The organism is Flavobacterium psychrotolerans (assembly GCF_003097635.1).
Taxonomy (GTDB): Bacteria; Bacteroidota; Bacteroidia; order Flavobacteriales; family Flavobacteriaceae; genus Flavobacterium; species Flavobacterium psychrotolerans.
This window is the reverse complement of the sequence record NZ_QCZI01000016.1, coordinates 1-57,671: the sequence shown is the minus strand read 5'-3', so window position 1 is coordinate 57,671 and position 57,671 is coordinate 1. Positions and strand designations below refer to the sequence as shown.

The following is a 57,671-nucleotide window of genomic DNA, read 5'->3' as shown; positions in this document are numbered from 1 at the left end:
AAACGAAAATGGTTTCAAAGTGACCGCTTACACGGGCTATGCATCCGATTTGGCAGAAATTATAACCCTGATTTATTCCAAAGAAAGTTATACTTTTTTCAGCGGGAATTTGCGTAGAGAAACATTGCCTGAAGCTTTGGCAGCAGCCAAAGTCAATTTCAATGAAATTCAAGTGTATGAAACTTCATTAACACCCCAAAAAATAAAAACACCAGTTGACGGAATCCTGTTTTTCAGTCCGTCAGGCGTGGAAAGTTTTTTGAAGGATAACAAAATAAAAGGCGAAATTTGCTTTTGCATTGGCAACACAACTGCAGAAGCTTTAGAAAAAACAACAAAAAATATAATAGTCGCAGATCAGCCTTCGGTTGAAGATGTGATTGAAGATTGTATAAACGAATTTAAATAAAAACTTTGTCTTTTGCGCCTTTGCGCATTTGTGGCAAAAAAATAAAAATTATGATCAAGAACGACCTATTTTTAAAAGCATTAAGAGGAGAAACGGTTGAACGTCCACCAGTTTGGATGATGCGTCAAGCTGGAAGATATTTGCCGGAATTCATTGCTTTGCGTGACAAATATGATTTTTTCACTCGCTGCGAAACACCAGAATTAGCCGCAGAAATTACCGTGCAACCTATTCGCAGAATTGCACCGGATGCGGCAATTTTGTTCTCGGATATTTTAGTAGTGCCAAGAGCGATGGGGATTCATGTGGAATTGAAAGACAATTTGGGGCCCATTATTCCAAATCCAATTCGCACGATGGAACAAGTAAACCAAGTTTTTGTTCCAAACATTCAAGAAACATTGGGTTACGTAATGGATGCCGTGAAATTGACCAAAGAAATGTTGAACGACGAAGTGCCATTGATTGGTTTCGCCGGTTCGCCTTGGACGATTTTCTGTTATGCTGTGGAAGGAAAAGGTTCTAAAAGCTTTGACACGGCCAAAGGATTCTGTTTCTCAAATCCAGTGGCGGCGCATACCTTATTGCAAAAAATTACCGACACCACAATATTGTATTTAAAAGAAAAGGTAAAAGCCGGTTGCGACGCCATTCAAATTTTCGATTCTTGGGGCGGAATGCTTTCGCCAGTGGATTATCAGGAATTCTCTTGGAAATACATCAACCAAATCGTAGAGGCTTTGGCAGACGAAACCCAAGTGATTGTTTTCGGAAAAGGATGCTGGTTCGCTTTAGGCGAAATGGGAAAAAGCAGAGCTTCAGCGCTTGGAGTAGATTGGACGTGTACGCCAAGAAATGCACGTTATTTATCAGGTGGAAACATCACGTTGCAGGGGAATTTCGATCCGTCAAGATTGCTTTCGCCAATTCCTGTCATCAAGAAAATGGTTCATGAGATGATTAACGAATTTGGAAAAGATAAATACATTGCCAATTTGGGTCATGGTATTTTGCCAAATATCCCCGTGGATCATGCGAAAGCGTTTATTGATGCGGTAAAAGAATACAAACAGTAAATTTAATTTCAAAATATGCTAAACAAGGGATTGAGAGACGAAGAAAGTATCCGGATTGACAATGTTTTAAAAACCTTGCTCTCCCTAGTTTTTGTTCCTAAAACAGAAATTCAAGAAACAGAAAGCACTATCGAGACTCAATTGGAAAAATTGGGTTTGACTATAGAAACGCTACTCAATTTCTCCCAAAAAGATTTACTGGAACATTTGTTAAGTTGCCATCTAGATTGGAATCATCTGGAGGAATTTGCTGATTTTTTGATTCAATTTTCAAAAAACAGCGATAACGGTCAAATCGATTTATCTCAAAAGGCGGTTGCCATTTATGAGTATATTCAGCAAGAAAGCAAAACCTTTTCTTTTGAAATTAACATTAAAATAGCTGCGGTAAAAGCCAGTTTACTATGAAATTTGGCAATCTACTTTCTGTATAAATTGTTATGGTCAATGTATTCCCAAACTTTTGAAGATAAAAGCGGTTGGACATTCTTTCCTTTTTTAATGTTTTCCCGAATAAAAGTCGAAGAAATTTCGACCACTGGAGCTTCAATTACGTGAATTTTAGGATGGTTTTTGAGTTCTAAATTCTCAACTTCGGATGAAATTCTAGGATAGACATAAATCTCGTGATTCTGCAAAATCACTTCGTAGTTTTTCCACTTTTGAAAAGTCCTTAAATTGTCTTCGCCCATAATCAGTGCAAATTCGTGTTTTGGGAATTTGTCTTGTAAATGCGCTAAAGTATTAACCGTATAATTGGGTTGTGTTAGTTTGAATTCGATATCCGAGGGTTTTATTTTTGCATAGTCTTCCGTAGCTAAAAAAACCAAATGCAAACGTTGGTAATCGTCAAGTAAGGTTTCTTTCTTTTTTAATGGATTGTGCGGTGTGACCACCATCCAAATTTGATCCAAATCAGAATATTCAGCCATGTGATTAGCAATGATCAAATGCCCAATATGAATGGGGTTGAATGTTCCGAAATAGAGACCGATTTTCATTTTTTAGGTGTTGTGTTTTAGGTTTCCGGTATTAGGTTTAGAATTTACTAGTACCCAATACTTGGAACCCAAAACCTATTTCACAAATTCTTTAACCAACTGATACGCATCCTCTTTTGCGGTATCCAAATCATAGTTTTTGATGATTTTGTCAAATTGGGGCGCAGTTGCCAATTCAACAGAGGCTTTTGCAATGCGCATATTAATTTTGTCCTCGCTTTCGGTGGAACGTTTTTTCAACCGGATTTTCAACTCGTCTATACTTGGCGGTTTCACAAAGACTGCCAAGGTCTCGTTCGGGAATTTAGATTTTATTCGCAACCCGCCAGCAACATCAATGTCAAAAATTACGTTTTTTCCTTTTGCCCAAATGCGCTCCACTTCGCTTTTTAAAGTCCCATAAAAATTGTCGCGATAAACTTCTTCCCACTCCAGAAAATCTTCGGCTTTGATGTGCTTTTTGAATTCTTCGGTAGACATAAAATAATAGTCTTTTCCGTTTACTTCTTCTCCTCTCGGTGGACGGGAAGCTGCAGAAATCGAAAATTCCAAATTCAAATCTTCCTTGCCCAATAAATGCCTAACGATTGTTGTTTTCCCTGAACCTGATGGTGCTGAAAACACGATTAATTTCCCTTTTTTCATTTTAAAGTCATTGCGAGGCACGAAGCAATCTCATTCCCCTTATTTTTTTATTTTTTTAGTCACGAATGGGTCAAATTTAAACGAATTAATTAGTCGAATATATGATATTCGCCGTGAAATTTTACAACACGTTTAGCACTTGTTCCTTGATTTTTTCCAATTCGTCTTTCATCATCACGACCAATTTTTGCATTTGTGCATGATTGGATTTTGACCCCATCGTATTAATTTCCCTTCCCATTTCTTGAGTGATAAAACCTAGTTTTCTGCCATTGGCCTCAGTTCCATTAATTGTTTCCAAGAAATAATCCAGATGATTGTTCAAACGTACTTTTTCTTCGGTAATGTCCAGTTTTTCCAAATAATAGATCAATTCCTGTTCAAAACGATTTTCGTCTACGTTGACTCTTAGTTCTGAAATAGCGGTTTGAAGTCGGTCTTTTATAGCTTGGACACGCTCTGGATCTAAAGCTAAAGCTTGTTCCATATAGGATCGTATGTTTCCGATTCGCAATTGAAATTCTTTTTCTAAAGATGCACCTTCGTCTTTTCTGAAATTCAGAATATTTGCTAAACTTTCCTCAATCACGGTCTGAATCTGAATCCAGTCGTTTCCATCAATTTCTTCGCGTTCGGTTTTTAAAGCATCAGGCATTCTTATTGCCATTTTCATCAATTCGGTTTCATCAGTGTCAGCATGGACTTCCCTTAATTGATTGATGTAGGCTTTCACTATTGGCACATTTACCTTAGTGGAAGTTTGTTCGGCGGTGCTTTCTATAAAAATGGAGAAATCAATTTTACCCCGTTCTAAGGACAATGCGATTTGGTTGCGCAAACCCAATTCCATTTCTCGGTAAACCGAAGGCATTCGAACATTTAAATCTAACCCTTTACTGTTTAAAGATTTCGCTTCTACCGTTATTTTTTTTGTTGATAATTGCAAAGTTGCTTTGCCAAAACCAGTCATTGATTGTATCATATTGTTTTCTAAAAGAGTTCAAAGATAAGGAAAAAGTTTGCAGTGGCTGGCTGCAAATGCAATGAAAAAACCACTACAAAACTTTCATTACTTGGAGTATGTTTTGCTGACTGTTGCCAATATAAATTTTATCATTAATGATAAAAACCGGACGGCTTAAAAAAGTATAATGCTCCAGAATATAGTTCTTGAAATCTTCCTCAGTCAGGGCTTTGTTCTTTAAGTCCATCGATTTGTAGAGTTGTGCTTTTTTGCTAAAAAGGGCTTCGTAGCTACCGGAAAGATTATACATTTCTTCCAATTCTTCGAGAGAAATAGGATTTTGCTTGATATCCCTATAGACTAAATTCGCATCCTTTGGCAACGATTTAATGATTTTTCGACAAGTATCGCATGATGCGAGATAATATATTTTATTCATTGGGACAAATTGGATTTCTGTTTGCAAAGAAAATTCATTTGTTACGGAAAATCACTATTTTTATAAAAAAATAACCATCATGAATCAAACACTCGAAATCACCAAAACAAGTAGAAAAATACTATCGCAATTTTTAGAAAATTATACCCTTGAACAACTTAACAAAATTCCTGAAGGTTATAGTAATAACATTATTTGGAACATAGGTCACATTGTGGTTGTTCAGCAAATGTTAGTTTATAAGTTATCGGGTCTGCCCATGATGATTTCGGATGAAATGGTGGAGAAATACAGAAAAGGAACTAAGCCTGAACAGGATGCGACCCAATTTGATGTGAACGAAATTAAATCATTGCTTTTTGAAACTGTAAACCAAACGGAGTTGGATTATAACAATAAAGTATTCAAAAACTATAGTGAATATCCCACATCAACGGGTTTTGTATTAAAAACGGCCGTGGATGCCCTGTCTTTTAATTACTTTCACGAGGCGTTGCATATTGGGATATTGATGAGTATCAGGAAGTTTATATAATTTATTTTACCAAAAGATACTGGTCGATTTCTCCATAGGGCAACTCTATTTCAATTGGGCCTTTTACATATGAAGCTACCTCATATTGGTTATAATGAAGAGTTATTCCTTTTTTAGTAAATAAAACATTTTTGGACAAAACAAAAATGTTTTTATCCAGAAAATATCCAGCATCAGTAAAAGAGCTATTTTCTGGTATTTTTTGTTGAATTCTAAATTTAGTTTCAGCAATTGACACTATTTTATTTATATCCGAAAACACTTTGTTTATTGGCAGAAGCTTACCCGTCTTTGCATCAAACAGCAAGGATTTTAAGGCGCTATATCCGTGTGCACCACCCGTGAAGAGATAAGAATCAACCACTACATTCAATATTCTATTGGATTGATATCCTACTTTTACTTTTGCAGTAGCTTCCCAAGAAGGGATTTTGTCCTGTTGTAAATCGTTTTTTATTTCAGTGAAAATGGATACAAATGAATTCGTTAAATCAACATAATTTTTCACCTCTTTCGGTTTTTCACCAGTATACACACTATTCCTTACAGCATTAAAAATGGCATTGTTTATACTGTCCGAAACGTTATTTTTTTGTGTTGCCTCTAAAACGGTTAAATTGATATTGGCGCAATTGTAGTCATTTTTACAATCTTTAGCAGATGATTTATTGTAATTTTGGGTTTCAAATTCAGTTTTCTTGGTACAACTCACAAAAAACAGTGATAAGAAAAAGATAGAATATATTGCTCTCATAGTACTAAGAATTATATTTTATAGTAAAGGTAGTTTAAGATTAAACAATAACTTTACGAAAATTTTTAATTTTATGAAATAAGTAAAATAGATTTCGACGCAACAATGAATTTAAGCCTGTGAAAAGAAGTTTGGCGTTGTAATAGAAGAGAATAAATCCATAATCGTTTAAAAAAACAAATAGTAACTACACATGAAATCGCCATTAACAACAAGTTTGTGCAAGCAAACACCTATGAGTTAAAGGCGATACCATATTTGACCGCTGAAAAATAAAATTTACACATATGAAATTTAACACCAAAACCATACACGGAGGGCAACATCATGATCCCAGCACTGGAGCAGTAATGCCGCCAATATATCAAACATCCACATTTGTTCAGACAAGTCCTGGACATCCCGTGGGCGATTATGAATACAGCCGAGCCTCTAACCCAACGCGAACGGCTCTGGAAAATGCCTTGGCAAGTATAGAAAACGGAACCCGCGCCTTGGCTTTTTCATCAGGATTAGCAGCTACGGATTGCATTTTACGTTCTCTAAAGGCAGAAGATGAAGTTATTGCTATGGATGATTTATATGGTGGGACGTACCGAATGTTTACGCGAATATATAAGGATTCGGGAATAAAATTCCATTTTGTGGATATGAATGACGTAGTGAAATTCAAGTCGTTAATAAACGAAAAAACAAAATTAGTATGGATAGAAACGCCTACCAATCCTTTGATGAAATTGGCCGATATTCAAGAAATTGCTAAAATCACTGTAGCAAACAAGATTCTTTTCGCGGTTGACAATACGTTTGCAACACCGTATTTGCAAAAGCCATTAGATTTAGGAGCTGATATTGTAATGCACTCTGCCACGAAATATCTCGGAGGGCATTCGGATGTAATTGCTGGTGCATTGATTGTAAAAGATGAGGCATTAGGTGAGCAATTGCATTTTCAACAATTTGCTACTGGAGCCACCCTGGGACCAATGGATAGCTTTTTGATTTTAAGAGGGATTAAAACATTACATTTAAGGATGGAAAGACATTGTGAGAATGGCAAAAAAATAGCCGTTTTTTTGAATGAGCATCCCAAAATAAAAGTGGTCTATTATCCAGGATTGCCAAGCCATCCGTTTCATGAAATTGCAAAAAAACAAATGACGGATTTTGGCGGAATGGTTTCTTTTACTTTTGCTTCCGGAAAGAAGGAAGATGCAATACGATTTCTTGAAAATCTAAAGGTCTTCACTTTAGCAGAATCTTTGGGAGGTGTTGAATCTTTAGCCAATCACCCGGCATTAATGACTCATGCCTCAATTCCTGAAGACAAAAGAGTGGCAATTGGGATTAGCGATGATTTGGTTCGGCTAAGTATTGGAATAGAAGATATTGATGATTTAATTGATGATTTACAGCAAGCATTATCTTGAAACTATTTCCTTTAAAAAAAAATCTCAAATCTAATTTTAGACTTGAGATTTTTTTTAAATATTTTTTTTCTGCTATTGTAAATAATAGATATACCCTACATTAATCCAAACCAACCAATCATTTGCTTTGTTTTCTTTATAAATGGCCGGATTAGGATTTAAACCATCTACCCAGTTTGAAAAATAATATTGCACCCTTGCGTCTAGCATCAAATCGGATAGCGGGGCTAATTTGTAACGGACTCCAGTACTAGAGACAATTGACCAAACCGTGCCGCCGTCATTTTGGGTTGCGTTATAATATTTAATAGGAGTTGTCGCTGGAGTATTTAATTTTCCTAAAGTAGAATATGCCGTTGGATCATAAAAACTAAATTGCCCCCCAAGGCTTACAAATGGAGCTAAAGAACCAACTGTTGCCGTGAATTCTCTTATGCTGAATGGGTAAAATTCTAACTGCATACCTATATTTGTTACAGCCGTGCTACCTTTCATTCCCCTTAATTGCTCGTTAAAAAGTTTCTTTCTGTCCGCATCAACCCATTCGCCAAAGTGTTTTAATTCGGTTTTATTATAAGAAAGCTCGCTTCTTAATTTGAAATGGTCATTAAAATAGGTTTCAGGAGTATAACAGTTACAATCAGCTTTATAAGAAAAATTCAAATAATGAATGATACCAATTCCATATCCTGAATTACCTGTATTTGTAGAAAAGTCATGTCTCTCCCCATAGTCGGACTGGAAAGCAACTGGCCCAGCAATAACACCGATTTCGTGAGAAAAACCATATTGCGCAAGAGTTCTACTTGAAAAACCAAATAAAATAAGGAAAATGAAGATAATTTGCTTTGGCATTTGTACTTAGATTAAGTCAATTGATGGCAAATATATAAAAACATCATTCACAATTAAAAAAATAAAAAATAAAAATAAAAAATTAGTAAATAAATTCTCTTTTTCTAATTAAAACTACAACGTTTTCGTTATAAACAATATTGGATATGCAGAATTTATTAAAATAGGTTAACGAAAAAATAATTCTACGGATAAATTAAAAAAAAACACTTCAATATTTTTATAAAATGTATATTTGCAAGACTGACGAAAACGTTTTCTTAAAGGGATTTTTATTCTTTTAAGAAATTTTACTATTAATTTTATCTGTATAATTTATTTCAAAATGGAACATAAAATAAACCAATTTATGACTCTAGTGGAGTCAAAAAATCCAAATGAGCCTGAGTTCATCCAAGCGGTTAGGGAATTTGCGGAAACCGTTATCCCTTTTATTGCGACTCAAAAAAAATATGACGGTAAGAATTTGCTTCTCAGAATTGCTGAACCTGAAAGATCTATAATATTTAGAGTGCCATGGGTAGATGATAAAGGAGAAATTCAAGTTAACAGAGGGTTTAGGATTCAGATGAATTCAGCGATTGGGCCATACAAAGGAGGAATTAGATTTCATCATTCCGTTAATTTATCAGTGCTTAAATTTCTTGCATTTGAGCAAGTATTCAAGAATAGCCTAACAACTCTTCCAATGGGAGGCGGAAAAGGAGGTTCTGATTTTGACCCTCAAGGTAAAACAGATGGAGAAGTCATGCGTTTTTGTCAATCTTTTATGACGGAATTATGTAGACATATTGGGCCTGATATAGATGTTCCAGCCGGAGATATTGGCGTCGGCGCCAGAGAAATTGGGTATCTATTTGGTCAATACAAAAGGATTAGGAATGAATTTACAGGTGTTTTAACCGGAAAAGGAATTGCCTACGGAGGTTCGTTGATACGACCAGAGGCAACAGGATATGGAGTAGTTTATTTCACCGAGCAAATGTTAAGAACCATTGGCCAAGAAATTAAAGGAAAAACAGTTGCCATTTCTGGATTTGGTAACGTAGCTTGGGGTGTAGCCTTAAAAATAAATGAATTGGGAGGGAAACTTTTAACGATTTCTGGTCCCGATGGCTACATATATGATGCGGAAGGAATTTCTGGAGATAAAATTGAATTTATGCTCGAAATGAGAGCAAGTGGGGACAATAGAGTTGAAATGTATTTAGAGAAATATCCAAATGCCGTTTTTCATAAGGGAAAAAGTGTTTGGGAAGTTAAAGTAGATATCGCTATTCCATGTGCTACACAAAATGAATTAAATGAAGATGATGCTAAAAAACTAATTGCAAACGGGGTAATTTGTGTTACCGAAGCGGCAAATATGCCTTGCACGTTAGATGCAATTAAACAATTTTTGAGTAGTAAAGTGCTTTATGCTCCAGGAAAGGCAGCTAATGCAGGAGGTGTTGCTGCCTCTGGATTAGAGATGACGCAAAATTCTATCCGTTTAAACTGGACTAGTGAAGAGGTTGATGCAAGATTAAAAGATATTATGTTGGGGATTCATCACCAATGTAAGAAATACGGAATAGAAAGCGATGGCTATGTGAACTACGTAAAAGGAGCAAATATAGCGGGGTTTGTAAAAGTGGCCGATGCCATGCTTGCACAAGGTGTTGTATAATTAAATTGCTGTTTTAAATTAAAAATGCCTCTATTTGAGGCATTTTTTTATTAGAGGTATATTAAAAATAGAATATTTTCGTTTTTTGTTATATTTGTCTCTCAATTGTATAAATCAAAATGAAAAAATATAGCTTCGCATTTCTTCTCTTATTCGTCCTTCAAATGGGTTTTTCACAAAACAAAACTTTGTGGAAAGGTTATTTTTCTTACAATGAAATAAAAGATGTTTCTCAATCTACAGATAAACTTTTTGCTGCTTCAGAGAATGCCTTGTTTTCTAAAAATGTACAATCAGGAGAAATAAAGACCACCAACACAGTTGATGGACTTTCCGGGCAAACAATCAGTTCGCTTTACCACAGCCCCAATTTTAAAAAAACGATGGTAGGTTATGAAAACGGTTTAATGATAATTATAAACGAAGTGGATGGAAGCATGCTCAATGTGGTTGACATCATCAACAAAGCATTGCCTTCAAACATGAAAAAAATCAACCATTTTATGGAATATAATGGCATAGTTTATATTTCCTGTGATTTTGGAATTGTGCAATATAATTTAGCGACATTGCAATTTGGAGACACTTATTTTATAGGAGATGGTGGTACACAAATTAGTGTAACACAAACAGCTGTTTTTAATGGTAAAATTTATGCCTCAACACTTTTTAATGGCATTCGAAATGCAAGTATTAGCAATCCCAATCTAAATGATTTCAAGGAATGGACTACTGTGGCGAATTTTGGCTGGTCGGGAGTAGAGGCTTTTGGTGCCGACCTTATGGCAATAACCACTTCCGGAAATTTACAAAAATTACAAGGAAACTCATTTGTAAATGTGACAACGCTTTCTGAAAACGCGTTGGATATTAGGAATTGCGGAGCCTATTTGGTTGTAACTACTAAACATCATGTATTGATTTTTAATGCCACTTTGAGTCAGATAGCAGATGTCAATAGCAATCAGATTCTTGGAATTGAACCTCAATTTTCTTGTGCTACGGTTATCGCTGAGACGGTGTTTATAGGAACCTCTGATGATGGTATTATTAGCCATAAGATTGGCGAATCTAGTTTTGAAAATAGTACTCCCGATGGACCTTTAAGAAATGATATTTTTGCTATTAGCTCTACAACCAAAAATTTATGGGCCGTTTACGGAGGCTACGATCAGGATTATAACCCTTATGGTTTTTATTCGGGGCCCACTAAATTTGGAGTTAGTAAATTCGGAAATAAAGGATGGTTAAACATTCCATATAAAGATCTTTTAGAGGCAAGATCTTTGTCTCGAATTACAATAAACCCGAACAATGAAAATCAAGTTTTTGTAAGTTCGTATTATTCGGGCTTGTTAAAGTTTGAGAATGATCAATTATCTATATTATACAATGTTTCAAATACAGGCTCAGAAGGGTTACAATCCGTTGCAGGGCAAGTTCCAGATGACATAAGGGTTAACGGTACCGTGTTTGACAAATCAGGAAATTTATGGGTTACTTCTAGTTTGGTGAAAAAAGGGCTAAAAGTTTTGAAAACTAACGGAGAGTGGAAATCTTATGCCATGGAAAGTATCAAGCCTTCAGGAACATTCTTCTTTGGAAGGTTAATAATAGATAAAAACGGAACAAAATGGATGACGACATTAAAAGATGGAATCATTGGTTTTAATGAAAATTACAACAATCTGTTTAAAACGATAAAAAACGGATCGGATTCAGGAAATCTTCCTATCGAGGACGCAAAAGTGGCAGCTATTGACGCTAGAAATCAAATGTGGATTGGAACCAGAAAAGGATTGCGTGTTTTGTCTAGCGTAGATAGTTTTCTTTCTTCAAATCAGTTAACGACCTCGCCGATAATCATTCTCGAAGAAAATTTGGCACAGGAATTATTATACGAACAATCCATTATCGATATTGTAGTAGATGGTGCAAATAACAAATGGATTGGTACTGCCGATTCGGGAGTTTTTCTCGTTTCTCCAAATGGACAGCAAACCATTTATCATTTTACAGTAAATAATTCCCCTTTGCCCAGTAATACTATAAACGATATTGATATCAACGGAACTACAGGCGAAGTTTTTATAGCAACCACAAGAGGGATGGTGTCTTTCAAAGGGACTTCAACCGATCCAAATGAAAATCTTGAAAATGTTTATGTATATCCTAATCCTGTTCGTCCAGAATATGTGGGAACAGTAAAAATCAGCGGATTAATTGACAATGCCAATATTAAAATTACAGATATCGAAGGTAATTTGGTTTATGAAACCATTTCCGAAGGAGGGACTTTTGAATGGGATACCACTGCATTTGGCAAATATAAGGTGGCTTCTGGAGTGTATATGATTTTTATTTCGGCACAAGACGGAATTGAAACCAAAGTCAAAAAAGTAATGATTATTCGATAGGTTCTAGGTATTGGGTTTTTAGAAGATTCAGAACCAAGACCTAAAAAACAAAACCCAAGACCTAAAATGTTAGTCAAAACCAAAGCAATCGTAATTTCATCCTTAAAATACCAAGAGAAAAGCCTGATTGTAAAATGTTTTACGCAATCCGACGGCTTGAAATCCTATTTCGTCCGGGATGCCTTTTCCTCCAGAAAATCCAATCAAAAAATCGCCTATTTTCAACCGTTAACCATTCTCGAAATCGAAGCGGTACACAAAAACAAAGGCACTCTGGAAAATTTCAAGGAAATAAAAATCGTCACACCATTCCATTCTATACATTCGAATGTTTTCAAAAGCACCATCGTGATGTTTGTTTCCGAAATTTTGCACCATTCCATCCACGAAGAGGAAAAAAACGAATCCCTGTTTGTTTTTTTGGAAACCGCGTTGCATTGGCTGGACAATCATGATGAAATAGCCAATTTTCATCTGATTTTGTTATTGGAAACCACAAAATATCTCGGCTTTTACCCTGATATTTCAAATTCAGATTTGCCTTTTTTCGAAATGACCGAAGGGGTTTTTACCCCATTCCAAGCCATTAGTTCCCTGTCTGAACACGAAACCAATTTATTCAAAAGGCTAATTGATTTAAAATTCGGCAACGACCAAAAAGCTTTTCATGTTATCGAAAGGCAATTGGTACTGAAAATTTTAATCGATTACTATAGTTTCCATCTTGACGGTTTCAAAAGACCAAAATCATTAGACGTTTTAAAAGAAGTTTTCTCTTGAGAAATTCAGCCACGAATTCGCAAAGCCACAAAGATTAAATTTTAATTTTATATGTGTAAATTTTATTTTTCGGAGGTCACATATGGTATCGCATTTTACTCATAGGTGTTTGCTTGCGCAAACTTGTTGCTAATGGCGATTTCATCACAAAATTTATAATCTAGTGTATTCTCCTGTTACTTTGTGTCTTCGTGCCTTTGTGGCAAACAAAAACTCACAACTCATAACTCATAACTCATAACTATTTATTACTTTCGCACCTCGATTTAGATTAGTATAAAATGAGCACAAAATTTACTGAATACAAAGGACTTGACTTGCCAAAAACAGCATCAGAAGTTCTCGATTTTTGGAAGAAAGAAAACATCTTTGAGAAAAGCATAACCACTCGTGAAGGCAACCCTCCATTCGTATTTTTTGAAGGGCCACCATCCGCAAACGGACTGCCGGGAATTCATCACGTGATGGCACGTGCCATTAAAGATATTTTTTGCCGATATAAAACCCAAAAAGGATTTCAAGTAAAGCGTAAAGCGGGTTGGGACACCCACGGTTTACCAGTAGAATTAGGCACCGAAAAGGAATTGGGCATCACTAAAGAAGATATTGGAAAAACCATTTCCATCGAAGAATACAATGAAGCCTGCAAGAAAACCGTCATGCGTTACACTGATGTGTGGAACGATTTGACCGAAAAAATGGGCTACTGGGTAGATATGGAAGATCCGTATGTGACTTACAAATCCAAGTATATGGAAACCGTTTGGTGGATTTTGAAACAAATCTACAACAAGGATTTGATGTACAAAGGCTACACCATTCAGCCTTATTCTCCAAAAGCGGGAACAGGATTGTCTTCACACGAAGTGAACCAACCGGGAAGTTACCGTGATGTTACGGATACGACCGTTGTGGCGCAGTTCAAAGCATTAAACGAAACTTTACCTTCATTTTTTCAGGGATTTGGAGATATTCATATTTTGGCTTGGACAACGACACCTTGGACTTTGCCATCGAATACAGCATTGACAGTTGGTCCAAAAATCGATTATGTTTTAGTTGAAACTTTCAATCAATACACGTTCCGACCTGTTAAAGTAATTTTGGCTAAAAACTTGGTTGGAAAACAATTCGGAAAAGGATTTTTCCCAAGTACCGAAGCTTCCGATTTTGAAAATTTCAAAGAAGGTGATAAGAAAATCCCATACCAAATCCTGACCGAATGCAAAGGTGCTGATTTAGTTGGAATTCGTTACGAACAATTGATGCAATTGGCTTTGCCGTACCAAAATCCGGAAAATGCTTTCCGCGTAATTTCAGGAGATTTTGTGACTACCGAAGATGGAACAGGAATTGTACACACCGCACCAACATTTGGAGCTGATGATGCCAAAGTGGCCAAAGAAGCTACTCCCGAAGTTCCGCCAATGTTAGTTTTGGACGAACACGGAACACCAGTTCCATTAGTAAATCTGCAAGGAAAATTCATAAATGGGTTAGGAAGTTATTCCGGAAAATACGTTAAAAACGAATATTATACGGATAATAACGCTCCAGAACGTTCTGCCGATGTAGAAATTGCTATTCAGTTAAAAGAAGAAAATAAAGCTTTCAAAGTAGAGAAATACGTGCACAGTTACCCACATTGCTGGAGAACTGATACACCAATTTTATACTATCCGCTGGATTCGTGGTTTATCAAAATCACGGAAGTCAGAGATAGAATGTTCGATTTGAACGAAACCATCAACTGGAAACCCAAAGCAACCGGTGAAGGACGTTTCGGGAATTGGTTGAAAAATGCCAACGACTGGAACTTGTCCCGCTCTCGTTTTTGGGGAATCCCATTACCAATTTGGAGAAACGAAGAAGGAACAGAAGAAATCTTGATTGGTTCGGTTGAAGAATTATACAACGAAATCGAGAAATCTATTGCAGCAGGTTTCCAGGCAGAAAATCCTTTCAAAGGTTTCGAAATTGGAAATATGTCCGAAGCAAATTATGATTTGATTGACTTGCACAAAAATGTAGTTGATGAAATCACTTTGGTTTCTGCTTCCGGAAAATCAATGAAACGCGAATCTGATTTGATTGACGTTTGGTTTGATTCGGGTTCAATGCCGTATGCACAATGGCATTATCCTTTTGAAAATAAAGATAAAATAGATGGAAACAAAGATTTTCCTGCTGATTTCATTGCTGAAGGTGTAGATCAAACCCGTGGTTGGTTTTATACTTTGCACGCCATCGCCACTTTGGTTTTCGATAAAGTAGCGTATAAAAATGTAGTTTCAAACGGTTTGGTTTTAGACAAAAACGGACAAAAAATGTCTAAACGTCTAGGAAATGCAGCCGATCCATTTGAAACATTAAAGGAATACGGTCCCGATGCCACACGCTGGTACATGATTTCCAACGCGAATCCTTGGGACAACCTGAAGTTTGATTTGGAAGGGATTGCCGAAGTGCGTCGAAAATTCTTCGGTACGTTATACAACACCTATTCGTTCTTTAGTTTGTATGCCAACATCGACCAGTTTAAATATGCCGAAGCGGAGATTCCGTTAAACGAAAGACCGGAAATCGACCAGTGGATTATATCCGAATTGAATACCCTAATTGCAGCCGTTGATAGCTATTACGCCGATTACGAGCCAACAAAAGCAGCGCGTGCCATTTCTGATTTCGTGCAGGAAAACTTGAGTAACTGGTACGTTCGTTTGTGCCGTCGTCGCTTCTGGAAAGGCGAATACGCACAGGATAAAATTGCAGCCTATCAAACTTTATATACCTGTTTGCTAACTATTAGTAAATTAGGTGCACCAATCGCTCCTTTCTTTATGGACAAACTTTATAGCGATTTGACACAAGCGACCCAGTCAGAAAAATACGATAGCGTGCATTTGGCGGAGTTTCCAAAACACGTTGAAAACTTTGTTAATAAATCGTTAGAGAGCAAAATGCAGAAAGCGCAGACCATTTCATCTTTAGTTTTATCACTTCGAAAAAAAGAAATGATAAAGGTGCGTCAACCGTTGCAAAAGGTAATGATTCCAGTACTTGACGAGAAGCAACGGGCTGAAATTGAGGCTGTTTCCGACCTGATAAAAGCAGAGGTAAACGTAAAAGAAATCGTGCTTTTGGACGACGCATCGGGGATTTTGGTAAAGCAAATCAAGCCGAATTTTAAAGCGCTTGGGCCACGTTTCGGAAAAGATATGGGGTTGATATCCAAAGAAATACAAAATTTTTCTAAGGAACAAATCAATCAATTAGATAAAGAAGGGAGTTTAAGTATTGTTATTGCAGGAAATAATGTAATTTTAACTTTAGAAGATGTAGAAATAACGTCTCAAGATATTGAGGGGTGGTTGGTCGCCAATTCAAACGGAATTACAGTTGCACTTGACATTACGATTTCCGAAGAATTAAAAGAAGAAGGAATAGCGAGAGAGCTTGTGAACAGAATCCAGAATCTCAGAAAAGATTCAGGGTTTGAAGTTACCGATAAGATAAAAGTACATTTGCAAAAAAATGAAGCTTTGGAAAAAGCAGTTAAGGTTAATGAAGCCTATATTAAATCGGAAACTTTGACTGAAATTATTGTCTTTGAGGAAAATATAAGCAATGGAACGGAAATAGAATTCGACGAAATAAAAACAAGAATAATAATTACAAAATAATTTAGAATATGGTAGATGAAGTAGCAAGATACTCTGATGCAGATTTAGCGGAGTTCAAAGAGCTTATCCTTAAAAAAATAAATAAAGCGCAATCAGATTTAGATTTGATAAAAAGTGCTTACATGAATGACTTAAATAACGGAACGGATGACACTTCACCCACATTCAAAGCCTTTGAAGAAGGAAGCGAAACGATGTCAAAAGAGGCCAACTCCCAATTGGCTATTCGTCAGGAAAAGTTCATTCGGGATTTAAAGAATGCATTGTTCCGTGTAGAAAATAAAACCTACGGCGTTTGCAAAGTAACAGGAAAATTAATAGGCAAAGAACGATTGATGATTGTTCCTCACGCCACTATGAGTATAGAAGCCAAAAATTTGCAACGATAATCACTTTAGTGTATAATAATTAACGCTCCATCTGGAGCGTTTTTTTTGGAAAATAGTAGTATTTTTGCGCCATTAAAAAACACAAAATGTCATTAAGAAAAGCATATCTCCTAATTTTCATCATATTAATTATAGATCAAGTTTCTAAAATTTTTATCAAAACCCATTTTGTACTTGGGGAAGAACTAAATGTGTTTAGTTGGTTCAAAATCCTTTTTATTGAAAACGAAGGGATGGCTTGGGGAACGGAAATTCCGGGAACTTATGGGAAATTATTTTTAACCATTTTTAGATTAATCGCCGTTTCGGCAATCGGATATTGGTTATGGGATTCTGTACAAAAAAAGGCTTCTAATTATTTACTGGTTGCCATTGCTTTGATTTTTGCCGGAGCACTTGGAAACATCATAGATTCTGTTTTTTACGGAATCATTTTTGACGACAGTCACAACCATCTGGCAACGTTGTTTTCTGACAATCCATACGGAAAAGTGTTTCACGGAAAAGTGGTGGACATGTTGTATTTTCCTATTTTAGAAGGAAATTTCCCGAGTTGGTTGCCTTTTTGGGGCGGAAACGATTTCAAATTCTTCAATGCCATTTTCAACATCGCTGATTTGGCGATATCTACCGGTGTCGGGATTTTGATCGTTTTTAATAAAAAGGCGTTTCATAAGGATTCAGAAACCCCATTCGGAGTCACGCAATAATCCAGCTTCACATCATTTTCATAAACATCAGTAATTAAATTCTCCGCTTCAAAAAAGGAGAGCCCAATTTTAATGGTTTCCGGTTTGCATCCCGACAGGAACTTGTCATAAAAGCCCTTGCCGTAACCTACCCGATTGCCTGTTTTGTCGAAAGCCAGAAGAGGTACAAAAACCACCTCCATTTTATCCGCAGGAACTTCTAAGCCATTTACCGGTTCCGGGATGTTGTATTCGTTTTTCTTGATTTTGGTGTTGTCCGTCAATAGGAAATGGGTCATGTTCCGGGTCGTGAAATCAGATTTCGAAACGACGATTTCCTTATCTTTTCCAGATAATAAGTGCAGGATAAATTCGGTATTGACTTCCTTTTGTTCCGCTATTGGCAGGAATATATGAAAATAGGTTTTATTCCAAATGGGTAGTTTCAATACGTTATTGGCAATGGCCAGACTTCTTTCTTCTATGTCTTTTTCTGTAAGGGTGTTGCGTAAGGCTTTATACTTTGCTCGCAATTCTTTTTTTAGCATGGAGAGTGACTTTTAAATCCTCTATAAAAGTACTCAAATGATCGACTTCTACATGATCCATCATTACAATTTTATACCATTGATTGCTGTTGTCGTGTTTTTGAGGAACCAAATCGAATTTTTCCACTAATGCTTTGGTGATGAATTCCGCTTGAACCGTAACAATATTCATAAAAGGTTCCCTAAAATAGCTCACGTTCAACTCATCCAGCTGATCGCACAACCACTGGGTTCTCATTTGTAAAACGCGTATTTTTTCGCACCATCCAAAAGGGCCATACGTGAACAAAATCATCCAAATGGCAACTGCATTTGTACCTGATCTGCTTCCGCAAAGCGTTAAATCCATCCCTTCAACATATTCGGCTTCTTTGGTCAGTACGTTTTCAATGAGGTCTTTCCTGCAAATAAACACGCCGGTGCCATAAGGAGCTTGTAGCATTTTGTGCGCATCGATTGTTATGGAACTGATTTTCGGGTTTTCAAAATTAATGACTGAATTCTTGTTGCTAAACGGATAGACAAATCCGCCATAGGCTCCGTCAATGTGAAGTTTATAGGCCAATTGGTGTTTTTCCAGAATTTGGGTGTAGGAATCGGGATTGTCTATTGCGCCAAACATGGTGGTTCCCATGTTTGAAACCACAATAAAATATTTTTTTCCTTGCTCTTTAGCCCTAACAATACTATTTTCTAAAGCGGTAGGAATGATGACCCGGGTATGAAAATTGACAGGTATTTTTAACCAATCAAGCATCAGTAAATTGGCCGCTTTGGGAATGGAATAATGGGTATCTTCAGAAGAAATGATGACAATTTCCTCGGGTTTTGCCTGTTGTTTGTGTATAAAAAGATTGCGATACATCCAAATGGCCTGTATGTTTGCTTCGGTTCCACCTGGGGCAATGTAGCCATCGAATGAATTCGGTTTTGCTTTAAGGACATCCACCGCAAGTACATTCAGCACTTCGCGTTCCATTTCTTGGGTGCCTCTGAAAGCTTTTTCGGATGTGCCTAGGGTATGGCAGCCTATATGATTGGGATTGGCAACGTAGGTTTGCAAAAGAGGAGAGTCTTTTAAAAATGGGGCGTCGCTATTGAATACTTTTCCGTCTAATTTTGATGCCGGATAGCCCAATGAAGTGTCATAGGCAAAATTTACATTTTCATTTAGCGCTTTATGAATGCGCTCTTGTCTTTCCGCTTGCGATAATTTTTTCCAAAACAGCATGTTCGTCAATTTCTTTCAAAATTACTTAAAAAATTACGATAAACACGATAAAGGATTTAGTTTTCTGCCATATTCGAAATGTGGTAAATAGCATCGCCCTCATAAACTATTGGCGAATGGTTGGCATTTATGACGTAGCCGTCGTTTGGGGCCTTTACTTTTCGTTCAAATTTGCCAAAAGGATCAGTAATGATGCCCAAGACAGTTCCTTTTTTTACGAATGCCCCTATGGAATTGTAGTCTTGAAATAACCCCGAACATTTCGCCCGAATCCATCCTGATTTTTCAATATAAATGGTAGCTTTTTTTTGTTTATCCGGGATTTGTTTGGGATCCAGCATTCCTAAGTGTGATAATAAACGTTTCACGCCTTTCACGCCTTCTTCGGCAATAGCGGTATTGATGTCTAGGGATTTTCCTCCTTCAAAAAGCAACATTTTTACGTTCAATTTTTCTGCAGCATTCCGAAAAGAACCGGTGATATTTTTAGAATACAAAGTGAATGGCGCATTAAATACATCGGCCAATATTTTCAAATCGGCATTATTGGGACTCAGCCGAATTTGGGGTGCATTGAATCGGCTGGCACCCCCTGCATGGAAATCGACGGCATATTCTACAATGGGCATAATTTCCGTAAGAATATGAAAGGCAAATCTGCTGGCCAACGACCCGGTTTTATTTCCCGGAAAAACCCGGTTTAAATCCCTTCCGTCAGGGAATTCCCTGGATTTGTTGACAAAACCATACATGTTAATTATAGGAATGCAAATGATGGTTCCTATTTTTGGCCTGTTTATTTTTTTGCTGATGAGTTGCCGCACAATTTCGACCCCATTAATTTCATCGCCATGAATGCCTGCAGAGAAAAGCACGACGGGCCCCTCTATTTTAGATCGGCGCACGATAATTGGGATATTGAGTTTGGTCGTGGTATGTAATCTTGCAATTTCTAAGTTAATCGTTTTGCTTTCGCCAGGAAAAATGCTTTCGCCAAAAATCACAATTGGTTTTAAATTTTTCATAGCCGATTATTATAAATTGCTTTTTTTAGTTTTTCCTGTTTTCGGAAAAAACACTTTCATTTGGTCGATTTTTGTTTCATACCCTGCCTGATTGGTAAACCGGTTTTTATATTTCGCATATTGGTAATCCCGGAGCGCATCGGTATGATTGTCATGATCCCTGAGGATTTTAATGTTCAACAAGAGTTGTTCAATACTTTTGGTTTGGGACAGCATTTGCGAGGCCTGAATGCGGTCGGCATAATCCAATTCAAACTCCTGCCAATCCACTTCTGGCGATTGCAAATCGGGTTGACTCCTGTGATAATCCATTGCCTTGTCAATGAGCAGGGTATTTTTTGCGCCAACTTTGCCATATTTACTCCGTTCTGCGGCGGTAAGATTTTCTGCCAATCCCAGTAATGTGGTATTGATAAGGTTCAAAGCCTGATTGACGGCATGGATTTCTTCTTCCGTAAAGTGAATTTTTCCTAAATTATCTATTGGCATCTCCTATAATTATTTAAAATTGATGATAAATATATAAAAAATGTGAATAGATTGATACTAATCATTAAAATTTTAATAATTAGTATTTAAAAATTATTAAAAATTGATAATTAATTAAATGTAGTTATTTATTTTTAAATAAATTATATTTAAATATTAATAATAAATATTAAAAAATTAATGAAATTTATTAATTTATAATTGAATTTTATTAAAATTTTGAGTTTGATATTGAATTGGTGACTCCATTTTTAAGGTTAACCAATAGTTTGGCAGACCATTTTGGTTTTAGAAAAATGTTATTTGTAAATTTGTTGGGATTAAAACGAAAATTGTTAATCCGCATTCATAAATCTACAATGACAATTCCTTCTCTAGCCCTTCAAATCCAAACCTTACCAGACGGTCCCGGCGTGTATCAATATTATGATGTGGCAGGGAAAATTTTGTATGTGGGCAAGGCCAAAAATTTGAAGAAAAGAGTTTCATCCTATTTCAATAAAATTCATGACACGGCAAAAACCAACGTGCTCGTCAAGAAGATTGTCACCATAAAACACATTGTTGTCCCTACAGAAACCGATGCGCTTTTGCTGGAGAACAATCTAATAAAAACCCTGCAACCCCGCTACAACGTGCTGCTTCGAGACGACAAATCCTACCCTTGGATTTGCATCAAAAAAGAACCTTTTTCAAGAATTTTTCCCACGAGAAAAATGGTCAAGGACGGGTCGGAATATTTTGGCCCCTATACTAGTTTTAAAACGGTTTCGACGATTTTAGATTTGATAAAAGAATTGTATCCGTTACGCACCTGCAATTATGATTTGAGTCAAAACAATATCGAAAACCATAAATTTAAAGTGTGTCTCGAATACCATATTGGCAACTGCAAAGGGCCTTGTGAAGGATTCGAATCGTTGGAAAATTACCAGAAACAGATCGACGCCATTCGGGAAATCCTCAAAGGGAATTTCAAGGAAAGCATGAAGGATTTCAAACGTGTCATGAATGATTTGGCTCAAGAAATGCATTTTGAAGAAGCCCAAAAAATTAAGGAGAAAATAGAAACCCTCGAAAAATACCAATCCCGTTCTACTATAGTTAATCCGAAAATCACTAATATCGACGTGTTTTCAATCGTTTCAGACGAAAGTGCGGCGTATGTCAACTTTTTGCAAATTTCTCATGGGTCGATAATTCGTTCCCATACCATGGAAATAAAAAAGAAACTCGACGAAACGGATGAAGAATTATTGGAACTTGCCATTATTGAGCTTCGGGAACGGTTCCATTTGCTGTCTCGGGAAATCATCGTTCCTTTTGAAGTGGAAGTGGGTGAAAATATTAAAGTTACCGTTCCCCAACTCGGAGACAAAAAGCAGATTTTGGATTTGTCTGTTCGCAACGCCAAATTTTATAGGATTGAGCAACTCAAGCAATTGCAAATTGTAGATCCCGACCGGCATACCAACAGAATCATGGCACAAATGCAAAAGGATTTGCGCCTCCAAGTTGAGCCACGTCACATAGAATGTTTTGATAACTCGAACATACAAGGAACCAATCCTGTGGCGGCTTGCGTGGTTTTTAAAGACGGAAAACCAAGCAAGAAAGACTATCGACATTTTAACATCAAAACGGTGGAAGGGCCTAATGATTTTGCCTCGATGGAAGAAGTGGTTTACCGCAGATACAAACGAATGCTTGACGAGGAACAGCCATTACCGCAACTCATCATCATTGATGGTGGTAAAGGACAATTGTCTTCGGCGTTGAAAAGCATGGACGAATTGGGCTTGAGAGGAAAAATTGCCATCATAGGTATTGCCAAGCGACTAGAGGAATTGTTTTATCCCGGAGATTCGGTTCCCTTGTATTTGGATAAAAAGTCGGAAACGTTGAAGGTGATTCAGCAGTTGCGAAATGAAGCACACCGATTCGGGATTACCTTTCATCGGGACAAAAGAAGCAAAGCGGCGCTAAATTCATCGATAGAATCTATACCCGGAATTGGTGAAAAAACGATGCTCACGTTGATTCAGCATTTTAAAAGTGTTAAAAGAATGAAATTAGCTACCGAAAAAGAGATATCTGAAGTAATTGGTGCTTCAAAAGCCAAAAAAATTACCGACTTTTACAAAACTTCTAATCTGTAACGTCTAAATGAAAAAAATCGCTTTGCTTGTTGTGGCATTTTTTACGGTGGCAACTTCTTTTTCGCAAGATCAAGAAAAGCCACGGCCAAAAATAGGGCTGGTTTTGAGTGGAGGCGGCGCAAAGGGTTTTGCCCATATTGGGGTTTTAAAAGTTTTAGAACAAGCAGGAATAAAAATAGACTATATTGGTGGAACCAGCATGGGAGCCATTGTTGGAGGGTTATATGCCACCGGGTACAATGCCCGTCAGGTGGATTCTATTTTTAAAGCAACCAATTTTGACGAGTTAATAAATGATTTTATTCCTAGGTCCTCCAAGAATTTCTACGAGAAAAGGAATGACGAATTGTATGCCTTTACTTTGCCTTTTAATAAGTTCAAAGTAGGGATTCCCACTTCCTTATCAAAAGGGATGTACAATTATAACTTATTAAATAATCTAACGAAAACTGTAAGGCATGTTAGGGATTTCAACAAACTGCCGATTCCCTTTTTATGTATAGGTTCTAACATAGAAACCGGGGAAGAGGTAATACTCAATAAAGGCTATTTGGCACAGGCAATGTTGGCAAGTGCCGCATTTCCTACCCTGTTTTCGCCCGTTGAGATAGACGGTAAATTACTTGTAGATGGTGGCGTTACAAATAATTATCCTATCGAGGCTGTTCGGAAAATGGGTGCAGATATTATCATTGGGGTTGATGTGCAAGATGATTTATTAGACAGAAAAAAACTTAAGGGAGCCACAAGGATTTTAGTTCAAATTACAAACCTTCAGACCATCGAAAAAATGAAGGCTAAAATACGTGAAACCGATATTTATATCAAACCAGATATCGAAAATTATGGAATCATATCCTTTGATGATGGCAATAAAATAATTCAAAATGGCGAAGAGGCCGCATTTGCCGTTTATGAAAAATTAAAAGCGTTAGGTGCTTCCAAAAACGATTTCAGACCCGGCTTGTCGATTGTTTCGGATAGCCTTCAGATTAATAGAATAGTAATCAACCCGTTACATTATTATACAAATTCATATATTATAGGGAAATTAAGGTTCAAGCAGAACTCGAAAATCAGTTATGAAGATTTAAGAAGAGGTATTGATAATATTACCGCTACCCAAAATTTTGCTGCAATAAGTTATACTTTGGAGAAAAATGGAAACCAGGATGATTTAGTACTTAACTTGACCGAGAACCCAACAACAATGTTTTTGAAATTTGGACTGCATTATGACGGCTTGTACAAAAGCGGTATTTTAATCAATCTGACAAAGAAAAAAACGGTGGTTAAAAATGATATTATGTCCCTGGATGTGGTATTGGGAGATAATATTAGGTACAATTTGGATTATTATATTGATAATGGTTTTTATTGGAGTTTTGGCATTAAATCTCGACTCAATAAATTCAACAGGAATGTTGCGACAGATTTTAATAATGGGGAATTAATAAAACAATTGGGAATAGAAACTATTAATTTAGATTTTTCTGATTTTTCCAATCAAGTGTATGCGCAAACTCTTTTTGTACAGAAATTTTTGCTGGGTGCTGGCGCAGAATTGAAGTTTTTGAAAATTAAGTCTAAAACAACCGAAAACACGATGCCCGTTTTTGAAAATAGCAATTATGTTAGTCTTTTTGGCTATTTAAAATACGATTCCTTAGATAATAAATATTTTCCAAAAACAGGATGGTACCTTTCCAGTGATGCGCAATACTATGTTTTCTCCTCGGATTACACCAAAGAATTCAATAAATTTTCTGTAATAAAAGGAGATGTGGGATTTGCAAAATTGCTCTTCAAAAAAGTGACAGTTAATGTACAGAGTGAGGCGGGATTTGCGGTAGGTATGAAAAGTGTTCCTTTTTTTAATTTTGTTCTTGGGGGTTATGGTTTTAGTACGGTAAACAATTTCAGGCATTTTTATGGGTACGATTATTTAAGTATTTCGGCCGATAGTTTTATAAAGTCGACGGTTACGTTTGATTACGAATTTCTCAAAAAAAATCACTTGAATTTGTCTGCTAATTATGCCAATATTGAAGATAATCTCTTTGCCTCGACAAGATGGATTGCTTCGCCTAAATATTCAGGGTATGCTTTAGGGTATGGTTTGGAAACAATTATAGGTCCTATACAATTCAAATATACATGGTCGCCAGAAACCGGTAAAGGATTTGCTTGGTTTAACGTTGGCTTTTGGTTTTAGATAAAAATCAGCATAAGGGTTCTTTTTTGTTCAATTTTATATAAAAAACAATATATTTGGAACCTAAAAACAAATTAAAATAGGAGTATATGTCTATTTGGAAAAGAAAACCATTGGAGCAATTATTAGCAGAAGCATCTGAATCTGAAAAAGGATTAAAAAGAACGTTAACTGCTTGGTCATTAATTGCATTAGGAATTGGAGCCATCATTGGTGCGGGTTTGTTTGTACGAACCGCTATGGCAGCTTCTCAAAATGCCGGACCTTCCGTAACAATCGCTTTTATTGTTGCGGCCATTGGCTGTGCTTTGGCAGGATTATGTTATGCTGAACTTTCTTCATCCATACCAATTTCTGGAAGTGCCTATACTTATACCTACGCAACGATGGGAGAGTTCTTGGCTTGGATTATTGGTTGGGATTTAATTCTGGAATATGCTGTTGGGGCAGCGACTGTAGGAATTGCCTGGAGTGAATATCTCAACAATTTATTGGTCAATGTGCTCCATATTAGTCCCATTCCTTATGAATTCTCCCACTCGCCATTTCAGAAAATGACAGATCCCGTAACTCAAGTGGTCACTCACGGAATGATTAACTTGCCGGCATTGTTCATTGTAGGTATTATTAGTTTATTATTGATAAAAGGCATTCAAGAATCTGCTTTTGTAAACGGAATTATTGTTGTTGTTAAGGTTATTATTGTTGTCTTGATTATTGTTATTGGCTGGAATTTTGTAAATCCGGCAAATCATACTCCTTACATCCCGCCAAGTTCTATTTTTACGGACGAACATGGAATTGGTCATAATTTTGGTGGATTTTGGGGAATTATTGGGGCCGCAGGAACTGTTTTCTTTGCGTTTATTGGTTTTGATGCGGTAAGTACTGCTGCTCAAGAAACGAAAAATCCAAAACGGAATATGCCAATAGGTATTTTAGGTTCGCTAGCCGTTTGTACTATTCTGTATATTCTTTTTGCTCATGTATTAACGGGTGTTGCTACCGTGGAAGATTTTAGGACGGGGGGTAAAGAGGCTTCCGTTGCATTTGCAATCAATAAATATATGATTGGATACGCTTGGCTTGGACAATTGGTCACTGTGGCTATTTTAGCAGGATTTTCATCCGTTATTTTGGTGATGTTGTTGGGACAGTCCAGAGTGTTTTATGCCATGGGAAAGGACGGTTTACTTCCTAAAATGTTTAGTGATTTGCATTCAAAATTTAAAACACCTTATAAGGCCAACGTGGCTATTCTAATTATTGTAGGGGCTTTTGCTGCATTTGTTCCTGGGGATATTGTGGGTGATATGACCAGTATTGGTACTTTATTCGCTTTTGTTTTGGTTTGTATTTCAGTTATTATTTTAAGAAAGAAAGAGCCAGACATGGTAAGGGAATTTAAAACCCCATTTGTTCCATTTGTTCCATTATTGGGTGTTGCCGCTTGTATCTTAATGATGGTAGGTCTGGGATGGACAAATTGGTTGAGACTTTTTGCTTGGATGGCAATCGGTATTTTAATCTATTTTACCTATAGTAAGAAAAATAGTAAGTTGAATAATCTGGAAAAGTAGTTCATTTCATTATAACAAAAAAGGCATTAAAATATTAATTTTTTAATGCCTTTTTTGTTTTTATAAATAGTTCATAATAATTAACATAAAAAAATAAATATTTCCGATATTTGTTAGTGTGGTTTTAGCCGAAATTATAGGGTATCTTGTTTTAAATCTTCGATTTTGGCTGAAATTTTATGGATTCCGATAAATTTCAATTTTAATTCAAAACTTTTAAACGATGCCAATCTATCATAAATTAGGAGTTTTTCCTCAAAAAAGGCATACCCAATTTGAGAACCCAAATGGGGGATTTTACTATGAACAGCTTTTTGGCACGGAAGGATTTCATGGGAATTCGTCTCTATTATACCATGTTCATAGGCCTACACAGGTTAAAGAAATTGTAAAATCCTATTCGGTTGAACCCAAAATTGCCATCGGCAAAAACATAAAGGCGCTCTTGCTAAAAGGGTTTGATTTGAAACCCGAAATGGATTTTTTGGATAGCAGAAAACCCTTGCTCATCAACAAAGATTGCGTTATTGGATTGGCTGCACCGCAAAAATCACTCACTTCCTATTTCTATAAAAATGCCGATGCCGATGAATTGATTTTCATCCACAAAGGAAAAGGAAAACTGCGAACCATGATGGGCAACATTCCTTTCGAATATGGCGATTATCTCCTTATTCCCCGCGGAATCATCTATCAAATAGATTTTAATACTTCAGAAAATAGATTGTTCTACGTGGAATCTTTCGCGCCCATATATACTCCCAAACGTTACAAAAATGACTCCGGGCAGCATTTGGAACATTCTCCATTTTGCGAACGCGATTTCAAATTGCCGTCTGAACTTGAAACTCATGATAAAAAAGGGAACTTCTTGATTAAAATCAAAAAAGAAGGTATGATTCATGAGGTTATTTATGCTACTCACCCTTTTGATGTTGTTGGTTGGGATGGGTATAACTTTCCTTATGCATTCAATATTCATAATTTTGAACCCATAACCGGTCGCGTGCACCAACCGCCACCCGTGCATCAAACTTTTGAAACGGCAACTTTTGTGGTTTGTTCATTCTGTCCCAGATTGTACGATTACCATCCAAAAGCAATTCCTGCACCCTACAACCACAGTAATATTGACAGTGATGAGGTTTTGTATTACGTTGCGGGCGATTTCATGAGTCGAAATAACATAGAGCAGGGACACATTACCCTACATCCAAAGGGAATTCCTCACGGACCGGCACCTGGCGCAATGGAGCGCAGTATTGGGCAGACCGAAACTCAGGAATTGGCTGTAATGGTCGATACGTTCCGACCGCTAATGGTGACTGAAGAGGCTATGGGAATTGACGATGGGAAATATTACAAATCCTGGGTAGATTAGTTTTTCTTGAAGCTGTTTCCCGCTATTCGCTATATCTTTCCTTGCCTAAAGGAGGCAAGCAAAGGATGCCGCTTTTATCGGGGCTAGAGAACCGAAATAAACAACAAAAGTTCTAGTAATCAAATCGCCGATTAACCGAATTAATAAAAAACACACACCATGAGCAAAGAAGTGAAACCAGTAGAATACGGACTCGAAAAAATATTCGAAGGAGCACAAGATTTCCTTCCATTATTGGGAACTGATTATGTCGAATTGTATGTGGGAAATGCCAAACAAGCCGCTCATTTTTATAAAACTACCTTCGGGTTTCAATCCCATGCTTACTGTGGGTTAGAAACTGGTTCTCGCGACAAGGTGTCCTATGTTTTAAAACAAGATAAAATACTTTTGGTATTGACAACAGCCTTAACTAGTGATTCTCCAATTAGCGAGCATGTAAAAAAACATGGGGATGGCGTAAAAATTATCGCACTCTGGGTTGATGATGCTCGTAAATCATTTGACGAAACAACTAAGCGAGGTGCAAAAACATTTATGGAGCCAACAGTCGAAAAGGACGAATTTGGGGAAGTGGTGCGTTCGGGAATTTACACTTATGGAGAAACGGTTCATTTGTTTGTAGAGCGTAAAAATTACAAGGGAGCTTTTTTACCGGGTTATTTGGAATGGAAATCAGATTATAATCCAACTGCCATCGGTTTAAAGTACATTGATCACATGGTGGGGAATGTGGGTTGGAACCAAATGAACCCTTGGGTAAAATGGTACGAGGAGGTCATGGGATTTGTTAATTTCCTTTCTTTTGATGACAAGCAAATCCATACCGAATATTCTGCATTGATGAGCAAAGTAATGAGTAATGGGAACGGCAGGATTAAGTTTCCCATCAATGAACCTGCTAAAGGGAACAAACGTTCACAAATCGAGGAGTATTTAAATTTCTACGAAGGTTCTGGTGTGCAGCATATTGCCATTGCAACCGATGATATTGTTGCAACGGTAAAAGAATTAAGAGCAAGAGGAATTGAGTTTTTATCGGCTCCGCCTAGCGCTTATTACATAGACGTTCCTAACCGTTTGGGAGAACACATGAAGATGATGCATGAAGATATAGGCGTTTTGGAGGAATTGGCCATCATGATAGACGCTGATGAAGAGGGCTATTTGCTGCAAATTTTCACAAAACCTGTTGAAGATCGGCCTACTTTGTTTTTTGAAATTATTCAAAGAATGGGGGCAAAAGGTTTTGGAGCGGGAAACTTCAAAGCGCTATTTGAATCCATTGAAAGGGAACAAGAAAAAAGAGGAACGCTGTAATTAAAAGTTAATTTTTTGAATAATTAATAAAATATATCGTTGTAGTGATGATATGACTTAATAAAAAATGTTAAAGTTGATTTTTTGTTAAAAATACATCAAAAAAGAGATACTTTTGTCCTGTCAAAAAATAGAGGAGTGGTTTCCTTATATTTTTTATATAAATTTTTATAATTTATAGTTTTTTGGTTGGTTAATAGCATAAAAACTCAGTCATTAATTTGACTGGGTTTTTTTGTTTTAATACATTTGGAACGAATATTGTATATTGCTAATAAATCAATATAAAAAATAATGAAAAAGGTAATTATATTATTATTAGTTATTACAACATTTGGGTTTAAATCTCAGAAAGAGAGGGCTTTTGATACGGGTGAGTGGTTTAAATTCAGAATTCATTATGGACTATTAAATGCGGGGTATGCCACACTAGAGGTTCAGGAGGCAGTGAAAAACAATAAAAAAGTCTATCATGCTCTTGGGAAAGGGTATACTACTGGAATGTCTCGCTTTTTCTTTAAGGTTGATGATCTTTATGAAAGTTATTTTGATAAAGAAACAGGAAGCCCCTATCAATTTGTGAGGAAAATTGACGAAGGGGGATATACTAAAAATCAAGAAGGGTTTTTTAGTGTATCTCCTAATAAGGTTCTCGTTAATGATTATAAAAATAAATCCGAAAATTCGTATTTAATTCCCGAAAACACACAAGACATAATGTCTGCATTCTATTATTTAAGAAATTATCCAACTATTGATAAACTTAAAGTTGGAGAATCAGTAGTAATAGATATGTTTTTTGATAATGAAACTACAAAGTTTAAGTTAAAATATATAGGTACTCAAGATTTAGATACTAAATTTGGGGTTATTCCAACAATGGTTTTTAGGCCTTTAGTCCAATCGGGAAGGGTTTTCAAAGAACAGGAAAGCTTAACCATTTGGATTTCAGACGATGACAACAAGCTTCCTGTCAGGATTCAGGCAAACTTAGCGGTTGGATCCATTAAGGCGGATTTGGATGCCTTCAAAGGACTAAAATATTCCTTTAAAGTAAAACCATAATGAAAATTGTGAAAAAATACGAAACACATCTTCAACAATTATATTTTCAAGATTGAGGTAGAATAGAATATGGTAAAAAAGACAACCAAATGCCAGAAAAGAGATGCGTTAGTAGTCAGTGTAAGGTCAAGCAACTGGTGGAGAAGCGATTGAGGTAATAGATGACCCAAAAAAACAAAAAAAAATCTTTTTTCTGAATTAGGGAGTAAGAAAAATTACTGCCTGGAAAAAAAATGTTTAATAGATTAAAAAGTAACTTTTTGAAAAAAGTAACCTTATTTATAATTGTACTATTTTCATTACTGTCCTGTAATAGAACGGAAAATGAAACTGAAGAAGTAGTAGTTTCGATACCACAACCTGTCATTGAACAATTCGGATTTAAATTCTCCGATTTTAATGTTTCATACGATACCATTCGTCGTGGAGATACTTTTGGAAGTATTATGGAAGGTCAAAATAGTGGTGATAAACAAGTCTATGATATTGTACAAAAAGTCAAGGATACTTTTGATGTCAGAATCATGAGAATCGGAAAGCCATTTACGCTTTTAAGATCAAAAGACCGGTATAAAAAACTGCAAGCATTTATATATCAGCCGGATAGGGGTACCTATTATGTTGTCGATTTTAGGGATTCTGTAGCGGTTCACAAGAGAATCAGACCAATTCTTATAAAACAGAGAACAATTGCCGGAAGTTTAGACGGTTCTTTATCCGAGGCATTAAATAAACAAAGAGTTGATGGTGCTTTAGCAAGTAAATTAACAAAGGTATATGCTTGGTCCATTGACTTTTTCAAATTAAAAAAAGGGGATAAATTCGGAATCACTTTTACAGAAAGATATATAGACGATACTATTTACGACGGGGTTGACAGTCTTAAAGCTGCTTTTTTTGAGTACAAAGGAAAAACTATTTACGCCTTTCCTTTTGCTCAAAATGAAGCCTCCGGAAAATTAGATTATTATGACGAAGAAGGGAAGGCACTTAAGAATTTTTTCCTAAAAGCACCACTTAAATTTGTAAATATCACATCGCATTACACTAAAAACAGGTTTCATCCCGTACAACTCATCTGGAAAGCGCACAAAGGAACCGATTATGCCGCCCCAACTGGAACGCCAATCATGACCACCGCTTCAGGCGTTGTCGAACAAACCGGATATACCGCAGGAAACGGTAATTTTGTAAAAGTGAAACACGACCGAACCTACTCGACACAATATTTACACATGTCAAAAATTATTGCTCGAAGAGGACAACATGTGAATCAAGGCGATGTTATTGGCAAAGTGGGAAGCACGGGTCTGGCAACCGGACCACATGTTTGCTATCGTTTCTGGAAAAATGGCGTCCAAGTTGACGCTTTGCGATTAAAATTACCGAATTCCGAACCTATGGATAGAAGAAATTTGCCACGCTTTATGGTACAAATGAAACCCTTGAAGCGGGAATTAGACAGCATTTCGAATCTTACTTATAAAAGGTAAACTTTTAGACGGAATATGCTTAGATGACAAAATTTAATCAAATTGATTTCGGGAACCATCAAAACGAAAGATTCATCGTGATTTTTTGCTTTTTTAACTTAAAATAAATTCAGGTTTTAGAAAAAAACGAAAGAATTCTCATGGCTTTCTAGCTGAATCTTAATGTTAAGTTTACAAATTAATAGTGTAAATTTGCATTTTAAAAATGGAATAAAACATATCAACGAATAAAATATAAGATGGCTTTACAAACTACAAATCCAACAACAACTCAAGCTTGGCAAAAACTTCAGAAACATTTTGAAACGATGCAAAACGCATCTATGAAAACAATGTTTAAAGAAAACAATTCTAGAGCAACTCAATTTCATTTGCAATGGAATGAATTTTTAGTTGATTATTCAAAAAATATTATCAACCAAGAAACAATGAATTTGTTACTTGAATTAGCAGATGAACTGCAGTTGAAAGATGCTATTGTGAAATATTTTGAAGGGGACAGCATTAATCAAACAGAGGACAGAGCTGTATTGCATACTGCTTTGCGGGCACTTGCAACATCTAACATAATAGTTGAAGGAGAAAATGTAGTTCCTGAAATTTATGAGGTAAAAAATAAAATAGAAAGTTTTACCAATGAGGTTGTAAATGGAGTTAGAAAGGGTTTTACCGGAAAGGCATTTACAGATATTGTCAATATCGGAATTGGAGGTTCGGATCTTGGGCCGGTCATGGCTGTCGAAGCATTGCAATATTATAAAAACCATTTAAATGTTCATTTTGTTTCGAATGTAGATGGGGATCATGTGAATGAAATCATCAAAAAATTAAATCCAGAGACAACCCTTTTTGTAATCGTTTCTAAAACATTTACTACGCAAGAAACATTAACTAATTCTGAGACCATCAGAACATGGTTTTTACAGTCTGCCAAACAAGATGATGTTGCCAAACATTTTGTTGCGGTTTCTACCAATATCAAAAATGTAACAGAATTCGGTATTAACGAAAACAACGTTTTTCCAATGTGGGATTGGGTTGGAGGACGATTTTCACTTTGGAGCGCTGTAGGTTTGTCAATTAGTTTAGCGGTGGGTTTTGATAATTTTGATAAATTGTTGAAAGGAGCCAATGAAATGGACGAGCATTTCAAAACAGCCAATTTTGATAAAAACATACCAGTAATTTTGGCCTTATTAAGCGTTTGGTATAATAATTTTTTTGGTGCAGAAAGCGAAGCCTTGATTCCATACACGCAATATTTACAAAAACTGGCACCTTACTTGCAACAAGGTACCATGGAAAGTAATGGGAAAAGTGTTGGTCGAGACGGAAATCCTGTAAAATATCAAACGGGGACTATTATTTGGGGGGAACCAGGAACCAATTCTCAACATGCTTTTTTTCAATTGATACACCAAGGAACAAAATTAATTCCAACTGATTTTATTGGATTTGTGAAGCCGTTATACGGAAACGAAGACCATCATGATAAATTGATGTCAAACTTTTTCGCCCAAACTGAAGCCCTTTTAAACGGTAAAACCGAAGCACAAGTTCAAGCGGAATTTGACAAACAAGGAGTTTCTCCAGAAAGAGCGGCATTCCTTCTGCCTTTCAAAGTTTTTACCGGTAACAAGCCCACAAATACATTGTTAATTCAAAAACTGACGCCAGAAACACTAGGTTCTTTGGTTGCTTTATATGAGCATAAGATTTTTGTTCAAGGTGTCATTTGGAATATCTTCAGTTTTGATCAATGGGGAGTTGAGCTAGGAAAACAATTGGCGACTTCAATTTTGAGCGAGATTAATTCCGAAAAAATTAACGACCATGACAGTTCTACGACCTCTTTATTGTCTCATTATATAAAAAATAAATAATTTCAAATAATGATATTTTTAAAAAACCTCAAAGCAATTTGAGGTTTTTTTATCCTTTTTTCTTATATTTGACTTTCAAACAAATCAAATCATGTACGAATTCATTCAAAAATTTCACTCAGGTTGGGCATATTTAGCGATAGTACTTTTAGTAATTGCTGTTGTTAATTCTTTCCTCGGAAAGTCCTCTAATAAAGAATTTACTCCTAAAGACCGAAAAATTGCTCTATTTGGATTAATAGGAACCCATACTCAAATGCTGATTGGACTAATTTTATATTTTGTTTCCCCATTGGGTTCTGCATCATTTGGACAAATGAGTGATAAGGCGTTGCGATTGACTTCTTTAGAACATCCATTAGTAAATGTCATTGCAATTGTATTAATCACTATTGGGTGGTCTAAGCACAAAAAAGCAGTTACGAATGATGCGAAGTTCAAATCTATTGCGATTTTTTATGGTTTAGGATTGGTGCTTATTTTGAGTAGAATTCCATGGTCATTATGGTTTTAAAATATAAAGGAAAGCCCTGAAAAGGGCTTTTTTTGTCTAGATTCGATTTTTTTTATCGAATTCAACTAAAAAATTACAAATGAAAAAAGCAATAACATTATTTCTTTCTATTGCCATAATTGGTTTGGCTAGCAGTCAAATTGCGATAAAAGAAAAATTAAAAGCAAATGCTCAAAAGGATACCGTTAAAAAAGAAAAAATTGTAGAGGAACAACCAGAAATCGCTAAAGATAGTGCTGTTATAGTTTATAATGGAAAGTTTAAGTCTTATAAGAAGAATGTTCACGCATCATATTATGCCCAAAAATTTTCAGGAAAAAGAACCTCCAGTGGGCAAAGATTTGACAATAATAAATATACTGCAGCACATCGAAAATTTCCTTTTGGAACGAAACTGAGGGTTACCAATGAAGCAAACGGGAAGTCTGTAATTGTTGAAGTAACCGACCGAGGTCCGTTTTCCAGAGGAAGAGAAATAGATTTAACCAAGAGGGCTTTTATGGATATTGCATCCAACAAAAACAGTGGCTCTTTAATTGTGAAAATCGAAGTGGCGAATTAATATTTACCAATTTTTAAAAGGATTTTTACTCAAATAGGAATTGTAATATCTCAAATCGTTAGTGACTTCTGTTCCTAGCCAATCTGGTTTTTCAAAAGTTTCATTTTCATCAGAAAGCTCAATTTCAGCCATCAGCAAACCTTCATTGTCGCCATGAAATTCATCTACTTCAAAGATATGTTTGCCAACTTTCACCTCATGACGTGTTTTTTGAATCACCCCTTTTTCGCAAAGAGAAAGTAATGGTTTTGCTTCTGCCAATGAAATTTCAGTTTCCCATTCAAATCTTGAGATTCCAGTTTCATTACTTTTTCCTTTAATGGTCAGAAAACCACTTTCACCTTTAATGCGAACTCGAACCGTCCTTTCGGGATTAGAATTCAAATAGCCTTGGGCAATTTGGTTTTTGCTAAAAGCTTCGGTTTTAAATTTTTCGGAAGTGACAAGAAATTTTCTTTCGATTTCAATCATTTATTATTTTTGAGAATCATGATTCCCAAAGGTATTATAATTTTTTTATTTGTTGTAAACGAATAGTTGCATAATCTCTTCCTAAATTTGTAAAATGCAAGAATCTCATCCTGTCAGAAAAATTATTCATGTCGATATGGACGCCTTTTATGCCTCTGTAGAGCAAATGGATAACCCTGCTTTGCAAGGAAAGCCTGTTGCTGTTGGAGGAAATGAGATTAGAGGTGTAGTTGCTGCGGCTAGTTATGAAGCTCGGAAATTTGGTGTACGTAGTGCGTTAAGTGGAGCATTGGCCAAGAAATATTGTCCTGATTTGATTTTTGTAAAACCAAGATTTGACCGTTACAAAGAAATATCCAATAAAATCAGGAAAATTTTCCATGATTATACCGATATGGTTGAGCCACTATCATTGGACGAAGCCTATCTCGATGTCACCCTAAATAAAAAAGGCAATCCCAGTGCGTCATTAATTGCTCAAGAAATTAGACTGCGTATTTTTAATGAAGTTGGATTAACTGCATCCGCAGGGATTTCTGTCAATAAGTTTATTGCTAAAGTTGCCAGTGACATCAATAAGCCAAACGGTCAAAAAACGATTGCTCCTAGTGCAATTCTGGTTTTTTTGGAAGAATTGCCTATTCGAAAATTTTATGGAGTGGGTAAGGTAACTACTGAAAAAATGTACCAGCTGGGCATTTTTACAGGATTGGACTTAAAAAATAAATCGGCAGAGTTTTTAGAAAAGCATTTCGGAAAATCAGGACATTTCTATTACAATGTCGTTCGGGGCATTCACAACAGTGAAGTTAAATCGGATAGAATTACAAAATCGGTTGCAGCGGAACACACTTTCGATGAAAATCTTACCTCGGAAATTTTCATGGTAGAACGGTTGCTAATCATTGCAGAACAGTTAGAAAAGAGATTAAAAAAATATAATATTGCAGGAAAAACGGTCACTTTGAAAATAAAATATAGTGATTTTACACAGCAAGCCCGAAGTAAAACGTTGCCTTATTTTATTTCGGATAAAGCATTGTTGTTTGAGACCACAAAAGAATTATTGTATCAAGAACGGATGAAAAATTCTGTTCGATTATTGGGGATATCACTTAATAATTTAAACACCGAAACAAAAAAAATGGTTGCAGTCCAGCTTAAATTTGATTTTTAATTTCAAATAGGCGCAAGTTGAACAATAGTTAAATCATTCCGATTCATTTTGTAAGCGTTTAAATAAAATTATATTTACAAAAAACGGTTATGGAATTATTATCTTAATGCATTATTTTCTGCCTGATAATTTAGACAACAATCGTAAAAACTCGATATATAGCCAAACTAGAGTGATCATAAGTCCCATGGCGCCAAACCACTCCATGTATCTTGGAAGTTTTCTTTCGACTCCTTTTTCTATTTGGTCAAAATCTAAAAATAAGTTTAAAGCCGCAATCACAATTACAAAAACACTAATACCGATGCTCATCAATGAGTTGCCATAATGTACGGGAACAAAATTAGTGAACATCGAAAATAACCAGGAAACAAGATAGTAAGTGGCAATGGCCAGTGTGGCGGCTACAACTACCGATTTGAACTGTTCTGTTACTTTTACGATTTTGTATTTATACAATACCAAGCAGACCAAAAAAGTTACTAATGTTGCTCCAACGGCTTGAATAACAATTCCGGGATACCTTGTCTCGAAAATGGCCGAAATACCACCAATGAATAATCCTTCAAATATGGCATAACCAGGTGCCAAGTAACCAGAATATTGGGGCTTGAAAACGGAGATCAATACCAATACAAATCCTACTATTGCGCCGCCAATTGCGGGAATTACGGGATTCATTCCATTAAAAGTGAGCCACCAAATGATTGTTGCCGATGCGGTAAGTAATAGGAACAAAATGAAACTTTTGTTTATTGTTCCTGACAAAGTCATGTCCTGATTGTAGTCAATTACGGTTGCAGTATGAACTTCCTCTTTTTTTGATAGCCCCGTTGAGGTAAAAGCTTTATTGTTTAAAAATGGATTCTTAGAATTGGAATTCATAGTCTATATTTTTTAATTTATCCAAATGTATTATTTTATTTTTCAGAATTTGTTTTTTATCCTATTAAATTTTGGTTAAAAATAATCGCCATTGTTTTTAATGTAAAAGCGGAATATAATAGAAAAAGAGTTGGTATAGGTTCAAAAAAAATCCGTTTCAAACAGTATGAAACGGATTTGTATATCTTGAACAGTTGATGTTATTCTATTTCTGAAACTCTCAAGGTGTTTACCATCCCTTTATCCGTTATTGGCATAGCTGCTAAGTTGATTAGGAATTCTCCCTTTTTTACAAATCCTTTTAGTCTTGCAATTTCATTCACGTCAGTCACGGTATCGTCAGTACTTACCGATTTTTCATAATAGAAAGATTTAACACCCCACAATAAATTGAGTTGCGTAAGGATTCTTTTGTTTGAAGTAAAAACCAAAATATGTGCTGATGGTCTCCAGGCCGAAATTTGAAAAGCAGTGTAACCACTATTGGTCAAAGTACAAATAGCCTTGGCTTTAATAACATTTGCCATTTGGGCAGCATGATGACAAATGGATTTGGTAATAAAACGGTTTGTTCTTACTTGCGGCGTGTTTTGAGGAACTTGAATAAGCGGAGAATCTTCAACTGCTTCAATGATTTGCGTCATTTTTTCAATTACCTGAACAGGATAGTTCCCTGTAGCGGTTTCTCCAGAAAGCATTACGGCATCAGCGCCATCCATAACTGAGTTGGCTACGTCATTTACTTCGGCACGTGTTGGCGTCAAACTTGTGATCATTGTTTCCATCATTTGGGTGGCAACAATTACTGGAATTCTGGCTGTTTTTGCTCTTCGAATCAATTCTTTTTGTACCAATGGCACTTCGTGAGCCGGAAGTTCAACCCCCAAATCCCCACGGGCAACCATCAAAGCATCACAATAAGCCACGATGCGATCTATATTTTCTAACGCCTCAGGCATTTCTATCTTGGCAACAATAGGGATTTTATGATCTGAATGTTTTGCAATTAACTCTTGTAAGTCTTGTAAATCTTTTGGGGTTTTTACAAAGGAAAGTGCAATCCAATCTAAATTCTGTTCAATGGCAAAAATGGCATCAGCAATATCTTTTTCTGTCATGGCAGGAAGCGATATTTTTGTGTTTGGAAGATTAACTCCTTTCTTAGATTTTAATTCGCCTCCCTGAATCACTTTTGCAAGCACTTCGGTTTTTTTGTCGGTTTCAACAATTTCAAATATAAGTTTTCCGTCATCCAATAAAATTCTTTCCCCAGGATTTACGTCATTTGGAAAGTTTTTATATTTCATGAAGACTTTTTGGGCCGTTCCAATGATGTCTTCAGCGGTAGTAAATGTAATTAAATCCCCATCGTTTACTACTACGCCATCTTGCATAACTCCCACACGAAGCTTTGGGCCTTGTAGGTCTCCAAGAATCGCTGTGGTATAACCAAATTCATCGTTAAGACCTCTAATAATTTTAATTTTTTCTTTTACATCAGCATAATCAGCATGGGAAAAGTTTACTCTAAAAACATTTACACCAGCATCAATCATGTCTTTTATGATTTCACGGGTACTACATGCAGGCCCAAGTGTGGCTACAATTTTTGTTTTTTTGTTTGTTGACATTTGTATTAAAAAATTAAATTGTTTTTTGATTTTATTTTTTCTGGAATAACGGCGTATACTGCCGCAATTCTATCAATCGTATTGATTGTTTTTATTATTTGATTTATGTCAAAAGTATTTTTATTATTTTCAATTTTTAAAAAATAATCCACTTTTTTTAATTCTGGAAGCAAATATACTTTTGTCGCTATTTCTACAGCGGTATTCAAAAATAAATTTTGCCCGATACTTTTCTTTTTAATTACGATTTCATTTTTATTTGAAATTAAACTCCAATTAATATCATTTTTAGAGTCGTTAAAAATAAATTTCATAAAAAAAGCTTCTCCTTCCTTAACGGTAACGCCTATTTCTTCTTTGCTTTTACTTAATATAATGGGGAGTTTCTGATTAATAAAATAGGCCAATCGATAGTCTTCTATTACGGAATGAATAGCGATAAGGTCATAATCTATTTCATCAAATTCATCAAGATGTAACTTGAGTACTGCCATTTTTGGTAAAAAAATATCCTGTAAATGTAATATATTTTAATTAAGTATAAAGAACATAATAAAGAAGTTGGCTTTAATTAAGTAACGAAAACGTTATAGTCTCGTGGATCTTTAATTATTTATTATCAATTTTATCCTGAAATGCAAAATAGGCTCTTTTTGAAGCAATTTCCTCTGCCTTTTTTTTAGAGGTAGCCCTAGATTTGGCAATTACTTTATCGTCGATGCTTAATTTTACTCCATATAATCGTTCGCCTCGAATTCCGTTATCTTCAAAAACATCATAGTGGAATTGTTTTTTTTCCTTTTGACACCATTCAATCAGCAAACTTTTATAACTGATTACTTTGCCCTCAAGTTTCGCAATATCGACATAAGGTGTGATAACTCTTTTTTGAATAAATTTTTCACAATAGGCATATCCTTGGTCTAAATATATTGCACCAACCAATGCTTCAAAGATGTTTCCATGAATGTTTTCCCCAAAATGGGTTGCGGGAACTTTACTTTCAATAAATCGAATTAAATTTAAATCTCTTCCGAGCTCATTTAAATGTTCCCGACTAACAATTTTAGAACGCATCTTGGTTAAATAGCCCTCATCACCAGCAGGGACTTTATTAAAAAGATGTGCTGCGATAACGGAGCTTAACATTGCATCTCCCAAAAACTCCAGTCTTTCGTAGCTTATTGCATTTCCTTTTTCATCGAGTTTGTTTGATGAACGATGAATAAAAGCCTTTCTGTAGTTGGCTAATTTTATGGGTTTGAAGCCTAAAATTTCTTCAATTTCTGAAAAAAAAATCCCGTCTTCTATAGAACGGGAAATTTTAAATATTTTTCTAAATATGCGTTTCAAAATTACAAGTCTAATTTTTTTATCAAAATACAAGCATTATGTCCGCCAAAACCAAAAGTATTGCTCATTACCACTTTCATATCCCTTTTTTGAGCTTTATTGAATGTGAAGTTCAATCTTGGGTCAATATTTTCGTCATCTGTGAAATGATTAATTGTAGGAGGGACCATACCGTGTTTCATGGCAAGAATGCAAGAAATGGTCTCTATTGCACCTGCCGCTCCAAGTAAATGTCCTGTCATAGATTTTGTTGAATTCAAATTCATAGAATATGCATGTTCTCCAAAAACATGAAGAATAGCTTTGCTTTCTGCCATGTCGCCAAGAGGAGTAGAAGTACCGTGCATATTTACGCCGTCAACATCAGTAGGTTTTAACCCTGCGTCTCTTAAACAGTTAAACATTACATTTTTTGCGCCCAGTCCTTCTGGATGTGGAGCTGTAATATGATAGGCATCGGCAGACATTCCTCCTCCGCCAATTTCGCAATATATGTTAGCACCACGAGCTATGGCGTGTTCATATTCTTCAAGGATTAAAGCGCCAGCACCTTCGCCTAGGATAAAACCGTCACGATCTTTGTCCATCGGTCTAGAAGCTGTTTTAGGATCGTCATTTCGGGTTGATAAAGCATGCATCGCATTAAACCCACCCATCCCAGCAATAGTCACTGCTGCTTCAGACCCTCCTGTCACCATAACGTCGGCATGACCTAAACGAATGTAATTAAAAGCATCAATCATTGCGTTTGTTGAAGAAGCACAAGCGGAAACTGTTGTGAAATTAGGCCCTCTAAAACCATATTTTATTGAAATATGACCGCCAGCAATATCAGCAATCATTTTTGGGATGAAGAAAGGGTTAAATTTTGGGACGCCATTTCCACGAGTAAATTCCATTACCTCTTGTTGAAAAGTTTCTAAACCGCCAATTCCAGAACCCCAAATTACTCCAACTCTGTCTTTGTCTAATGTTTCAAAATTAAAATTGGCATCTTTCACAGCCTCTTCAGATGAAACCATAGCATATTGTGCGTATTTGTCCATTTTTCGAGCCTCTTTTCGGTCTAAAAAATCTTCGATGTTGAAATTTTTTAATTCGCAGGCAAATTTGGTTTTGAAATGAGTAGTGTCAAAATAAGTTATTGGTGCGGCTCCACTAACACCGTTAATAAGACCGTTCCAATATTCTTGAATATTATTTCCAATAGGAGTAAGAGCACCTAAACCTGTTACAACAACTCGCCTTAATTCCATGTGTATCTTTTTATTGAATTTAAACAAATAATACCTATGCTTTCTTCTATGTTAAAATCATAAAAAGCCATAGGTATTACAATAAATTATAGTAGTGATTGAAATACAATCAGTGATTTTAATTTTAAAAAAATAATAACACCCGTATGCATAAAATGGATACGGGTGTGAATTTATTATTTTTTTGCTTCTTCGATGTAAGAAATAGCTTGACCAACAGTAGCGATGTTTTCTGCTTGATCATCTGGAATTTGAATGTCAAATTCTTTTTCGAACTCCATGATAAGCTCAACAGTGTCTAATGAATCGGCTCCTAAATCGTTTGTGAAGCTTGCTTCTGTTACAACTTCGTTTTCGTCAACGCCTAATTTGTCTACGATAATCGCTTTAACTCTTGATGCAATGTCTGACATAATCTTTAATTTTAAATTTAATTTGTTGGCAAAAATAAAAAACTTTATTTTAAAACAACCTTTTAGTTAATAAATATGTCCACGAATTTAAAAAAAAATATTAACAAAGGCATCCAAATTTTATTTATTATCATTTATTATTCTTTTTTTTGCGTAATACTAATTATAGGATAAATGAAAAACATCGTACTATTTGCTTCCGGATCGGGCACGAATGCCGAAAACATCATATTACATTTCAAAAATAGTAACCATGCAAATGTTGTTGCTGTTTTTTGTAACAATCCTAGCGCCAAGGTATTAGAAAGAGCAAAAAATCACGGAGTTCCAACGGTTCTTTTTTCAAGAGAAGATTTAAAATCGGAATTAATCCTACATAAACTGAATGCTTTTCGTCCTGATTTAATTGTGCTTGCTGGTTTTTTATTGCACTTACCCCCAGTAATTATCAAAAGATATTCTAATAAAATAATAAATATTCATCCTGCCTTGTTGCCTAAATATGGAGGTAAAGGAATGTATGGTATGAATGTGCATAAAGCAGTTTTAGAAGAAACAGAAACAGAAACAGGAATTACCATTCATTATGTGAATGAACACTACGATGAAGGTAAAATTATTTTTCAGAAAAGTGTTTCGGTAGAGGATTGTAAAACGGCTGAAGAAATTGCGGTAAAAATTCATGAATTGGAGCAGCGTTATTTCCCAGAAGTAATCGAAAGATTGTTAATTTAATTTAAACGGCTTAGATTTTCTGACCTAAAAATTGGAGTCGAAGTAATCTTAACTAAGTCTAAAAAGTCTAAAATGTCTCATCAAGTACATATCTATACAGATGGCGCTGCTAAAGGGAATCCGGGTAACGGTGGGTATGGGGTGGTTATGGAACTTGTTGGAACGCCACATAAAAAAGAATTTTACGAAGGATTTCGGCATACCACAAATAATCGAATGGAATTGTTAGCTGTTATCGTTGGCTTGGAAAAATTAAAAAATCCTAATATGAGAGTTTTAGTGGTTTCCGATTCCAAATATGTGGTTGATTCGGTCGAGAAAAAATGGGTTTTAGGTTGGGAGAAAAAAGGATTTGTAGACAGGAAAAATTCCGATTTATGGAAACGGTTCCTGAAAATCTACAGAAAACACCAGGTCGATTTTAAATGGATTAAAGGGCACAACAATCATCCGCAAAACGAGCGTTGTGATGAACTGGCGGTTATGGCCTCGATGCAAAAGACACTTTCGGTAGATGAATTTTATGAAAAGGAAGAGGGGAAGTTGTTATGAGAAACTTTGCAAGTTTCAACTTTTGCAAATTTGCAACTTATAAAGTATCTTTGCCCCTTAATTCGAAACTCAAAAAACGGAATGAGTATAAAATATTCTTTTAACATCGAATGTTGCTATGTAAATTCCATATTCTATTAAAAAAACAAATACCATTTACGTATGAATAAATTATTGATTGTTGGAACCGTTGCTTTCGACGCTATTGAAACTCCTTTTGGAAAAACCGACAAAATTTTAGGCGGTGCAGGTACTTTTATAGGGCTTTCTGCCTCTTTTTTCGATTTGAAATCGGCGATTGTTTCGGTTGTCGGGGACGATTTCCCACAAGAATATTTAGATTTATTAACGGCAAGAAACATCGATATTTCTGGTCTTGAAGTTGTAAAAGGAGGAAAAACCTTTTTCTGGAGTGGTCGTTACCACAACGATTTGAATTCAAGAGACACCTTGATTACAGAATTAAATGTTTTGGCCGATTTTCAGCCAAAAGTTCCCCAAAATTTTAAAGATGCCGATGTGGTGATGCTAGGGAATTTACATCCATTGGTACAAAGTAGTGTTTTGGATCAGATGGAAGCGAAACCAAAATTAGTGTTACTTGACACGATGAACTTTTGGATGGACTGTGCCTTGCCAGAATTATTGGAAGTAATAAAACGAGTTGACGTCATTACAATCAACGACGAAGAAGCGCGACAATTATCAGGAGAATACTCCTTAGTAAAAGCGGCAGCAAAAATCCATACGATGGGACCAAAATATGTCGTAATCAAAAAAGGAGAACATGGGGCGTTATTGTTTCACGGGAAAGAAATTTTCTTTGCTCCGGCTTTACCTTTAGAAGAGGTTTTTGATCCAACGGGTGCCGGTGATACTTTTGCTGGAGGATTTGCCGGATTTATTACGCAAAGCGAAAATACTTCTTTCGAAAACATGAAAAATGCAATCATATATGGATCTAATTTGGCTTCTTTTTGTGTCGAAAAATTTGGAACCGAAAGAATGCTCAATCTTGATAAAGTGGAGGTGTTGGAAAGATTGCAACAGTTTAAATCGCTAACACAATTTGAGATAATACAATAATTGACACTATAAGCCTCGGAAACGGGGCTTTTTTTGTTAAATAAACGATCAAGAATAAATAAATTTATTCAAATTAAAAATGGATAAATGACCCTATTGCAAGTCATCGTTGCTTGGCATATTTTTTGCAATCGGAAAGATTAAAATAATTAACTACAAACAACTACAACACAATGAGCGACGCAATTAAACATGAATGTGGGATTGCCCTTTTAAGATTAAAAAAACCGTTAGAATTCTACAAGGAAAAATACGGTTCAGCATTCTACGGGATACAAAAAATGTATCTTCTGATGGAAAAACAGCATAATCGGGGACAAGACGGAGCGGGTTTTGCCAGCATCAAACTTGATGTAGAACCCGGAGAACGATACATTAGCCGTGTGCGTTCTAACGACGCTCAACCCATTCAAGACGTCTTTGCACAAATCAATGATAGAATCAATGAGGAAATGGCTTCCCATCCCGAATATGCCGATAATGTGGCATTGCAAAAAGCAAATATACCCTACATAGGAGAGCTTTTCTTGGGTCACGTACGTTATGGAACCTTTGGAAAAAACAGTATTGAAAGCGTGCATCCCTTTTTGCGTCAGAATAATTGGATGCACCGAAACCTGATTTTGGCTGGAAATTTCAATATGACCAACGTAAAAGAGCTTTTCAGTAGCTTGGTGGAAATAGGGCAGCACCCCAAAGAGATGGCCGACACGGTAACCGTAATGGAAAAAATAGGTCACTTTCTTGATGATGAAGTGACCGATTTGTATCAAGAATGCAAAAACAATGGATTCTCAAAAAGGGAGGCTTCTCCAATTATTGCTGAAAAATTAGATATTGCCAAAATTTTGACAAGAGCTTCTAAAAATTTAGATGGAGGTTATGCTATGGTGGGACTTTTAGGGCATGGTGATGCTTTTGTTTTTAGAGATCCGGCAGGAATTCGTCCCGCTTATTTTTATCAGGATGATGAAATTGTAGTAGTCGCTTCGGAAAGGCCGGTAATACAAACAGTTTTCAATGTAGATTTTGAAAAAGTGCAAGAATTACAACCCGGAAACGCATTAATCATCAAAAAAAATGGCAACGTAACCGAAAAAGAAATTCTTCCCCCAACCATAAAAAAAGCATGTTCCTTCGAAAGAATTTATTTTTCACGAGGTAGTGATGCCGAGATTTATCAAGAGCGAAAAAAACTCGGGAAATTAATTCTTCCGGCAGTTCTGGATGCGATTGATAACGATACAGACAACACCGTTTTTTCGTATATTCCAAATACAGCAGAAACTTCTTTCTATGGAATGGTTGAAGCGGCCCAAGATTTTTTGAACCAAAGAAAAAACACGTTCATTCTCAAAAACCGAAAAACGTTAACCAAAGAAAAACTTGAGGAAATCCTTTCGGTAAAAATTAGAACCGAAAAAGTGGCTATCAAAGATGCAAAACTGCGAACTTTCATTACAGAGGACAGCAGTCGCGATGATTTAGTTGCTCACGTGTATGATGTAACATATGGTGTTATAAAACCAACCGACAATTTGGTGATTATTGATGACAGTATCGTTCGCGGAACTACCCTCAAAATGAGTATCATCAAAATGATGGATCGATTAAAGCCTAAAAGCATCATTATTGTATCCTCGGCACCACAAATTCGGTACCCAGATTGTTATGGAATTGACATGGCAAAACTGGAAGGATTGGTTGCTTTTAGAGCTGCCTTAGAATTATTAAAAGAAAGAAACTTGTATCATATTGTTGATGCCGTTTATACCAAGTGTAAAGAACAAGAACATTTAAAAGATAACGCATTGGTAAATTATGTGACCGAAATTTATGCGCCTTTTCAACCACAAGAAGTTTCAGATAAAATTGCAACCATGTTGAGTTCACCTGAGATAAAAGCAGAAGTGAAAATTATTTTTCAAACGGTTGAAGATTTACATATTGCCTGCCCAAAAAATTTAGGAGATTGGTATTTTACAGGGGATTATCCAACTCCTGGAGGAAACCGCGTTGTGAGCAGAGCTTTTATGAATTTTTACGAAGGAAAAGATGCTAGAGCATATTGAAACACATTGAAATTGCACTTTATCGAGTTTTTAGGTGTTTCAACCAATTTATTTGCTAAACAACCTATGACATTATAAATTTACTCCGCCATATATAGTAGGTTAAGTTTATGGTAGATTTGGGGCAAAAAGGGCGAAAGAAATTCCGCCCTTTTTATTGGAATTTTTTAGAGATAATAGATTGAGAGACATAAAGATAATAGATAAAAAAATAGACGGACAAACTCATTAAGTATATCCGTCTATTGTCTAAAAAACGATTGTCTAAAAAAGACTATTTCTCTAAAGCATATCTTTTGGATACTTCAACCCAGTTAATTACATTAAAAAAAGCTTCAACATAATCGGGTCTTCTGTTTTGGTAATTTAAATAGTAAGCGTGTTCCCACACATCCATACCTAAAATTGGAGTTCCGCCACAACCTACTCCAGGCATTAGTGGATTATCCTGATTTGGTGTTCCGCAAATGTCCAGTTTTCCTCCTTTATGAACACAAAGCCAGGCCCATCCTGATCCAAATTGTGTAATACCCGCTTTGCTGAATCGTGCTTTAAATTCTTCAAAAGAGTCAAAAGCACTTTCGATAGCAGCCAGCAAATCTCCGGTAGGAAGTCCGCCACCATTGGGAGTCATTACAGTCCAATACAAATTATGGTTGTAAAAACCACCACCGTTATTACGAACCGCCATGTTTTTCATATCCAGATTGATCAAAACATTTTCGATCGTCTTACCTTCCATGTCGGTACCGGCAATAGCTGCATTAACATTTGTAATGTACGCATTGTGATGCTTTGTATGATGAATTTCCATCGTTCGTGCATCAATATAAGGTTCTAATGCGTCATACGCATAAGGTAATTGTGGTAATTCAAAAGCCATAGTATAATTGTTTTAGTGATTTATAAATATTTTATTCAAAAATAAACATTTAACTTTGGAATTGGTAATTCTATTTCGTTATAATTGTATTAAATAAATTGATGATATGATAACGTAGTGCTGAGCTTGTCGAAGTGAGGAGCTATTTCCCGCTTTCTGTTACAATCTTTTCCTGGCTAAAGAAGCCAGAAAAAGGATTTTCACTTTAATCGGGGCTAGTGCGTTCGGAGTAAAGGAAATCTGAAATTTAAAATCGTTATAAGAGCCAAAATGGCGAACAGGCGGAGCAATCTTCAATCAAAAATCTAAATGCAAAGACCATCATTTTCCATATACGACGCATCGGCAGGTTCCGGAAAAACCTATGCACTCGTCAAAGAATACCTTAAAATCATTTTGGTTGCCCATAAAAACGATGCCTATCGTAATATTCTTGCCATTACGTTTACCAACAAAGCGGTTCATGAAATGAAAAGCAGAATAGTGGGTAGTTTATCTGAATTTGCTAAAGACGAACCAAGCACTAAAGCCGAAGATTTAATGAAAGATTTGGCTATTGAAACCCAACTTTCGATCATTCAAATCAAATCAAAATCACAACAAATCATCAAGCATATTATTCATAATTATGCTGCTTTTGATATTTCTACCATCGATAAATTTACGCACAAAGTTATTCGTGCTTTTGCCCATGATTTAAATTTACCAATGACTTTTGAGGTGACTTTGGACACTGAAAATCTTTTAACAGAAGCCGTTGACGCTATCATTGCACAAGCCGGCGAAGATGAAGTTCTGACAAAATTGTTGGTAGATTTTACCATGGAAAAAACCGACGATGACAAAAGTTGGGATATTTCCAGAGAAATTCTCGAAACGGGACGATTGGTTTTGAATGAAAATAATCGAAATGAAATCACTCATTTTCAAGATAAATCCATCACGGATTTTTTAACAATTAAAACAAAACTAAATAAGCTTTATATAGATTTAGAAAAGGAAAATGTTGAATTTGCTAACGAAGCACTTTTGTTTATTGAGAAAAATGGGATTGACCCAAAATCATTTTCAAGAGGAACGTTTCCAAATCATCTTCAAAGTATTTCTGATGGAAAATTCAATCCTAAAAATAAAATGTTTCGGGAGTTTGAAGATGTTTCAATCAATAAAACGGCGAAAGACACCGCAATTATAGAAAGTATTATCCCTGATTTATTGCAAACTCTAGATGCGATTTATAAAAACTTTGAAAAGAGAGATTTCTATAAAGCTTTCCTAAAAAACATCACGCCATTATCTTTATTAAATACGGTTAGCAATGAGTTGGCTAAAATTCAAAAGGAACAAAATGTACTTTCTATTGCCGAATTTAATGCCATTATTTATAGGGAAATCCAGAATCAGCCTGCGCCTTTTATTTACGAACGATTAGGGGAACGGTACCGCCATTTTTTTATAGATGAATTTCAGGATACTTCTGAAATGCAATGGCAAAATTTGATTCCATTAATTGACAATGCAACTTCAAGCGAAATTGACGGAGAAAAAGGAACTTTGATGATTGTAGGCGACCCTAAACAGTCCATTTATCGATGGCGAGGTGGGAAAGCAGAGCAGTTTATTGAGTTAAGCAAAGACAACAATCCGTTTAATAATCCCGAAAAAGTTTTAGAGCATTTAGACAAAAACTATCGCAGTTATTCTCAAATTATTGATTTTAACAATGCGTTTTTTCAATTACTTTCTTCTGAATTTGAAAATGCGGATTATAAAGATTTGTACAAAAATCACAGTCATCAAAAAACGAATGATAAAAAAGGCGGCTATGTAAATATTTCATTTCTTCCGGAAACTGATCCGAATGAAGGTGACGAAGAGGCGCTAGACAAAACGGAACAATATTTACTAGCGACATTAAACACAATTCAAAAAGTTAAACAGCAAGGTTTTGAATATAAAGAGATGGTGATTTTGACTAGAAAGCGAAGTCAAGGCATTGCGATTGCTAATTATTTGACCGAGCAGCGCATTCCACTATTGTCATCAGAAACTTTAATGATACAAAATGCTACCGAAGTTCGGTTTATTATTCAAGTATTAAAATATTTAAAAAACAATTCCGATTTAGAAGCTAAAGCCCATTTTTTACTTTATATAGCTGAATTTATTCAGGATAAAATGCCTGTTCACGACTTTATTGCCATGGGAATGGAAGAACAGCATGAACAAGCTTTTGAAAATTGGCTAATGAGTTTTGATATTTTACTTTCATTTCAAGACATCCGAAAAAAATCTCTGTATGAAGCTGTTGAAATCATAGTGAGTAAATTCCTATCCCCAACCCTTTCCAAAGGAAAGGGAGACAATGTGGCAAATCGTGCGGATGATAAAGGTAAGGTATTAGGATACATGACTGGGGGTAATTATTCTCATTTGTTGATAGAAAAAGCTCAAGAAATGAGGAAAAACCCAACTGATGCCGAAAAAATATTATGGTCAGAAATAAAATCTAAATCTTTGGATTACAAGTTTAGACAACAACATCTTATAGATAGTTTTATTGTTGATTTTGTTTGTTTGTCTCAAAAATTGGTAATTGAAGTTGATGGAGAATACCATTTAACACAGGAGCAAATACAATTAGACAATGAAAGAACGATTGTATTGAATAATTTAGGTTATAAATTAATTCGATTTACGAACAAGCAAGTAATAGAAAATGTTTCGGAGGTATTAGAAAAAATAAAGCAAGAATTGAGCTTACAAGAAGAAATTTTAAATTCTAGTTCACCAGTTTCGGCTCCCGCCCCTTCGGGGAGGGTCGGGTCGGGGAATGCTTACGTTCAATATTTCCTCGATATAGTTCTGGAGCGGGATGTTCGAAACCAAGCTGGAATTTCTGATTTCTTGAATTATTGGGACAAGAATGCAGAGAAATTTAGTATTCCGTCTCCTGAAGGGAAAAATGCTGTTCGGATAATGACTATTCATAAATCAAAAGGATTGGAATTTCCAGTTGTGATTTTGCCCTTTGCAGATGAGGATTATAGCAGGAAACCCAAAGACAAATTGTGGCTGAATGCCGAAGTGGAAGTTTTCGGCTTGCCTAAAGTTTTGATAGATAACAGCAGTGCAGTAGAAGGTTATGGAGAAGTAGCCAAATTAGTTTACGATCAGAAAAAACAAGAAGAATTACTGGATAATATTAATGTTTTGTATGTGGCATTAACACGAGCCGAGGAACAATTATACATTATTTCGCAAATGATTAAACCTAAAAAAGATGGGGATTATCCTGCTAATATGGCTTCGTTTTTTATTAGATATTTGATTAGGAGTCATGTTTTTGAAGAAGAAAAATTGGAGTACGAATTTGGAACTCCAGCAAAACTCTCGTCAGAAAACAAAAAAATAGATGAGGTTAAAGCCATTGCTCTAGTCCGTGAAATTTTAAATCCTAAAAACATTAAAATTGCCCAAAGAGAGGCCTTAATGTGGGGAACGCACCAGCAGGAAGCTATAGAATACGGTAATGTAGTGCATGAAATATTATCTTATGTAAAAACAAAAAGCGATGTCGATTTGGCAATTACTAAAGCTGTTGAAGGGGGATTAATTACTTTCGGCCAAAAAAATATTGTTTTCAAAACCATCCAGAACATTGTCAATCATCAGGAGTTGGAAAATTATTTTTCGGAAGAGAATATAGTGTGGAATGAACAAACCATCATACAAAAAGAAGGGAAAACGATTAAGCCGGACCGAATGGTTTTAACAAAAGACAATGAGATTTTTTTGTTGGATTACAAAACAGGAACACACAATTCTAAATATCAATTACAATTGGAAAATTACCAAAATGCTATTGAAAAAATGGGTTATAAAGTTGCGAAAAAGGCACTCATATATATAGGACAGCAAATTAATGTCATAAATTTTTGAAAATATCGGAAGTGCCACTTAGTTTTAATAAATAGGCATAAACATCATATAAATTAGAAAAAATGTACGGAAAAATAAAAGAATACCTGCAAGAAGAACTTCAAACGATTGAAGGTAACGGGATTTTTAAAAAAGAAAGAATTATCATTTCGCCGCAAGGGCCAGAAATTACTATTTCGACGGGAGAGAAAGTTTTGAATTTTTGTTCCAATAATTATCTCGGATTATCATCACATCCGGAAGTGATTCAGGCCGCTAAAGACACTTTAGATACCCATGGTTTCGGAATGTCATCTGTTCGTTTTATTTGTGGAACGCAGGACATTCATAAAACATTAGAAAAAAAAATCTCTAATTTTTATGGAACCGAAGATACGATCCTATATGCTGCAGCTTTTGATGCCAATGGTGGTGTTTTTGAGCCCTTGTTAGGCGAAAATGACGCAATAATTTCTGATAGTCTAAATCATGCTTCTATAATTGATGGTGTTCGTTTGTGTAAGGCAGCACGTTATCGGTATGAAAATAGCAATATGGAAGATTTGGAACAACAATTAATCAAAGCCAATGAAGCAGGAGCCCGCTTTAAATTAATTGTTACCGATGGCGTTTTTTCTATGGACGGTGTTGTTGCTCCATTGGATAGAATATGTGACTTAGCCGAGAATTATGACGCCATGGTTATGGTGGACGAGTGTCATGCGGCTGGATTTATTGGTGCAACCGGAAAAGGGACACTTGAAGCTAAAGGTGTAATGGGAAGGGTAGATATCATAACGGGTACCTTGGGGAAAGCCCTTGGAGGAGCCATGGGAGGGTATACTACTGCTAAAAAAGAAATTATTGAATTGTTACGTCAACGTTCCAGACCCTATTTGTTTTCAAATTCATTGGCGCCGGCAATTGTTGGAGCCTCTATCAAGGTTTTTGAATTGTTGGAAAAAAATACCTCTTTGCGAGATAAATTGGAATGGAACACCAATTATTTCAAGGCTGGAATGAAAAAAGCAGGTTTTGACATCGTTGAGGGTGATTCTGCGATTGTCCCTGTAATGCTTTATGATGCGAAATTGGCTCAAACTATGGCAAATGAGCTTTTGATAAAAGGAATTTATGTTATTGGGTTCTTTTTTCCAGTAGTTCCAAAAGACAAAGCTAGAATTAGGGTACAACTCTCCGCTGTTCATACTACGGAACATTTGGACAAATGTATTTTAGCATTTATTGAGGTGGGAAAAATGTTAAAAGTTATATAATTCCCATTTTTTGGGGCTTTTTATTGTTTTTTTTAACATTTCGTTTTGTAGTTAAAAAATTACGTATTACTTTTGCTCCCATAATTATTGTAATCTAAACAAAATTTAAGTATGAAACATCTTAACAAATTATTTTCTGTTGTGTTATTGCTTGTTGGACTTAGTTCACAGGCACAAGACAGCAACAACCCATGGGCTGTGACTTTTGGGGTTAATGCGGTAGACACAAGAGTGAGTGCTGCTTCGAAAATTGGGGATAAAATTTCTCAAGTATTTAATGCAAAAGACAATTGGAATGTTCTTCCATCTGTGTCTTATTTGAACGTTTCTAAAAACGTTGGAGGTAATTTCTCTTTCGGAGTGACAGGTTCTGTGAACAAAATTAAAAAATATGTTCTTGAACGTACAACAATTCCTGGTGATTATGCAGTAGTTAATCCTGGTGATTTAAGCTACTATGCTGCAGATGGTATCATTAAATACAGTTTTAAGGAAGCTTTAGGTTCTAAAGTAATTGACCCTTCGGTTCATATTGGTGGAGGATATACTTTTTTTGGAGATAATAGTTATGGAACTGCAAATGGTGGAGTAGGTTTGACTTTCTGGTTTACCGACATGGTTGGTTTGTCCCTTCAGTCTACTTTGAAATATTCATTTGATGATAAATCAATAAGAACTCCAGAATCAGGTGTTCCGACTCTTTTTCAACATTTCGCAGGTCTTACTTTCAAATTTGGAGGTAAAGATACAGACGGTGATGGTATCTACGATAAAGATGATGCTTGTCCAGAAGTTGCTGGTTTGAAACAATTCAAAGGTTGTCCTGATACTGACGGAGACGGAATCGTTGACGGAAGTGATTCTTGTCCAGAAATTGCTGGTTTGGCTGAATTCCAAGGTTGTCCTGATACTGATGGAGACGGAATTGCTGATAAAGATGATGCTTGTCCAGAAGTTGCTGGTCCAAAATCATTAAATGGTTGTCCTGATGCTGACGGAGATGGTGTTGCTGATAAATCTGACAAATGTCCACAAGTTAAAGGACCAGCTGAAAATGCAGGTTGTCCTTGGCCAGATACTGACGGAGACGGTGTTTTAGATAAAGATGATAAATGTATTGATGTTAAAGGTACTGTTGCAAACAACGGTTGTCCTGAAATTTCTCAAGAGTTAATCTTGAAATTAAACGCTTACGCTAAAACAATTTTGTTTAACAGTGGTAAAGCTTCTTTCCAAAAACAAACTTTCCCTGTATTACAGTCTATTGCTGCAATCTTAAAAGAATATCCTTCTGCTAGATTCAGTATTGAAGGTCACACTGATAACAGTGGTAAGCCTGCATCTAACATGAAATTATCTGTTGATAGAGCAAGTGCAGTTAAAAATTACTTAATTGAAAATGGTATTGCTGCTGATAGATTAATGTCTGCTGGTTATGGTCAAACTAAACCAATTGACACTAATAAAACTAAAGCTGGTAAAGCTAATAACAGAAGAGTAGAAGTGAATTTAATTAAATAATTTTCTCTCAAAATATTTTTTAAAAACGCCCCAATTTATCGGGGCGTTTTTTTATTTTTATAGAATGACAAATACTTCTTTTTTAGATAAAATAGCACAAGTTATAATTGAAAATCACTCGGACAATTTATCAAACACGATCGTGGTTTTGCCTAACAAGCGCGCCAAAGTATTTTTGATTGAAGCACTCAAAAATCAAGTTGAAAACAATATTTTCTCCCCTGAAATAAGTAGTATTGAAGATTTTGTTCAGGAAATATCAGGCATTCGTTCTGTTGATCCCATAGAATTGTTATTTGAGTTTTATGAAGTCTACTTGTCTATTACGGCAAAAGAAAATCAACAAACTTTTGAACTTTTTGCTAATTGGGCCAAAACCCTTTTGCAGGATTTTAATGAAATTGACCGTTATTTATTGGATCCTTCTCATGTTCTTTCTTATCTGAAAGATATTGAGGACATCAAAAAATGGGGGATTGAAGTCGAAAACAAAACCCAATTACTGGAAAATTACATCGACTTTTGGAAATTATTGCCACATTATTATCAATCCCTTTATGATCATTTGCTAAAAAAAGGAATTGGGTATCAAGGTCTGATTTATCGGGAAGCCGTGAAAAATTTGAATCATTTTTCTAATTCCGTTAATGAGAAGAATTTCATTTTTGCGGGTTTCAATGCATTGAATGCCGCCGAGGAAAAAATAATTCAGTATCTCATTGCATCCGACCAAGCTAAAATATATTGGGATGCAGATCAAACCTTCTTGAACGACACCTATCACGATGCGGGTTTGTTCCTTCGCCGCTTTAAGGAAAGTTGGAAACACTACAAGTCAAATCCATTTGAATGGATTGTGGACGATTTTTCGCAAACTAAAAACATTCAAGTTATTGGTACACCCAAAACGATTGGTCAAGCTAAAATAACCGGAAGCATTATTGAAAACATCATCAATTCCAATCCTAATACTGCATTAGATAATGTCGCTATCGTTCTTGGTGAAGAAAATCTTTTGGTACCACTATTGTATTCTTTGCCTTCTTCTGTTGGTGCTTTGAATATTACGATGGGATATTCGAGCAAGAATAACCCTGCTCAAATTTTGATTGCCAAATTGTTTAAAATGCACACCAATGCCTTGTCAAGAAGCGGCAATAGTTATGTGTTGTATTATAAAGATGTTTTGGATATTTTGACTCATCCCTTGGTGGAGCCGTATGCCAAAACGGGCGACGTGGTGCGAATAATTAATCAAAATAATTATACTTTTATCACTCATCATAAATTGACGGAATTAAATGCAATTCCTAGCGATTTGTTTACGCTTTTATTCCAGAAATGGGAAAACGGTTCGATAATGGTTTTACAATCTATTTCTGATTTATTGCAAACGATTAAAGGCAATTTGAGCAACGACAATGAGGAAGAGAAAATCACCAAAGCTTTTGTATTTGCTATTTTTAAGGTCATTAATAAACTCATCAATTACTATTCTAAGCACGAACACATTGATAAAATAGATACGCTGCATGCCATTTACAAACAGGTTATTGACTTGGCCGAAGTTTCCTTTGAAGGCGAGCCTTTGAATGGTTTGCAGATTATGGGGGTTTTGGAAAGCCGAGTGCTAGATTTTGAAACCGTGATTGTCACCTCGATGAATGAAGGTAAATTCCCTGCTGGTAAATCGCAAAATTCCTTTATTCCGTATGATGTGAAAAGGGAATTGGGTCTGCCTACTTTCAAAGAAAAGGATGCCATTTACACGTATCATTTTTATCACTTGTTACAACGAGCCAAGAATATTTATTTGTTGTACAACACCGAAAGTGAAGGTTTGGATGCTGGTGAGAAAAGCCGGTTTATCACACAACTGGAAGTCGAAAAGCAACCGAATCATGTATTAACGCACGAGATTTATAATGCGGTTTTACCGGAAACGGCTTATCAGCCCATGGTGATTCCGAAATCGGAAAGTGTCATGTTGCGGTTGAAAGATATAGCCGAGAATGGATTTTCACCTTCTGCTTTGACCAGTTATATCCGTAACCCGATTGATTTTTATTTCCAAAAGATATTGCGCATCCGAGAAGTCGAAGAAGTGGAAGAAAACATAGCGCTTAACACGCTTGGGACAATTATTCACGAGACTTTAAAAGTCTTGTATGATCCTTTTGTAGGGAAGTTTGTTTCTGAAAATGACCTTGCTAACTGTTTTGAAGGAATTGATGCCGAAGTGTTAAAACAATTTAAGCTCGTTTATAAAGAAGGCGAAATCAAAAAAGGGAGAAATTTATTAGCCTTTGAAGTCGCTAAACGCAATGTCTTCAATTTCTTGAAAGTAGAATTAGAAAGTGTCAAAAATGGTGATGCTTTTAAAATCATAGCTTTGGAAAAACGTTTTGAGCGAATTTTGGAACATGCTAGTTTGCCTTTTCCAGTTAAAATTGGAGGTTCAGTAGATCGTATTGAAGAACGAAATGGAATTATCCGAATTATTGACTACAAAACCGGAAAAGTTGAAAAAGGGAATGTAACGCTTAAATCGTGGAAGGGGCTGACTGAGGATATCAAAAACGATAAAATCATTCAGATTTTGGCCTATGCCTATATGTATGAGGAAATTGCCAACGGTAAGGCTGTAGAGGCCGGAATTATTTCATTCAAAAATTTAAAGTCGGGTTTTTTACCTTTTAATTTTAAGGAGGGAAAAGAAGGGAATTCAATGATTAATGCTGAAGTATTGGAGGAATACTTGGAACAAATTGTGCTTTTATTGAAGGAGATCTTGGATGAGGAAAAGCCGTTTGAAGAGAAAATATAAAATTATCAACCATCAAAAAAATAGCCAACATTTTCGAATTTTATAAAAGTACATTAACTATTAATTTGGCGTTATGTGTTTTGACATTGTTTTTTGGTGGTGTGGAAACTTTTTTAATTGTTTTTTTAACCTTTGGATTTATAACAAGTCTTGTGGCTAAAGAAATATACCAGAAAAATGAATATTTATTTTATCTTAATAATGGAATTTCCAAAATGCAGCTACTCCTGATTAGTTCATTATTTAATGTCCTATTCGAAATTTTGGGAATTCTATTTTTATATCTAATGAGCCATTTATTTTGAAGATGAATCTGTTAGAAATAGATAGTATCCAACCCGTTGGGTGTAATTATTTGAAGTAGAAAATATTGGCTAGATATTGGTCAAGATACTGAAATTCAGTATCTTG

Annotated in this window: 48 protein-coding genes (1 of these 48 running past the window's edge); 30 read left to right on the top strand and 18 right to left on the bottom strand. The window is 35.8% G+C overall.

Annotated features, from left to right (window positions below):
• The 3 genes in view from DB895_RS11885 to DB895_RS11875 are tightly spaced (at most 50 nt apart) and all read left to right on the top strand, a layout consistent with a single transcriptional unit that may run on beyond the window.
• Positions 1-409 carry the 3' portion of a uroporphyrinogen-III synthase gene (locus tag DB895_RS11885; protein WP_116725588.1) on the top strand. It extends 257 nt beyond the left edge of the window, so 409 of the gene's 666 nt are visible here — the last part of the coding sequence; its start codon lies beyond the left edge, outside the window; it ends in the stop codon at positions 407-409.
• Between the two features lie 50 nt (positions 410-459).
• Entirely contained in the window at positions 460-1,485 is a 1,026-nt protein-coding gene (hemE, locus tag DB895_RS11880) for a uroporphyrinogen decarboxylase (RefSeq protein WP_116725587.1), read from the top strand.
• A 15-nt stretch (positions 1,486-1,500) separates the two neighbouring features.
• Positions 1,501-1,893, top strand: a complete 393-nt coding sequence (locus DB895_RS11875) for a hypothetical protein (RefSeq protein ID WP_116725586.1) — start codon at positions 1,501-1,503, stop codon at positions 1,891-1,893.
• A gap of 11 nt (positions 1,894-1,904) precedes the next feature.
• Here the strand turns inward: DB895_RS11875 and nadD are convergent, their stop codons facing one another.
• From nadD to DB895_RS11855, 4 genes are all read right to left on the bottom strand, one after another.
• Complete coding sequence (nadD, locus tag DB895_RS11870; RefSeq protein ID WP_116725585.1) at positions 1,905-2,486, bottom strand: nicotinate (nicotinamide) nucleotide adenylyltransferase; 582 nt, start codon at positions 2,484-2,486, stop codon at positions 1,905-1,907.
• Between the two features lie 75 nt (positions 2,487-2,561).
• The gene (gene gmk / locus DB895_RS11865; RefSeq protein ID WP_116725584.1) at positions 2,562-3,131 is read right to left on the bottom strand and encodes a guanylate kinase; all 570 of its coding nucleotides are present in this window, start codon (positions 3,129-3,131) and stop codon (positions 2,562-2,564) included.
• Between the two features lie 121 nt (positions 3,132-3,252).
• Complete coding sequence (locus DB895_RS11860) at positions 3,253-4,113, bottom strand: YicC/YloC family endoribonuclease (protein WP_116725583.1); 861 nt, start codon at positions 4,111-4,113, stop codon at positions 3,253-3,255.
• A 73-nt stretch (positions 4,114-4,186) separates the two neighbouring features.
• Positions 4,187-4,534 carry an arsenate reductase family protein gene (locus tag DB895_RS11855; RefSeq protein WP_116725582.1) on the bottom strand — a complete coding sequence of 116 codons (348 nt, stop codon included), beginning with the start codon at positions 4,532-4,534 and terminating at the stop codon, positions 4,187-4,189.
• A gap of 79 nt (positions 4,535-4,613) precedes the next feature.
• On the opposite strand from DB895_RS11855, the gene DB895_RS11850 reads away from it, so the two are divergent.
• On the top strand, positions 4,614-5,069 hold the full coding sequence (locus DB895_RS11850; RefSeq protein ID WP_116725581.1) for a DinB family protein: 456 nt from the start codon (positions 4,614-4,616) through the stop codon (positions 5,067-5,069).
• A gap of 1 nt (position 5,070) precedes the next feature.
• Here DB895_RS11850 and DB895_RS11845 read toward each other — a convergent pair whose 3' ends face one another.
• Positions 5,071-5,823: a DUF3298 and DUF4163 domain-containing protein gene (locus DB895_RS11845; RefSeq protein WP_116725580.1), complete on the bottom strand. Its 753-nt coding sequence runs from the start codon at positions 5,821-5,823 to the stop codon at positions 5,071-5,073.
• A 287-nt stretch (positions 5,824-6,110) separates the two neighbouring features.
• On the opposite strand from DB895_RS11845, the gene DB895_RS11840 reads away from it, so the two are divergent.
• Positions 6,111-7,253, top strand: a complete 1,143-nt coding sequence (locus DB895_RS11840; protein WP_116725579.1) for a cystathionine gamma-synthase — start codon at positions 6,111-6,113, stop codon at positions 7,251-7,253.
• 72 nt (positions 7,254-7,325) lie between these two features.
• Here DB895_RS11840 and DB895_RS11835 read toward each other — a convergent pair whose 3' ends face one another.
• A complete protein-coding gene (locus DB895_RS11835) occupies positions 7,326-8,108 on the bottom strand; it encodes a THC0290_0291 family protein (protein ID WP_116725578.1) in 783 nt (260 codons plus the stop codon).
• Between the two features lie 325 nt (positions 8,109-8,433).
• Here DB895_RS11835 and gdhA point away from each other — a divergent pair, with 325 nt between their 5' ends.
• From gdhA to DB895_RS11805, 6 genes are all read left to right on the top strand, one after another.
• Positions 8,434-9,777, top strand: a complete 1,344-nt coding sequence (gdhA, locus tag DB895_RS11830; protein WP_116725577.1) for an NADP-specific glutamate dehydrogenase — start codon at positions 8,434-8,436, stop codon at positions 9,775-9,777.
• Between the two features lie 119 nt (positions 9,778-9,896).
• The gene (gene porZ, locus DB895_RS11825; RefSeq protein WP_116725576.1) at positions 9,897-12,194 is read left to right on the top strand and encodes a type IX secretion system anionic LPS delivery protein PorZ; all 2,298 of its coding nucleotides are present in this window, start codon (positions 9,897-9,899) and stop codon (positions 12,192-12,194) included.
• A 66-nt stretch (positions 12,195-12,260) separates the two neighbouring features.
• Positions 12,261-12,974, top strand: a complete 714-nt coding sequence (gene recO, locus DB895_RS11820) for a DNA repair protein RecO (RefSeq protein WP_116725575.1) — start codon at positions 12,261-12,263, stop codon at positions 12,972-12,974.
• Between the two features lie 281 nt (positions 12,975-13,255).
• On the top strand, positions 13,256-16,657 hold the full coding sequence (ileS, locus tag DB895_RS11815) for an isoleucine--tRNA ligase (protein ID WP_116725574.1): 3,402 nt from the start codon (positions 13,256-13,258) through the stop codon (positions 16,655-16,657).
• A gap of 8 nt (positions 16,658-16,665) precedes the next feature.
• Complete coding sequence (locus tag DB895_RS11810; RefSeq protein ID WP_116725573.1) at positions 16,666-17,046, top strand: TraR/DksA family transcriptional regulator; 381 nt, start codon at positions 16,666-16,668, stop codon at positions 17,044-17,046.
• 86 nt (positions 17,047-17,132) lie between these two features.
• Positions 17,133-17,756 carry a lipoprotein signal peptidase gene (locus DB895_RS11805; RefSeq protein ID WP_116725572.1) on the top strand — a complete coding sequence of 208 codons (624 nt, stop codon included), beginning with the start codon at positions 17,133-17,135 and terminating at the stop codon, positions 17,754-17,756.
• On the opposite strand, the gene DB895_RS11800 is transcribed toward DB895_RS11805, so the two are convergent.
• The 4 genes from DB895_RS11800 to DB895_RS11785 are packed head-to-tail and all read right to left on the bottom strand — an operon-like array spanning position 17,717 to position 21,028.
• On the bottom strand, positions 17,717-18,283 hold the full coding sequence (locus DB895_RS11800) for a 5-formyltetrahydrofolate cyclo-ligase (protein WP_116725571.1): 567 nt from the start codon (positions 18,281-18,283) through the stop codon (positions 17,717-17,719). The two genes, DB895_RS11805 and DB895_RS11800, sit on opposite strands and share 40 nt — an antisense overlap.
• Complete coding sequence (locus DB895_RS11795; RefSeq protein WP_116725570.1) at positions 18,252-19,514, bottom strand: pyridoxal phosphate-dependent decarboxylase family protein; 1,263 nt, start codon at positions 19,512-19,514, stop codon at positions 18,252-18,254. The genes DB895_RS11800 and DB895_RS11795 overlap by 32 nt, the downstream gene beginning before the upstream one ends.
• A gap of 56 nt (positions 19,515-19,570) precedes the next feature.
• Complete coding sequence (locus DB895_RS11790; protein WP_116725569.1) at positions 19,571-20,539, bottom strand: succinylglutamate desuccinylase/aspartoacylase family protein; 969 nt, start codon at positions 20,537-20,539, stop codon at positions 19,571-19,573.
• A 9-nt stretch (positions 20,540-20,548) separates the two neighbouring features.
• Positions 20,549-21,028 (bottom strand): hypothetical protein, encoded by a 480-nt coding sequence (locus tag DB895_RS11785; RefSeq protein WP_116725568.1) that lies wholly within the window; start codon positions 21,026-21,028, stop codon positions 20,549-20,551.
• Positions 21,029-21,387: 359 nt separating this feature from the next.
• On the opposite strand from DB895_RS11785, the gene uvrC reads away from it, so the two are divergent.
• The 10 genes from uvrC (at position 21,388) to DB895_RS11735 (ending at position 35,200) form a co-directional block, all read left to right on the top strand.
• Positions 21,388-23,187 carry an excinuclease ABC subunit UvrC gene (gene uvrC, locus DB895_RS11780; RefSeq protein WP_116725598.1) on the top strand — a complete coding sequence of 600 codons (1,800 nt, stop codon included), beginning with the start codon at positions 21,388-21,390 and terminating at the stop codon, positions 23,185-23,187.
• A 7-nt stretch (positions 23,188-23,194) separates the two neighbouring features.
• A complete protein-coding gene (locus DB895_RS11775; protein ID WP_116725567.1) occupies positions 23,195-25,402 on the top strand; it encodes a patatin-like phospholipase family protein in 2,208 nt (735 codons plus the stop codon).
• 89 nt (positions 25,403-25,491) lie between these two features.
• Positions 25,492-26,982, top strand: a complete 1,491-nt coding sequence (locus DB895_RS11770; protein WP_116725566.1) for an amino acid permease — start codon at positions 25,492-25,494, stop codon at positions 26,980-26,982.
• 223 nt (positions 26,983-27,205) lie between these two features.
• Positions 27,206-28,363 (top strand): homogentisate 1,2-dioxygenase, encoded by a 1,158-nt coding sequence (locus DB895_RS11765; protein WP_116725565.1) that lies wholly within the window; start codon positions 27,206-27,208, stop codon positions 28,361-28,363.
• A 159-nt stretch (positions 28,364-28,522) separates the two neighbouring features.
• The gene (hppD, locus tag DB895_RS11760; protein ID WP_116725564.1) at positions 28,523-29,683 is read left to right on the top strand and encodes a 4-hydroxyphenylpyruvate dioxygenase; all 1,161 of its coding nucleotides are present in this window, start codon (positions 28,523-28,525) and stop codon (positions 29,681-29,683) included.
• A gap of 294 nt (positions 29,684-29,977) precedes the next feature.
• Entirely contained in the window at positions 29,978-30,748 is a 771-nt protein-coding gene (locus DB895_RS11755; RefSeq protein ID WP_116725563.1) for a DUF3108 domain-containing protein, read from the top strand.
• A 260-nt stretch (positions 30,749-31,008) separates the two neighbouring features.
• Positions 31,009-32,241 (top strand): M23 family metallopeptidase, encoded by a 1,233-nt coding sequence (locus DB895_RS11750; RefSeq protein WP_166426970.1) that lies wholly within the window; start codon positions 31,009-31,011, stop codon positions 32,239-32,241.
• 239 nt (positions 32,242-32,480) lie between these two features.
• Positions 32,481-34,124, top strand: coding sequence for a glucose-6-phosphate isomerase (gene pgi / locus DB895_RS11745; RefSeq protein WP_116725561.1), 1,644 nt, complete (start codon positions 32,481-32,483; stop codon positions 34,122-34,124).
• 91 nt (positions 34,125-34,215) lie between these two features.
• Positions 34,216-34,638, top strand: coding sequence for a hypothetical protein (locus DB895_RS11740; protein WP_116725560.1), 423 nt, complete (start codon positions 34,216-34,218; stop codon positions 34,636-34,638).
• A 79-nt stretch (positions 34,639-34,717) separates the two neighbouring features.
• A complete protein-coding gene (locus DB895_RS11735) occupies positions 34,718-35,200 on the top strand; it encodes a septal ring lytic transglycosylase RlpA family protein (protein WP_116725559.1) in 483 nt (160 codons plus the stop codon).
• Between the two features lie 3 nt (positions 35,201-35,203).
• On the opposite strand, the gene DB895_RS11730 is transcribed toward DB895_RS11735, so the two are convergent.
• Entirely contained in the window at positions 35,204-35,671 is a 468-nt protein-coding gene (locus DB895_RS11730; RefSeq protein WP_116725558.1) for a CYTH domain-containing protein, read from the bottom strand.
• Positions 35,672-35,765: 94 nt separating this feature from the next.
• Here DB895_RS11730 and dinB point away from each other — a divergent pair, with 94 nt between their 5' ends.
• The gene (gene dinB / locus DB895_RS11725) at positions 35,766-36,848 is read left to right on the top strand and encodes a DNA polymerase IV (RefSeq protein ID WP_116725557.1); all 1,083 of its coding nucleotides are present in this window, start codon (positions 35,766-35,768) and stop codon (positions 36,846-36,848) included.
• A 111-nt stretch (positions 36,849-36,959) separates the two neighbouring features.
• Here dinB and DB895_RS11720 read toward each other — a convergent pair whose 3' ends face one another.
• The 6 genes from DB895_RS11720 to DB895_RS11695 form a co-directional block, all read right to left on the bottom strand.
• Positions 36,960-37,733, bottom strand: coding sequence for a Bax inhibitor-1/YccA family protein (locus DB895_RS11720; protein WP_116725556.1), 774 nt, complete (start codon positions 37,731-37,733; stop codon positions 36,960-36,962).
• A 200-nt stretch (positions 37,734-37,933) separates the two neighbouring features.
• Positions 37,934-39,364 (bottom strand): pyruvate kinase, encoded by a 1,431-nt coding sequence (gene pyk, locus DB895_RS11715; RefSeq protein ID WP_116725555.1) that lies wholly within the window; start codon positions 39,362-39,364, stop codon positions 37,934-37,936.
• 5 nt (positions 39,365-39,369) lie between these two features.
• Complete coding sequence (locus tag DB895_RS11710; protein WP_116725554.1) at positions 39,370-39,858, bottom strand: IPExxxVDY family protein; 489 nt, start codon at positions 39,856-39,858, stop codon at positions 39,370-39,372.
• Between the two features lie 115 nt (positions 39,859-39,973).
• On the bottom strand, positions 39,974-40,717 hold the full coding sequence (gene rnc, locus DB895_RS11705) for a ribonuclease III (protein WP_116725597.1): 744 nt from the start codon (positions 40,715-40,717) through the stop codon (positions 39,974-39,976).
• 2 nt (positions 40,718-40,719) lie between these two features.
• Positions 40,720-41,973 carry a beta-ketoacyl-ACP synthase II gene (gene fabF, locus DB895_RS11700; protein ID WP_116725553.1) on the bottom strand — a complete coding sequence of 418 codons (1,254 nt, stop codon included), beginning with the start codon at positions 41,971-41,973 and terminating at the stop codon, positions 40,720-40,722.
• 176 nt (positions 41,974-42,149) lie between these two features.
• Complete coding sequence (locus DB895_RS11695; RefSeq protein WP_007137004.1) at positions 42,150-42,386, bottom strand: acyl carrier protein; 237 nt, start codon at positions 42,384-42,386, stop codon at positions 42,150-42,152.
• Between the two features lie 174 nt (positions 42,387-42,560).
• Here DB895_RS11695 and purN point away from each other — a divergent pair, with 174 nt between their 5' ends.
• The 4 genes from purN to DB895_RS11675 all read left to right on the top strand — a co-directional run bounded on the left by purN (position 42,561) and on the right by DB895_RS11675 (position 46,831).
• Positions 42,561-43,121 carry a phosphoribosylglycinamide formyltransferase gene (gene purN / locus DB895_RS11690; RefSeq protein WP_116725552.1) on the top strand — a complete coding sequence of 187 codons (561 nt, stop codon included), beginning with the start codon at positions 42,561-42,563 and terminating at the stop codon, positions 43,119-43,121.
• A 72-nt stretch (positions 43,122-43,193) separates the two neighbouring features.
• Entirely contained in the window at positions 43,194-43,673 is a 480-nt protein-coding gene (gene rnhA / locus DB895_RS11685) for a ribonuclease HI (RefSeq protein ID WP_116725551.1), read from the top strand.
• Positions 43,674-43,835: 162 nt separating this feature from the next.
• Positions 43,836-44,759: a PfkB family carbohydrate kinase gene (locus DB895_RS11680; protein WP_116725550.1), complete on the top strand. Its 924-nt coding sequence runs from the start codon at positions 43,836-43,838 to the stop codon at positions 44,757-44,759.
• A 173-nt stretch (positions 44,760-44,932) separates the two neighbouring features.
• A complete protein-coding gene (locus DB895_RS11675; protein ID WP_116725549.1) occupies positions 44,933-46,831 on the top strand; it encodes an amidophosphoribosyltransferase in 1,899 nt (632 codons plus the stop codon).
• 274 nt (positions 46,832-47,105) lie between these two features.
• Here DB895_RS11675 and DB895_RS11670 read toward each other — a convergent pair whose 3' ends face one another.
• A complete protein-coding gene (locus DB895_RS11670; protein WP_116725548.1) occupies positions 47,106-47,714 on the bottom strand; it encodes a superoxide dismutase in 609 nt (202 codons plus the stop codon).
• 309 nt (positions 47,715-48,023) lie between these two features.
• Here DB895_RS11670 and DB895_RS11665 point away from each other — a divergent pair, with 309 nt between their 5' ends.
• From DB895_RS11665 to DB895_RS11650, 4 genes are all read left to right on the top strand, one after another.
• A complete protein-coding gene (locus tag DB895_RS11665; protein WP_116725547.1) occupies positions 48,024-51,656 on the top strand; it encodes a UvrD-helicase domain-containing protein in 3,633 nt (1,210 codons plus the stop codon).
• A 62-nt stretch (positions 51,657-51,718) separates the two neighbouring features.
• Positions 51,719-52,912, top strand: a complete 1,194-nt coding sequence (kbl, locus tag DB895_RS11660; RefSeq protein WP_116725546.1) for a glycine C-acetyltransferase — start codon at positions 51,719-51,721, stop codon at positions 52,910-52,912.
• Between the two features lie 111 nt (positions 52,913-53,023).
• The gene (locus DB895_RS11655; RefSeq protein WP_116725545.1) at positions 53,024-54,433 is read left to right on the top strand and encodes an OmpA family protein; all 1,410 of its coding nucleotides are present in this window, start codon (positions 53,024-53,026) and stop codon (positions 54,431-54,433) included.
• Positions 54,434-54,497: 64 nt separating this feature from the next.
• Positions 54,498-57,260 (top strand): PD-(D/E)XK nuclease family protein, encoded by a 2,763-nt coding sequence (locus tag DB895_RS11650; protein WP_116725544.1) that lies wholly within the window; start codon positions 54,498-54,500, stop codon positions 57,258-57,260.
• Positions 57,261-57,671: the final 411 nt, after the last annotated feature.

Coding starts and splice junctions, on each gene's coding strand:
- gdhA (WP_116725577.1), top strand. CDS start 8,434: ATGGAACATAAAATAAACCAATTTATGACTCTAGTGGAGTCAAAAAAT.
- DB895_RS11735 (WP_116725559.1), top strand. CDS start 34,718: ATGAAAAAAGCAATAACATTATTTCTTTCTATTGCCATAATTGGTTTG.
- DB895_RS11650 (WP_116725544.1), top strand. CDS start 54,498: ATGACAAATACTTCTTTTTTAGATAAAATAGCACAAGTTATAATTGAA.
- DB895_RS11790 (WP_116725569.1), bottom strand. CDS start 20,539: ATGAAAAATTTAAAACCAATTGTGATTTTTGGCGAAAGCATTTTTCCT.
- porZ (WP_116725576.1), top strand. CDS start 9,897: ATGAAAAAATATAGCTTCGCATTTCTTCTCTTATTCGTCCTTCAAATG.
- DB895_RS11770 (WP_116725566.1), top strand. CDS start 25,492: ATGTCTATTTGGAAAAGAAAACCATTGGAGCAATTATTAGCAGAAGCA.
- DB895_RS11855 (WP_116725582.1), bottom strand. CDS start 4,534: ATGAATAAAATATATTATCTCGCATCATGCGATACTTGTCGAAAAATC.
- DB895_RS11730 (WP_116725558.1), bottom strand. CDS start 35,671: ATGATTGAAATCGAAAGAAAATTTCTTGTCACTTCCGAAAAATTTAAA.
- nadD (WP_116725585.1), bottom strand. CDS start 2,486: ATGAAAATCGGTCTCTATTTCGGAACATTCAACCCCATTCATATTGGG.
- purN (WP_116725552.1), top strand. CDS start 42,561: ATGAAAAACATCGTACTATTTGCTTCCGGATCGGGCACGAATGCCGAA.
- DB895_RS11695 (WP_007137004.1), bottom strand. CDS start 42,386: ATGTCAGACATTGCATCAAGAGTTAAAGCGATTATCGTAGACAAATTA.
- DB895_RS11840 (WP_116725579.1), top strand. CDS start 6,111: ATGAAATTTAACACCAAAACCATACACGGAGGGCAACATCATGATCCC.
- hemE (WP_116725587.1), top strand. CDS start 460: ATGATCAAGAACGACCTATTTTTAAAAGCATTAAGAGGAGAAACGGTT.
- DB895_RS11875 (WP_116725586.1), top strand. CDS start 1,501: ATGCTAAACAAGGGATTGAGAGACGAAGAAAGTATCCGGATTGACAAT.
- DB895_RS11845 (WP_116725580.1), bottom strand. CDS start 5,823: ATGAGAGCAATATATTCTATCTTTTTCTTATCACTGTTTTTTGTGAGT.
- dinB (WP_116725557.1), top strand. CDS start 35,766: ATGCAAGAATCTCATCCTGTCAGAAAAATTATTCATGTCGATATGGAC.
- hppD (WP_116725564.1), top strand. CDS start 28,523: ATGAGCAAAGAAGTGAAACCAGTAGAATACGGACTCGAAAAAATATTC.
- DB895_RS11775 (WP_116725567.1), top strand. CDS start 23,195: ATGAAAAAAATCGCTTTGCTTGTTGTGGCATTTTTTACGGTGGCAACT.
- uvrC (WP_116725598.1), top strand. CDS start 21,388: ATGACAATTCCTTCTCTAGCCCTTCAAATCCAAACCTTACCAGACGGT.
- DB895_RS11810 (WP_116725573.1), top strand. CDS start 16,666: ATGGTAGATGAAGTAGCAAGATACTCTGATGCAGATTTAGCGGAGTTC.
- fabF (WP_116725553.1), bottom strand. CDS start 41,973: ATGGAATTAAGGCGAGTTGTTGTAACAGGTTTAGGTGCTCTTACTCCT.
- DB895_RS11720 (WP_116725556.1), bottom strand. CDS start 37,733: ATGAATTCCAATTCTAAGAATCCATTTTTAAACAATAAAGCTTTTACC.
- DB895_RS11755 (WP_116725563.1), top strand. CDS start 29,978: ATGAAAAAGGTAATTATATTATTATTAGTTATTACAACATTTGGGTTT.
- DB895_RS11795 (WP_116725570.1), bottom strand. CDS start 19,514: ATGCTGTTTTGGAAAAAATTATCGCAAGCGGAAAGACAAGAGCGCATT.
- DB895_RS11655 (WP_116725545.1), top strand. CDS start 53,024: ATGAAACATCTTAACAAATTATTTTCTGTTGTGTTATTGCTTGTTGGA.
- pgi (WP_116725561.1), top strand. CDS start 32,481: ATGGCTTTACAAACTACAAATCCAACAACAACTCAAGCTTGGCAAAAA.
- DB895_RS11850 (WP_116725581.1), top strand. CDS start 4,614: ATGAATCAAACACTCGAAATCACCAAAACAAGTAGAAAAATACTATCG.
- DB895_RS11860 (WP_116725583.1), bottom strand. CDS start 4,113: ATGATACAATCAATGACTGGTTTTGGCAAAGCAACTTTGCAATTATCA.
- DB895_RS11710 (WP_116725554.1), bottom strand. CDS start 39,858: ATGGCAGTACTCAAGTTACATCTTGATGAATTTGATGAAATAGATTAT.
- rnhA (WP_116725551.1), top strand. CDS start 43,194: ATGTCTCATCAAGTACATATCTATACAGATGGCGCTGCTAAAGGGAAT.
- ileS (WP_116725574.1), top strand. CDS start 13,256: ATGAGCACAAAATTTACTGAATACAAAGGACTTGACTTGCCAAAAACA.
- DB895_RS11805 (WP_116725572.1), top strand. CDS start 17,133: ATGTCATTAAGAAAAGCATATCTCCTAATTTTCATCATATTAATTATA.
- DB895_RS11835 (WP_116725578.1), bottom strand. CDS start 8,108: ATGCCAAAGCAAATTATCTTCATTTTCCTTATTTTATTTGGTTTTTCA.
- pyk (WP_116725555.1), bottom strand. CDS start 39,364: ATGTCAACAAACAAAAAAACAAAAATTGTAGCCACACTTGGGCCTGCA.
- recO (WP_116725575.1), top strand. CDS start 12,261: ATGTTAGTCAAAACCAAAGCAATCGTAATTTCATCCTTAAAATACCAA.
- DB895_RS11800 (WP_116725571.1), bottom strand. CDS start 18,283: ATGCTAAAAAAAGAATTGCGAGCAAAGTATAAAGCCTTACGCAACACC.
- DB895_RS11740 (WP_116725560.1), top strand. CDS start 34,216: ATGTACGAATTCATTCAAAAATTTCACTCAGGTTGGGCATATTTAGCG.
- DB895_RS11665 (WP_116725547.1), top strand. CDS start 48,024: ATGCAAAGACCATCATTTTCCATATACGACGCATCGGCAGGTTCCGGA.
- DB895_RS11670 (WP_116725548.1), bottom strand. CDS start 47,714: ATGGCTTTTGAATTACCACAATTACCTTATGCGTATGACGCATTAGAA.
- DB895_RS11680 (WP_116725550.1), top strand. CDS start 43,836: ATGAATAAATTATTGATTGTTGGAACCGTTGCTTTCGACGCTATTGAA.
- DB895_RS11785 (WP_116725568.1), bottom strand. CDS start 21,028: ATGCCAATAGATAATTTAGGAAAAATTCACTTTACGGAAGAAGAAATC.
- kbl (WP_116725546.1), top strand. CDS start 51,719: ATGTACGGAAAAATAAAAGAATACCTGCAAGAAGAACTTCAAACGATT.
- DB895_RS11765 (WP_116725565.1), top strand. CDS start 27,206: ATGCCAATCTATCATAAATTAGGAGTTTTTCCTCAAAAAAGGCATACC.
- gmk (WP_116725584.1), bottom strand. CDS start 3,131: ATGAAAAAAGGGAAATTAATCGTGTTTTCAGCACCATCAGGTTCAGGG.
- DB895_RS11675 (WP_116725549.1), top strand. CDS start 44,933: ATGAGCGACGCAATTAAACATGAATGTGGGATTGCCCTTTTAAGATTA.